Annotated in this window: 52 protein-coding genes, 1 pseudogene and 1 riboswitch (1 of these 54 running past the window's edge); of the genes and pseudogenes, 49 read left to right on the top strand and 4 right to left on the bottom strand. The window is 47.6% G+C overall.

Annotation, left to right across the window (positions count from 1 at the left end; all coding sequences use genetic code 11):
• The 26 genes from CAGA_RS08905 to rlmH form a co-directional block, all read left to right on the top strand.
• A protein-coding gene (locus CAGA_RS08905) for a stage III sporulation protein AF (RefSeq protein ID WP_167875195.1) crosses the window boundary here: on the top strand, positions 1-369 show its 3' portion. It extends 111 nt beyond the left edge of the window; the window shows 369 of its 480 coding nt (coding positions 112-480); the start codon falls outside the window, past its left edge; it ends in the stop codon at positions 367-369.
• Positions 356-946, top strand: coding sequence for a stage III sporulation protein AG (locus tag CAGA_RS08900; protein ID WP_135659989.1), 591 nt, complete (start codon positions 356-358; stop codon positions 944-946). The genes CAGA_RS08905 and CAGA_RS08900 overlap by 14 nt, the downstream gene beginning before the upstream one ends.
• A 24-nt stretch (positions 947-970) precedes the next feature.
• Positions 971-1,549, top strand: coding sequence for a SpoIIIAH-like family protein (locus tag CAGA_RS08895; RefSeq protein ID WP_135659988.1), 579 nt, complete (start codon positions 971-973; stop codon positions 1,547-1,549).
• A 190-nt stretch (positions 1,550-1,739) separates the two neighbouring features.
• A complete protein-coding gene (gene nusB / locus CAGA_RS08890) occupies positions 1,740-2,153 on the top strand; it encodes a transcription antitermination factor NusB (RefSeq protein WP_135659985.1) in 414 nt (137 codons plus the stop codon).
• Positions 2,146-3,069: a tRNA (adenosine(37)-N6)-threonylcarbamoyltransferase complex transferase subunit TsaD gene (locus tag CAGA_RS08885; RefSeq protein ID WP_167875194.1), complete on the top strand. Its 924-nt coding sequence runs from the start codon at positions 2,146-2,148 to the stop codon at positions 3,067-3,069. The genes nusB and CAGA_RS08885 overlap by 8 nt, the downstream gene beginning before the upstream one ends.
• 3 nt (positions 3,070-3,072) lie before the next feature.
• Complete coding sequence (gene xseA / locus CAGA_RS08880; protein WP_207669569.1) at positions 3,073-4,290, top strand: exodeoxyribonuclease VII large subunit; 1,218 nt, start codon at positions 3,073-3,075, stop codon at positions 4,288-4,290.
• The gene (gene xseB / locus CAGA_RS08875) at positions 4,287-4,502 is read left to right on the top strand and encodes an exodeoxyribonuclease VII small subunit (RefSeq protein WP_135659983.1); all 216 of its coding nucleotides are present in this window, start codon (positions 4,287-4,289) and stop codon (positions 4,500-4,502) included. The genes xseA and xseB overlap by 4 nt, the downstream gene beginning before the upstream one ends.
• Entirely contained in the window at positions 4,495-5,382 is an 888-nt protein-coding gene (locus CAGA_RS08870) for a polyprenyl synthetase family protein (protein ID WP_135659981.1), read from the top strand. Before xseB ends, CAGA_RS08870 begins: the two co-directional genes overlap by 8 nt.
• Positions 5,383-5,509: 127 nt before the next feature.
• On the top strand, positions 5,510-5,818 hold the full coding sequence (gene rplU / locus CAGA_RS08865) for a 50S ribosomal protein L21 (RefSeq protein ID WP_135659979.1): 309 nt from the start codon (positions 5,510-5,512) through the stop codon (positions 5,816-5,818).
• Between the two features lie 5 nt (positions 5,819-5,823).
• The gene (locus CAGA_RS08860; RefSeq protein ID WP_135659977.1) at positions 5,824-6,138 is read left to right on the top strand and encodes a ribosomal-processing cysteine protease Prp; all 315 of its coding nucleotides are present in this window, start codon (positions 5,824-5,826) and stop codon (positions 6,136-6,138) included.
• A gap of 3 nt (positions 6,139-6,141) precedes the next feature.
• Positions 6,142-6,426, top strand: coding sequence for a 50S ribosomal protein L27 (gene rpmA / locus CAGA_RS08855; RefSeq protein WP_135659975.1), 285 nt, complete (start codon positions 6,142-6,144; stop codon positions 6,424-6,426).
• Positions 6,427-6,540: 114 nt separating this feature from the next.
• Positions 6,541-7,812, top strand: a complete 1,272-nt coding sequence (obgE, locus tag CAGA_RS08850) for a GTPase ObgE (RefSeq protein ID WP_135659973.1) — start codon at positions 6,541-6,543, stop codon at positions 7,810-7,812.
• A gap of 52 nt (positions 7,813-7,864) precedes the next feature.
• Positions 7,865-8,257, top strand: coding sequence for a Mini-ribonuclease 3 (locus CAGA_RS08845; RefSeq protein WP_135659971.1), 393 nt, complete (start codon positions 7,865-7,867; stop codon positions 8,255-8,257).
• 16 nt (positions 8,258-8,273) lie between these two features.
• Positions 8,274-9,194: a YitT family protein gene (locus CAGA_RS08840; RefSeq protein WP_135659969.1), complete on the top strand. Its 921-nt coding sequence runs from the start codon at positions 8,274-8,276 to the stop codon at positions 9,192-9,194.
• A gap of 296 nt (positions 9,195-9,490) precedes the next feature.
• On the top strand, positions 9,491-10,831 hold the full coding sequence (locus CAGA_RS08835) for an RsmB/NOP family class I SAM-dependent RNA methyltransferase (RefSeq protein WP_135659967.1): 1,341 nt from the start codon (positions 9,491-9,493) through the stop codon (positions 10,829-10,831).
• Between the two features lie 93 nt (positions 10,832-10,924).
• Positions 10,925-11,995, top strand: coding sequence for a branched-chain amino acid aminotransferase (locus CAGA_RS08830; protein ID WP_135659965.1), 1,071 nt, complete (start codon positions 10,925-10,927; stop codon positions 11,993-11,995).
• Positions 11,996-12,101: 106 nt separating this feature from the next.
• Positions 12,102-12,932 carry an RluA family pseudouridine synthase gene (locus CAGA_RS08825; protein WP_167875193.1) on the top strand — a complete coding sequence of 277 codons (831 nt, stop codon included), beginning with the start codon at positions 12,102-12,104 and terminating at the stop codon, positions 12,930-12,932.
• A 150-nt stretch (positions 12,933-13,082) separates the two neighbouring features.
• Complete coding sequence (locus CAGA_RS08820) at positions 13,083-13,910, top strand: basic amino acid ABC transporter substrate-binding protein (RefSeq protein WP_135659961.1); 828 nt, start codon at positions 13,083-13,085, stop codon at positions 13,908-13,910.
• Positions 13,911-13,984: 74 nt separating this feature from the next.
• A complete protein-coding gene (locus tag CAGA_RS08815; RefSeq protein WP_135659959.1) occupies positions 13,985-14,713 on the top strand; it encodes an amino acid ABC transporter permease in 729 nt (242 codons plus the stop codon).
• Positions 14,700-15,434, top strand: coding sequence for an amino acid ABC transporter ATP-binding protein (locus tag CAGA_RS08810; protein ID WP_135659957.1), 735 nt, complete (start codon positions 14,700-14,702; stop codon positions 15,432-15,434). The genes CAGA_RS08815 and CAGA_RS08810 overlap by 14 nt, the downstream gene beginning before the upstream one ends.
• A 78-nt stretch (positions 15,435-15,512) precedes the next feature.
• Positions 15,513-16,406 carry a zinc dependent phospholipase C family protein gene (locus CAGA_RS08805; RefSeq protein ID WP_135659955.1) on the top strand — a complete coding sequence of 298 codons (894 nt, stop codon included), beginning with the start codon at positions 15,513-15,515 and terminating at the stop codon, positions 16,404-16,406.
• A gap of 13 nt (positions 16,407-16,419) precedes the next feature.
• The gene (locus CAGA_RS08800) at positions 16,420-16,878 is read left to right on the top strand and encodes an S-ribosylhomocysteine lyase (RefSeq protein ID WP_135659953.1); all 459 of its coding nucleotides are present in this window, start codon (positions 16,420-16,422) and stop codon (positions 16,876-16,878) included.
• A 311-nt stretch (positions 16,879-17,189) separates the two neighbouring features.
• On the top strand, positions 17,190-18,728 hold the full coding sequence (locus CAGA_RS08795; protein WP_243113005.1) for a peptidoglycan DD-metalloendopeptidase family protein: 1,539 nt from the start codon (positions 17,190-17,192) through the stop codon (positions 18,726-18,728).
• A 296-nt stretch (positions 18,729-19,024) separates the two neighbouring features.
• Positions 19,025-20,308: a UDP-N-acetylglucosamine 1-carboxyvinyltransferase gene (locus tag CAGA_RS08790; protein ID WP_135659949.1), complete on the top strand. Its 1,284-nt coding sequence runs from the start codon at positions 19,025-19,027 to the stop codon at positions 20,306-20,308.
• Between the two features lie 67 nt (positions 20,309-20,375).
• Positions 20,376-21,170: an MBL fold metallo-hydrolase gene (locus CAGA_RS08785; RefSeq protein WP_135659947.1), complete on the top strand. Its 795-nt coding sequence runs from the start codon at positions 20,376-20,378 to the stop codon at positions 21,168-21,170.
• An 8-nt stretch (positions 21,171-21,178) separates the two neighbouring features.
• On the top strand, positions 21,179-21,658 hold the full coding sequence (rlmH, locus tag CAGA_RS08780) for a 23S rRNA (pseudouridine(1915)-N(3))-methyltransferase RlmH (protein WP_135659945.1): 480 nt from the start codon (positions 21,179-21,181) through the stop codon (positions 21,656-21,658).
• Positions 21,659-21,861: 203 nt separating this feature from the next.
• On the opposite strand, the gene gdhA is transcribed toward rlmH, so the two are convergent.
• The gene (gene gdhA / locus CAGA_RS08775) at positions 21,862-23,193 is read right to left on the bottom strand and encodes an NADP-specific glutamate dehydrogenase (RefSeq protein ID WP_135659943.1); all 1,332 of its coding nucleotides are present in this window, start codon (positions 23,191-23,193) and stop codon (positions 21,862-21,864) included.
• A gap of 347 nt (positions 23,194-23,540) precedes the next feature.
• Between gdhA and CAGA_RS08770 the strand changes: the two genes are divergently transcribed.
• The 12 genes from CAGA_RS08770 to guaA all read left to right on the top strand — a co-directional run bounded on the left by CAGA_RS08770 (position 23,541) and on the right by guaA (position 40,503).
• Positions 23,541-24,872 carry a glutamine synthetase family protein gene (locus CAGA_RS08770; RefSeq protein ID WP_135659941.1) on the top strand — a complete coding sequence of 444 codons (1,332 nt, stop codon included), beginning with the start codon at positions 23,541-23,543 and terminating at the stop codon, positions 24,870-24,872.
• A 34-nt stretch (positions 24,873-24,906) separates the two neighbouring features.
• Positions 24,907-25,449 carry an ANTAR domain-containing response regulator gene (locus CAGA_RS08765; protein WP_135659940.1) on the top strand — a complete coding sequence of 181 codons (543 nt, stop codon included), beginning with the start codon at positions 24,907-24,909 and terminating at the stop codon, positions 25,447-25,449.
• A gap of 15 nt (positions 25,450-25,464) precedes the next feature.
• On the top strand, positions 25,465-26,295 hold the full coding sequence (gene dapF / locus CAGA_RS08760) for a diaminopimelate epimerase (protein WP_135659938.1): 831 nt from the start codon (positions 25,465-25,467) through the stop codon (positions 26,293-26,295).
• A gap of 33 nt (positions 26,296-26,328) precedes the next feature.
• Complete coding sequence (locus CAGA_RS08755; RefSeq protein ID WP_135659936.1) at positions 26,329-27,549, top strand: LL-diaminopimelate aminotransferase; 1,221 nt, start codon at positions 26,329-26,331, stop codon at positions 27,547-27,549.
• Between the two features lie 92 nt (positions 27,550-27,641).
• On the top strand, positions 27,642-28,718 hold the full coding sequence (locus CAGA_RS08750) for a carbamoyl phosphate synthase small subunit (protein WP_135659934.1): 1,077 nt from the start codon (positions 27,642-27,644) through the stop codon (positions 28,716-28,718).
• A complete protein-coding gene (gene carB, locus CAGA_RS08745) occupies positions 28,715-31,930 on the top strand; it encodes a carbamoyl-phosphate synthase large subunit (protein ID WP_135659932.1) in 3,216 nt (1,071 codons plus the stop codon). The genes CAGA_RS08750 and carB overlap by 4 nt, the downstream gene beginning before the upstream one ends.
• Before the next feature lie 31 nt (positions 31,931-31,961).
• Complete coding sequence (gene purC, locus CAGA_RS08740) at positions 31,962-32,666, top strand: phosphoribosylaminoimidazolesuccinocarboxamide synthase (RefSeq protein ID WP_135659930.1); 705 nt, start codon at positions 31,962-31,964, stop codon at positions 32,664-32,666.
• Between the two features lie 34 nt (positions 32,667-32,700).
• Positions 32,701-34,134, top strand: coding sequence for an amidophosphoribosyltransferase (gene purF / locus CAGA_RS08735; protein WP_135660108.1), 1,434 nt, complete (start codon positions 32,701-32,703; stop codon positions 34,132-34,134).
• 23 nt (positions 34,135-34,157) lie between these two features.
• Positions 34,158-35,588, top strand: coding sequence for an adenylosuccinate lyase (purB, locus tag CAGA_RS08730; RefSeq protein WP_135659928.1), 1,431 nt, complete (start codon positions 34,158-34,160; stop codon positions 35,586-35,588).
• Positions 35,589-35,748: 160 nt separating this feature from the next.
• Positions 35,749-37,026, top strand: coding sequence for an adenylosuccinate synthase (locus CAGA_RS08725; RefSeq protein WP_135659926.1), 1,278 nt, complete (start codon positions 35,749-35,751; stop codon positions 37,024-37,026).
• Between the two features lie 71 nt (positions 37,027-37,097).
• A complete protein-coding gene (gene glmS, locus CAGA_RS08720) occupies positions 37,098-38,924 on the top strand; it encodes a glutamine--fructose-6-phosphate transaminase (isomerizing) (protein WP_135659925.1) in 1,827 nt (608 codons plus the stop codon).
• A 43-nt stretch (positions 38,925-38,967) separates the two neighbouring features.
• Positions 38,968-40,503 carry a glutamine-hydrolyzing GMP synthase gene (gene guaA / locus CAGA_RS08715; protein ID WP_167875205.1) on the top strand — a complete coding sequence of 512 codons (1,536 nt, stop codon included), beginning with the start codon at positions 38,968-38,970 and terminating at the stop codon, positions 40,501-40,503.
• Between the two features lie 122 nt (positions 40,504-40,625).
• On the opposite strand, the gene CAGA_RS08710 is transcribed toward guaA, so the two are convergent.
• Positions 40,626-41,606 carry a hypothetical protein gene (locus CAGA_RS08710; protein ID WP_135659921.1) on the bottom strand — a complete coding sequence of 327 codons (981 nt, stop codon included), beginning with the start codon at positions 41,604-41,606 and terminating at the stop codon, positions 40,626-40,628.
• A 227-nt stretch (positions 41,607-41,833) separates the two neighbouring features.
• Positions 41,834-41,918: riboswitch (ZMP/ZTP riboswitch) on the top strand.
• An 89-nt stretch (positions 41,919-42,007) separates the two neighbouring features.
• Between CAGA_RS08710 and pflB the strand changes: the two genes are divergently transcribed.
• Together pflB and pflA are read left to right on the top strand one after the other, a co-directional pair.
• The gene (gene pflB / locus CAGA_RS08705) at positions 42,008-44,239 is read left to right on the top strand and encodes a formate C-acetyltransferase (RefSeq protein ID WP_135659919.1); all 2,232 of its coding nucleotides are present in this window, start codon (positions 42,008-42,010) and stop codon (positions 44,237-44,239) included.
• Entirely contained in the window at positions 44,239-44,988 is a 750-nt protein-coding gene (gene pflA, locus CAGA_RS08700) for a pyruvate formate-lyase-activating protein (RefSeq protein ID WP_135659917.1), read from the top strand. The genes pflB and pflA overlap by 1 nt, the downstream gene beginning before the upstream one ends.
• A 104-nt stretch (positions 44,989-45,092) precedes the next feature.
• On the opposite strand, the gene CAGA_RS08695 is transcribed toward pflA, so the two are convergent.
• Positions 45,093-47,183, bottom strand: a complete 2,091-nt coding sequence (locus CAGA_RS08695) for a sodium-translocating pyrophosphatase (RefSeq protein WP_135659914.1) — start codon at positions 47,181-47,183, stop codon at positions 45,093-45,095.
• Positions 47,184-47,418: 235 nt separating this feature from the next.
• Between CAGA_RS08695 and CAGA_RS08690 the strand changes: the two genes are divergently transcribed.
• From CAGA_RS08690 to CAGA_RS08650, 9 genes are all read left to right on the top strand, one after another.
• The gene (locus CAGA_RS08690) at positions 47,419-48,288 is read left to right on the top strand and encodes a DMT family transporter (protein WP_135659912.1); all 870 of its coding nucleotides are present in this window, start codon (positions 47,419-47,421) and stop codon (positions 48,286-48,288) included.
• Between the two features lie 89 nt (positions 48,289-48,377).
• A complete protein-coding gene (locus CAGA_RS08685; RefSeq protein WP_135659910.1) occupies positions 48,378-49,550 on the top strand; it encodes an alanyl-tRNA editing protein in 1,173 nt (390 codons plus the stop codon).
• A 17-nt stretch (positions 49,551-49,567) separates the two neighbouring features.
• The gene (locus CAGA_RS08680; protein ID WP_135659908.1) at positions 49,568-50,590 is read left to right on the top strand and encodes a threonine aldolase family protein; all 1,023 of its coding nucleotides are present in this window, start codon (positions 49,568-49,570) and stop codon (positions 50,588-50,590) included.
• A gap of 269 nt (positions 50,591-50,859) precedes the next feature.
• Positions 50,860-52,050 (top strand): acetyl-CoA C-acetyltransferase, encoded by a 1,191-nt coding sequence (locus tag CAGA_RS08675; protein WP_135659906.1) that lies wholly within the window; start codon positions 50,860-50,862, stop codon positions 52,048-52,050.
• 31 nt (positions 52,051-52,081) lie between these two features.
• Positions 52,082-52,858 carry an enoyl-CoA hydratase-related protein gene (locus CAGA_RS08670; protein ID WP_135659904.1) on the top strand — a complete coding sequence of 259 codons (777 nt, stop codon included), beginning with the start codon at positions 52,082-52,084 and terminating at the stop codon, positions 52,856-52,858.
• Positions 52,859-52,887: 29 nt separating this feature from the next.
• The gene (locus CAGA_RS08665) at positions 52,888-53,727 is read left to right on the top strand and encodes a 3-hydroxybutyryl-CoA dehydrogenase (protein WP_135659902.1); all 840 of its coding nucleotides are present in this window, start codon (positions 52,888-52,890) and stop codon (positions 53,725-53,727) included.
• A 36-nt stretch (positions 53,728-53,763) separates the two neighbouring features.
• Complete coding sequence (locus CAGA_RS08660; protein ID WP_135659900.1) at positions 53,764-54,903, top strand: acyl-CoA dehydrogenase; 1,140 nt, start codon at positions 53,764-53,766, stop codon at positions 54,901-54,903.
• Between the two features lie 30 nt (positions 54,904-54,933).
• A complete protein-coding gene (locus tag CAGA_RS08655) occupies positions 54,934-55,716 on the top strand; it encodes an electron transfer flavoprotein subunit beta/FixA family protein (RefSeq protein ID WP_135659897.1) in 783 nt (260 codons plus the stop codon).
• Between the two features lie 18 nt (positions 55,717-55,734).
• Positions 55,735-56,757, top strand: coding sequence for an electron transfer flavoprotein subunit alpha/FixB family protein (locus CAGA_RS08650; protein ID WP_135659895.1), 1,023 nt, complete (start codon positions 55,735-55,737; stop codon positions 56,755-56,757).
• A gap of 280 nt (positions 56,758-57,037) precedes the next feature.
• On the opposite strand, the pseudogene tnpA reads toward CAGA_RS08650, so the two are convergent.
• A pseudogene (gene tnpA, locus CAGA_RS08645) lies at positions 57,038-57,453 on the bottom strand (IS200/IS605 family transposase).
• Between the last annotated feature and the right edge of the window lie 218 nt (positions 57,454-57,671).

The following is a 57,671-nucleotide window of genomic DNA, read 5'->3' as shown; positions in this document are numbered from 1 at the left end:
CTCGGTGCGTTTATGATCTGTGCGATTATCGTGCCGCTCGCAAAGACGGCGCCTCAGATCGGAACATGGTTTCAAGTGGATACGCCGAGCCGGTCAAGCAGTCCGTTTGTGGGGACGGTCGACAGGCAGATCTCCGAAGCGGCGCAGGAAAGCATTCAAAATCTGGTCATTACGGAGTGCCGGAATATCGGCGTAAAATGTAAAAATGTTCGTGTGTTTATGGATACAAACGAAGATGGCAGCATATCAATTAACAAGGTTGTTGTGATCCTGGCAAAAGGGTACAGGTCGGATTGTGAAAAGGCTTCGGCTCATTTGCAAAAGGTTTTGGGACTTAAAACGGAGGTAATCGCTGATGAAAACGGATAACAGCGGTTTCAAGGAAGAAAAAGAATCTTTTTTTACGAAGCTGGCGGAAAATGAAATGTACCGCAAAATCGTGATTGTGGTTGGGTTGGTCGGAATTGCGTTAATTTTACTTTCCGGGCTTTTAAAAAATGATCATACGGAAGCCAAAACCGTTTCTTCGCCAACGGAGATATCCGCCGAACAGTATGCCGCGCAGCTTGAAACCAAGCTGACGGAAATTGTAACGCGGATTCAGGGCGCAGGTTCTGCAAAGGTCTTGGTCACCCTTGAGCGGGGAACGCAATATGTGTACGCGACAGAGGAAAAGAAAAGCAATAAGACAACGCAGGATAAATCCGACGGCACCACAACAAAAAACGAGGCGAACGACAATACGGAAACCACCTACATATTGGTTAAAGACGCTGACGGCGCACAGAGGGCGCTTGCGGTTACCGAGGTTCAGCCCATCATAAAGGGTGTGGTTGTAGTCTGTGACGGGGGTGACGATCCGACCGTTCAGCAAAACGTAATTTCGGCTGTTACGACAGCGCTGGATATTAGTTCTGTGCGAGTATGTGTAATAAAAGCAAAATAATTTTAAACAGGGGGAATACTTTCTATGACTATGGGAAAGCGACAGCTTGTTCTTGCGGCTTTAATTGTGGCACTTGGCGCGGCGGTTTATCTGAATTGGCAGTTTTCCGGCAACAGCCCGTTGATCGCAACCAACACGGTAGCTTCGACGGCGGGGCATGAGCTTGGCGAAGCGCAGCTTGCGGATGCGCCGATGTCCGGAAATTCGAAATCGACGTCGTCCGTCTCTCAGTCCAAAAAGACAAACGCATCTGCGGACACATATTTCAGCGAAGCGCGTTTATCCCGGCAGAAATCAAGGGATCAGGCGGTGGAGCTTCTGGAAAAGGTTTTGGCGGATTCCAAATCGAACGACGCCGCCAAGAAGGAAGCGGTGAATCAGGCTGCCATGATTGCGCAGAACACCCTTCGAGAAAACAATGCGGAAAACCTGATTAAAGCGAAGGGCTTTCAGGACTGCCTCGTGTTCATTCAGAATTCGGAATGCAGCGTTGCGGTAAAAACCAATGAATTAACACAGAATAACGCAATCGTTATTAAAGATATTGTTTCCGGTCAAAGCGGAATAAGCTATGACAAGATTAAAATTGTGGAAGTCAAATAATCCCTTGTTTTCGCCCGTATTACCGTACATAGAATCTTTCCTTCCTTTCTGTTCGGATAAAATATTGATTCTAGTAAAGATTGTGGTATAATGTTAGCGTGGATGTTTGAAAATATAATCAGCGAAAACCCTCCACATACCCGTGGAGGGTTTTTATTTTAAATGAGGTTAAAGGTACGGAGGAAGGTAAATGAAAAGACGTGAAGCGAGGGAACAGGCATTTGTTCTGATCTTTGAAAGAAGCTTCAGCCACGATACGACCGAACAGATTATTGACGCGGCAGGCTTATGCAGCGACATCATTATTGATGATTTTGCCAGGAGAATCGCCGTCGGCGCGGAACAGAATGAGGAAGCGATAGAAGCGCTAATTGAAAAAAATATCCGCGGATGGAAAATGAACCGGCTTTCAAAAGTTTCCCTTGCGCTTTTAAAGATGGCAATTTATGAGATAATGTTTGAAAAAGACATTCCGGTCAATGTGTCCATCAATGAAGCGATAAACATTGCAAAGAAATACGGTGGCGCCGATGATGCCCCCTATATAAACGGCGTGCTGGGTTCCGTCGTAAAAGATCTTGGTGATAAAGTTGCACGTGAATAATACGCTTGGTATCGATACCAGCAATTACACAACCTCTGCGGCGCTGTTTCAAAACGGGGAGATAAGGCAGGAGAAAATGCTGCTGCCCGTAAAACCGGGTGAGCTTGGCCTTCGCCAGAGCGACGCGGTATTTCACCATGTTCAGCAGCTTCCCGTTCTTCTGGAAGCCCTGCTGCCTAGCAGGCAGCCGATTGCTGCCGTGGGTGCTTCAAGCCGGCCGCGCGATCTGGAAGGCTCTTATATGCCATGCTTCACAGTCGGCTTTGGAACGGCGAAAGCAATTTCCCGGGCTCTTGGCGTTCCGATGGTTACGTTTTCCCATCAGGCGGGGCATATCGCCGCCGCTTTGTATTCCGCCGGGAAGTTGTCCCTGTTGCAGGAGAAATTTATTGCTTTCCATGTTTCCGGCGGCACAACCGAAGCGGTACTGGTTACGCCGGATGAGAAGTCTGTGTTTCGTACGGAACTGCTTGCCCAGTCACTCGACTTAAAAGGCGGACAGGCTGTTGACCGGGTGGGCGCCATGCTCGGCCTTTCCTTCCCCGCGGGAAAGGAACTGGAGCGGTTAGCGCAGCAAGCGGATATCCGTTATAAGATAAAGCCGTCGCTGAAAGGGGCGGATTGCTCGCTTTCCGGCATTGAAAATAAATGCAGGGATATGTTACAAATGGGAAAACCGAAAGAAGAAATTGCGTCTTATTGTTTGCAGTCGATTCTGGTCGCGCTCAATGCAATGGCAGAGGAGCTGCTAAAGCGATACGGCGAGCTTCCGCTGTTGTTCGCGGGGGGCGTCATGTCAAACGGAATGATTCGCAGGGTGCTGACCGAGAAATACGGGGCTTATTTTGCGGAGCCGGCTTTTTCTGCGGACAATGCGGCTGGAATTGCAGTTTTAACCTCGCTAAAGGGGGAATAGTACATGTTGGTTTCCCCAACTGTGCTCAGCGTTACACAGTTAAATACGTATATCAAGTCCTTATTTGAAGGCGACGAGCGTTTGAATCATGTGTTTCTAAGCGGTGAGATTTCGAATTTTACCAATCACTATAAATCCGGCCATTTGTATTTATCGCTTAAGGATGACCGATGTGTGATTCGCGCCGTTATGTTTGCGCAAAATGCGCGGCGGCTTCGCTTTATGCCGAAGGATGGAATGAAAGTGATCGTTCGTGGCAGGGTGAGCGTATATGAGCCTTCGGGCCAGTATCAGTTCTATATCGAGGATATGCAGCCGGATGGTCTGGGCGCTTTGAATATGGCGTTTGAACAGCTGAAGGCAAAGCTGGCTGCGGAAGGCCTGTTTTCCGCACAGCGTAAGAAACCACTTCCAAGGTTTCCGAGACGCATCGGCGTTATTACTTCACCGACCGGCGCGGCGGTACACGATATTACCACCATTCTGGCCCGGCGGTACCCGCTTGCCGAAATTGTTTTCTGCCCGGTACTGGTTCAGGGGGAAGGGGCGGCTCCTCAGCTTGTGGATGCCCTGGAGCGTTTTAACCGCCTTTCGTGCGCAGACGTGATCATTTTTGGGCGCGGCGGCGGTTCGCTGGAGGATTTGTGGCCCTTTAATGAAGAATGCGTTGCGCGGGCGGTAGCCGCATCCAAAATACCGGTTATTTCGGCAGTCGGGCATGAAACCGACTTCACAATCTGTGATTTTGTTGCGGACCTGCGCGCTCCTACGCCGTCGGCTGCCGCTGAACTGGCCGTTCCCGACGCGGCCGAACTGAAGACTTTTCTCAGTAGCTGTGCCGCGCGGCTGAAAGAATGCATGGAACATCAAATACCCGATTTAAGGCGTAAGCTTGCTGTGCTGACATCATCCTATACTTTTCAAAGGCCGCAGAACCGGATTGAGATGGAACGGATCCGGGTCGACCAGCTTCATGAGAGATTGCTGGCTAGCATTTACCAAAAAGCGGCGGAGGCAAAGCTGGAACTGCGAACAGCAAGCGGAAAGCTGAATGCCCTCAGCCCGTTGGCAACACTTTCAAGAGGGTATTCGATTACCTACAACCATCAGCAGCATATCGTTTCAAAAATTGCGAGTGTACAAGAAGGCGAACGGATTTCCGTGCTTTTAAAGGACGGAAAGCTGCATTGTCTGGTCGAAAGCGTGGAGGGAAAAACATGAATAAGAAAATGACCTTTGAGGAAGCCCTTACGAAACTGAGTGAGATAGTAAGCCGCATGGAAAGCGGGAATGAACCGCTGGAAACCTCTTTGAAATTATTTGAAGAGGGCTCCGCGCTTGCTGCTTTCTGCTATGATAAATTACAGAACGCGGAGCAGAAAATCAAACAGATAACGGAGTATAAAGAAACCGGCGGTGACGAAGATGCTTAATCAGCAAGTGAATGAGACAGTAGAACTGGTTGACCGGAAACTGGAAGAATACCTTCCGCAGCAAGATATTATGCAGGCGGATTTAATAAACGCCATGCGTTACAGCCTTTTGAGCGGCGGGAAAAGAATCCGGCCGCTGCTGTTGCTGGAATTTTGCAGAATCTGCGGCGGAGATGTACACGCTGCGCTTCCGTTTGCCTGTGCAATCGAAATGGCGCACACCTATTCATTGATCCATGATGACTTGCCTTGTATGGACGATGACGATATGCGCAGGGGTCGCCCTTCAAACCATAAGGTATTCGGCGAAGATACGGCCCTGCTTGCGGGTGATGCGCTGCTTACGTTGGCTTTCGAAACTATGCTTTCGGAAGAATCGGTCCGCCTGGTGGGAGCCGAACGGGCGGTTGCCGCTGCCGGAATCCTTGCCCATGCGGCAGGGGCTTATGGAATGGTCGGCGGACAGGTTGTCGACCTTATGAGCGAAGGACGGGTTATATCCCTGAAAACCCTGCAAGAGATGGACGAGAACAAGACCGGAGCGCTGATTTTAGCGGCGGCGAAAATGGGATGCGTTCTTGCGGGAGCCAATGAAAGCCAGCTAAAAGCGGCCGAAAATTATGCCAAAGCGATCGGGCTAGCTTTTCAGATCGTTGACGATATTTTGGATGTTACCGGTGATTCCGAAACCTTGGGCAAACCGGTCGGAAGCGACGATGAAAACAGTAAGTGTACCTATGTTACCCTCATGGGGCTGGATAATGCGAAAATAAAAGCGCTTGAGCTGACGGATGCCGCCGTCAGAGCCTTGGAAGGCTTTGAAAGCGGTACGGAAGTCCTGTCCCAGTTAGCAAGGGAGCTTGTGTCGCGCGATAAATAGAAATTTCCCATAAATGTTGACAAAATTGACGGCATATGATATCATGTTTAAGCCGCATATTACGGGCTAAAAGTGGGAAACCCGCCTGGTAGTAGCGAGATTATAGAAAAGGTAGGACCTTTTAATCATGTTTGCAGTGATTGAAACAGGTGGCAAGCAATATAAGGTACAGAATGACGATGTCATTTATATCGAAAAGCTTGCTGCGGAAGAAAACTCTACCGTCGACTTTAAAGTGATAGCGCTTGACGGCGACGACGGACTCAAAATCGGCACTCCGTATATCGATGGAGCCAAAGTTATCGGTAAAGTTCTGAAAAACGGTAAAGCGAAAAAAATTACGGTTTTCACTTACAAACCCAAAAAGGGCCAGAAACGCAAGATGGGCCACAGACAACCTTACACGAAAGTGCAGATTACCGCGATTAATGCGTGAATATCATGATTAGTGCAGAGTTTTTCATCCGGCCGGACGGCGAACTCATTGGTTTTTCGATTACCGGTCATAATGGAGTGGCAGGAAGGGATATTGTTTGCGCTTCGGTTTCTTCCGCTGCGTATATGACTGCCAATACCATAACGGAAATTATGAAAGCGGATGCCCAGGTCGCCGTGGAGGATGGGTATATGCTTGTAAGAATTTCGCCACAGGAAGTTAAAAACTGCCGCAATATCCTTGCGGGCTTTAAACTTCATTTGCAGGAACTTGAGGAACAGTATCCTCAGAATATTCGCGTAAGCTATACGGAGGTGTAAAGAATGCTAAAGATAAATATTCAGTTATTTGCTCATAAAAAAGGAATGGGTTCCACCAAGAACGGCCGTGATTCCGAATCCAAGCGCCTTGGCGTAAAGCGTGCCGACGGTCAGTTTGTACTTGCCGGTAACATCCTTGTTAAGCAGCGCGGCACACATATTCATCCGGGCGAGAACGTCGGTATTGGCTCTGACGATTCCCTCTTCGCACTGGTTGATGGCCGTGTAAAATTTGAACGCCTTGGCCGTGACCGCAAAAAGGTCAGCGTTTACGCAGTTGAGCAGTAAAGCCAATTCAAGTAAATGAAAATCCCGGGCTGGTTTGCCCGGGATTTTTTGACTTAATGGCAAAAATTATGATATACTAATTTTATAGTTTGAAAGAATGGCGGTAAGCTCAGGATGTTTATAGACAGTGCGAAAATTACGATTAAAGCCGGGGATGGCGGCGCCGGAAAGGTAGCCTTCCACCGCGAAAAGTTTATTGCGTCCGGCGGACCGGACGGCGGTGACGGCGGCAGAGGCGGCAACATTGTTTTTCAGGTGGACGATAATCTCTCTACTCTTGCCGATTTCCGCTATAAGCGCAAATATGTTGCCCAAAACGGGGAAGACGGCAAAGGCGGCCGGTGTTATGGAAAAAAAGGCGAAGACCTAGTTATAAAAGTCCCAAGAGGAACGCTTTTAAAAGACGCCAAAACGGGCAGATTGGTTGCCGATATGTCCGGCGACGAGCCGCAGGTTATTGCCAGAGGCGGCCGCGGCGGCTGGGGAAATATCCATTTCGCAACGGCGACACGCCAAACGCCACGCTTTGCAAAGCCCGGTATGCCTGGGGAAACGATGGAGCTCGTATTGGAATTGAAGCTTTTGGCGGACGTCGGGTTGGTTGGCTATCCAAATGTGGGGAAATCCACGCTGGTCTCCGTTGTCAGCGAAGCAAAGCCGACGATTGCCAATTACCATTTTACCACGATTACTCCCGTTTTAGGCGTTGTGCGCATGGGGGAAGGCCAATCGTTTGTCATTGCGGATATCCCCGGGCTGATAGAAGGGGCCGGGGAAGGAGCCGGACTGGGCCATCAGTTCCTTCGCCATGTGGAACGGTGCAGGATGCTTGTGCATATTGTTGACGTTTCGGGCAGCGAAGGTCGTGACCCGAAGCAGGATTTTCAGACAATCAACGCGGAATTAAAGAAATTCAACCCGGAGCTTGCAGAAAAACCAATGCTTGTTGCCGGAAACAAATGCGACTTGGCAACGGATGAACAAATAGAAAATTTCAAGAGCTTTGTGGAAAAACAAGGCTATGAATTTTTCCCGATCATGGCGGCAATCCGCTATCAGGTGGATCCTTTGCTCAAGCGAATTTTGGAATTGCTCAGCAAGCTTCCGCCCGTCAAGCGTTTCGATCCGGAGCCTGTGCCTTTGACGCCGGCGGAAACAACCAACCGGCACGAAGTGAAGGTGACAAATCGGGACGGTGTATTTGTTGTTGAAGGCGAATGGCTTGTACAGGTTATTAATTCCGTGAATTTTGACGATTACGAGTCCCTGCAGTATTTCCAGCGCGTTTTAATCAATACCGGTGTAATTGATGCGTTGCGTGAGGCCGGTATTCAAGAAGGGGATACTGTCAATATTTACGATATCGAATTTGACTTTATGGAATAGTCCTGTTTGCAATGTAGAGAACAGGCAGGATTCTTGGGGTTGAGGTGTTTATTTGGAACGATTATATAATGCGGATTGCGACCCGAAGCAGTTAAGCCCTTTGACGCTTGCCTTTATTGGCGACGGGGTTTTTGACCTTCTTGTGCGGGAACGGCTTGTCTGCCAGGGAAATTGCCCGGTCAATGCCCTGCATAAAAGCGCAGTTGCTCAGGTTTGCTGCAAAGCGCAGGCGGAAGCTTCAAAAAAGCTTCTTCCGCTTTTAACGGAGGAAGAAACAGAAGTGTTCCGCCGGGGCCGCAATGCCCATGTTAACCATGTACCTAAAAATTCGTCCATAGCCGATTACCATGCGGCAACCGCTTTTGAGGCGCTTTTTGGTTATATTTATTTAACCGGGAACATGGAAAGGCTTCGTGAGATATTTAGTATTATGTGCGGCGAATAGCACGGGAGGGGATGCCATGCTTTCTGATGCTCCAAAAACGAAAATAATTGAAATTTTAAAAGATAATTTGTTTTTTCTTGTCGGCAGTTTGATCTATGCCGTTTCAGTCGATGTTTTTACCGCTCCAAACCATATTGCGCCGGGCGGGATTACCGGTGTCTGCACAATGATAAACTATATATGGCATTGGCCGATTGGCATGACCGGCCTGCTTTTCAATATTCCAATCTTTATTTGGGCAATTATGGAGATCGGATATAAGCTTGTTGGGAAAACGATCATTGCTACTGTGTTTGTATCCGTTGCGATCGACGTAATTGCAAAAGTTTTGCCGCATTATACCGGTGAAAAGATGGTGGCCGCGCTTTTCGGCGGGTTGCTGGAAGGGGTCGGCCTTTCTTTGGTCTTTATGCGCGGAGGCACAACCGGCGGTACGGATATGATCGCCCGGCTGCTTGGCAGAAGACTTCGAAATTTTTCCATGGGAAAGCTGATGCTGGGGATCGATTCGGTAATTATTCTTACTTCGGCGATCGTCTATGGAAGTATTGAAAGCGCATTATATGCGGTAATAGCCATATTCGTTTCCACCAGATTAATCGATTCCATTCTTTATGGTACGGATACGGGAACCGGAAAGCTCTTATTTATCATATCGAAAGAAAACGATGAGATCACGAAGGATATTTTGGAAATGGATCGCGGCGTTACGATTTTAAAGTCGCGCGGTGCTTACAGCGGAAGAGAAGGGGAAGTTTTGCTTTGCGCGGTTCGCCGGTATGAGGTTGTGAAGGTAAAAGATATTGTGCGTTCCCATGATAAGAATGCGTTTATGATTGTTGGAGAAGCCGGTGAGATTTCCGGAGAGGGTTTCCGCCAAGTGAAAGCGGAAGATAAAACTTTAAAAGAATTGATTGCGAATGTAAAAAAGAAATAGGAAACAGGCGGCTTTGTAGGATCTACAAGCCCGCCTGTTTCTATAATACCCTGTTGTAATTCGTTTTAGTTGTCTCTGCAATTGTTGGCAGAATTTTTTGTTGATTGTGTGGCGTTGTTGTTCGTGCGGTTGGAACCATTGCTGTAATTTTCTTTTGTGTTGGAGCTATGGTTCATGTCGGGCCTGGAAGCGCGATTACTTTCGCTCGACTTCGAAGATTGTTTATCCAAGGTATTCACCCCCTTTAGTGTTTATTCTTTGTACTTGCGGATAAAATATACCATTTAAAACGGGAGATGTTGGATTTGGTTGAACTTCCACAGAAATTTAAGGAGAAAATGAAAGAACTGCTGGGAGAGGAATACGATGCCTTTTTCTCCTGTTATAAAGAACCACATTATCGTGGGATTCGGTTAAACCCGCTCAAATGCGATTTGAAAACATTAAAGGCCGCTCTTCCGTTTTCGATTCAGCCTGCCCCGTTTTCGCCGATGTCTTACTATGTGCCGGAAGATGCGCCAAAGATCGGGCAGCTGCCGATGCATCATGCCGGTGCTTTTTATTCCCAGGAGCCTTCCGCCGCCAGCGCGGTAACTGCTTTGGATCCGCAACCGGGGGACGTTGTTCTCGATTTATGCGCCGCGCCCGGAGGGAAATCTACACAGATTGCTTCCCTTTTAAATAGGCAGGGTTTGCTATGGTCCAATGAAATTGTAAAAAGCAGGGCAAACATATTGCTTTCCAATATGGAACGTATGGGCGTAAAAAACGCTGTGATTTCTTCCTGCCACCCGGGAATACTTTGTGAAGGCCTGGCCGGATTTTTTGATAAAGTGTTGGTGGACGCGCCATGCTCCGGGGAAGGAATGTTCCGCCGGGACGAGCAGGCGATTCAGGATTGGAGTCCGGAGCATATCGAAGCCTGCGCAGTCCGGCAGCTGGCAATCCTGCTGAGCGCTGCGCAGGCGTTGAAGGAAAACGGCATCCTTGTTTATTCCACCTGTACTTTTTCAAGGGAAGAAAATGAAGGTGTTATCGAAGCGTTCTTAAAGGAGCGGGACGATTTTACATTAATCGACCGGAATTTGCAGTTCGGACGTCCGGCATTGCTGCCGGAAGCACGCCGTATTTTCCCAATGGATAAAGGCGAAGGGCATTTTGTCGCGGTTTTGCAAAGGCTGTCAAAAAATGATGCGTATCCAAAACCGTATTCCCCGCAGAGCCTTGCAACAAGCAGGGAAATGCAGGAGTTCTATTCTCAGATTTATCTTTCCAAACAGGATGGCAGGATTGAACAGGTTGGAAAGCACCTTCTATTGCTGCCGGAGCATTTGCCGGATTTGAAGAACTTGGGGGTAATCCGAGCAGGGCTTCTTCTGGGGGAGCTAAAGACTAAACGTATTGAACCCGCGCACGCGGCGTTTATGGCGGCGAAGCCCAAAGAATTGTGTTCCGTAATCAATTTTCCGCATGATTCGGCGGAAATTTACGCGTTTCTTCGCGGGGAAGAAATTGCGGTTGACGCAAGCTATAAGGGCTACACGGGCGTGGCGGTTGATGGCGTGCTGACCGGGTTTGGCAAATGCTCGAACGGCCGGTTGAAAAACCATTATCCGAAAGGACTACGAAACAATTAAAAGTGATTTCTGTCGCTTTAAGGCACTAAAGCTTGAAATCGAAGGGAAATAATGCTATAATAATCGGTAATTAATTTGAAAGAGGGCATTACAATGCAGGAAATCAGAGTTGAACTGACAGACCATCCGAAACCGAAGCCAACGGCTGCAGATAAACTTGAATTCGGTACGTTTTTTACGGATCATATGTTTGTCATGAACTATGACGAGGGAGAGGGCTGGCACGATGCCAGAATTGTCCCGTTTGGACCGATTGAGCTGTCACCGGCGGCAATGTGTTTGCATTATGGTCAGTCTGTTTTTGAAGGAATGAAGGCTTATCGTGCGGTTGATGGAAGGGTTCTTCTATTTCGCCCGGATAAAAACATGGCGCGTCTGAATTCTTCCAACGACCGTCTCTGTATTCCGCTGATTGATGAAAAATTCTGTGAAAAAGCGATTGAAAAGCTGGTTTCGATTGAAAAGGATTGGATTCCGTCCGCGGAAGGAACTTCCCTTTACATTCGTCCTTTTATTATCGGAATTGATCCCCATATCGGCGTACATCCGGCGCGGCATCTGGTGTTTATCATTCTCTGCTGTCCTGTGGGCGCGTATTATCCGGAGGGGTTGAATCCGGTTAAGATCTATGTTGAGAAAAATTATGTCCGCGCGGTAAGGGGTGGTATGGGCTATACAAAGACGGCCGGGAACTATGCGGCTTCCCTGAAAGCGCAGGACGAAGCGGAAAAACAGAATTACACGCAGGTGCTTTGGCTTGACGGTGTGGAACGGAAGTACATTGAAGAAGTCGGTACCATGAATGTATTTTTCGTCATAGGGGATGAAATTGTTACCCCGGAGCTGCAGGGGTCCATTCTTCCCGGCATAACCCGTATGTCTTCGATTGAGCTGTTAAAATCCTGGGGTATGAATGTAGTGGAACGCAAGATTTCCATTGACGAGCTTGCAGAGGCTGCCCGGAACGGCCGGCTGAAGGAAGCTTTCGGAACCGGAACGGCTGCGGTTATTTCCCCGATCGGCCATTTGAAGTGGGGCGATGAGATTATGGATATCAATAACGGCGAAATCGGTCCGATTTCCCAACGTTTGTATGATACGCTCACAGGTATTCAATGGGGCAAAATAAAAGATACATTCGGCTGGACCGTAGAAGTGAAATAATCTAGGATAAGGAAGAAGAGGCGGCGGCTTAAGCTGCCCCTTTCTATTTTTCAATGTTATGCGTGAATTAAGCTTTACCGTACCAGTTGAATACGATGGGATAAGTGTGAAGAGTTTCCTGCGCGGATACTGCGGAATATCCGCAAGGCTGATGGTCAGGCTAAAGCGTGAGCCGATGGGCATTACGAAAAATGGCTTGCATGTGATTGTCACTCAGACATTAAGTGCCGGGGATGTGGTAAGAATACGAATGCCGGATGACAGAAAACAGCCTGAACCGGAGGATCGGCTGCTGTCCGTTGTCTATGAGGATGAGGATTTGCTGATTATTGATAAGCCCGCGAATATGCCAATGTATCCTGCGCCGGGGCATGACCGGGACAGCCTTGCCAACGCGGTTGCCGCTTATCATCTCCGTCGAAACGAAAGGCTGGCGTTTCGGCCGGTATATCGGTTGGATAAGGATACAACCGGCCTTGTCGTTCTGGCGAAGAACCCTTATTGCGCGGCTCGCCTTGCGGGAAATATTGAGAAAGAATACATGGCAATATGCGAAGGCGAATTTTCCGGGAGCGGTACGATTGATGTACCGATTGCCTTAAAGGAAGGACATACCATCCAGCGCACGGTTACACCCTGCGGGGAATCTGCCGTCACGCATTGGCGCGTCCTTTGCACAGGCAGGGGGTACACCTTTGTTTCCTTTCGCATAGAAACCGGGCGCACGCACCAAATCCGCGTGCATATGTCCCATTTTGGACACCCTCTGGCCGGGGACGATCTGTACGGAGGGCACCTGGAATTCCTTTCAAGGCAGGCACTGCATTGCACAAATATACACTTTGTCCATCCGGTTTCCGGTCAGGACCGGCGCTTTACTTGCGCATTGCCGAACGATATGAAAAAACTGCTGGAATGGAGCGGTATGGTAAAGTAAACAAAAAAGAAAACCAAAAGCGAATCATACCATATGAATTCATAAAAATGCATATTTTCTTTAAAATATGCTTGATCAATGTATAATTATGCGGTATAATACATTCGTACTGAAAAGCAAATAAATGAATTTGATATGGGGGATAAAATTATGAAAAAGTTTTCAAAGCTTGCGGCATTTCTTCTTGCAATGGCGCTAACGGTTTCCATGGTGGGCTGTACACAGTCCGGAACAACGAGCGGAACAGCCAGCACGGGTGCCGCCGCTACAAGTGTGGAAAAAATTAAGGCGGACGGCTTTGTAACCATGTCTACAAACGCGGAATTTGAACCGTTCGAATACAAGGATGCCGATAACATTGTTGGGATTGATATTGATATTTCCAACAAAATCGCGGAGAAACTTGGCGTTAAGCTGAAAATAAACGACGTTGCTTTTGATTCGCTGGTAGCGGAGCTCAGCACCGGAAAAACCAATTTTGTTGCGGCCGGCATGACGGCGGACGAAGACAGAAAGAAGAATGTGGATTTTTCCGATACGTATTTTGACGCCTCCCAGTCAATTATCGTTTTAAAGGGCAGCCCGATCAAAACCCGGATAGATTTGAACGGCAAAAAGGTTGGCGTACAGCAGGGGACAACCGGGGATTCCTATTGCACAAACGAAAAGGGAACAAGCGATATTAAGGTTGCTTCCACGGAGCGCTACAACAAAGGCGTAGACGCAATATCCGATTTGCTCAACGGCAAAATTGACGCGGTCGTCATTGATGATTTCCCCGCTAAGAAATTTGTTGAGAAAAACCCAGACAAACTGGTAAAGCTTGACGAGGCCTTAACCGTTGAAAAATACGCGATCGCAGTTCCGAAGGGCGACAAAGAAATGCTGAAAGTGGTAAACGAAGTACTTGCCGATTTAAAATCCAGCGGCGAGCTTGATAAAATAATTGATAAATATAAGGCGGCTCTTGGCGCTTAATCTACAGCATAATAAAACGCAGGGTCAGCGGCACCGCTGCCCTGCTTTTCCAGTTTATAAAACGGGGGTACAATATGAATTCTCTGCTCGCGGCCATTCCGCTTTCGTACTTTTCTGAGTTTCCTCAGAAGTTTTACGATGCTTTTATTGAAAAAAACAGGTACCAGTACATTGTAGACGGACTTGGAAATACATTAAAGATTACTTTTTTTGCAATTATCATCGGTATTGTTTTGGGAACGATCGTAGCCTTGATTAAAACGGCGCATACAGACAATCCGAAGAAACTGCGGATATCGAATGCCATATGCACGTTCTATCTGACGGTTATCCGCGGAACGCCGATTATTGTTCAGTTGATGATCATGTGGTACATTGTATTCCAGTGGTCAACCAATCGTATCGCCGCCGCAATACTGGCATTCGGGATTAACTCCGGCGCATATGTCGCCGAAATCATCCGCGGCGGAATCCAGTCCGTTGACAAAGGACAGGTGGAAGCCGGACGTTCGCTGGGGCTGAATCAGCGCGATACCATGGTAAAAATCGTTTTTCCCCAGGCATTGAAAAATGTATTGCCTGCAATCGGCAATGAGTTTATCGCATTGGTAAAGGAAACTTCGGTAGCCGGTTATATAGCGATTCAGGATTTGACAAAGGGCGGCGACACCATCCGCAGCATTACGTATGACGCCTTTACGCCCCTGTTGGCCGTTGCGGCAATTTATCTCTTAATTGTTGTCGGCTTGACAACCCTGCTTGGAAAACTGGAAAGGAGGCTGCATAGAAGTGATTACCGTTAAAAACTTGAGGAAAACCTTCCACACCCTGAACGGCGATCTGGATGTTTTAAATGGAATTAACCAGAATATTGAAAAGGGAGAGAAAGTGGTTATCGTCGGCCCGTCCGGTTCCGGAAAAAGCACCTTCCTGCGCTGCCTGAATCTTCTTGAGCAGCCGACAAATGGGGAAGTTTGGTTTGAAGGAACACAAATCAATGTTCCGGACTGTAATATCAATCAGTTGCGCCAGAAGATGGGAATGGTGTTCCAGCACTTTAATTTGTTTCCGCATTTAACGGTGCTTCAGAATATCACGCTTGCGCCGGTTACTTTAAAGTTAAAGACACAGCAGGAAGCCGAACAGGGAGCAATGCAGCTTTTGGAGCGCATCGGCCTTGCGGACAAAGCGAAGGCATACCCGGTTCAGCTTTCCGGCGGCCAGAAGCAGCGTATCGCAATTGTGCGCGCGCTTGCGATGAATCCGGACGTAATGCTGTTTGACGAACCGACCAGTGCGCTGGACCCGGAAATGGTTGGCGAAGTGTTGCAGGTTATGAAAGAGCTTGCCGCCGAGGGGATGACCATGGTGGTTGTTACCCATGAAATGGGCTTTGCCCGTGAGGTTGCCACCCGTGTCCTTTTTATGGATAACGGGCAAGTTTTAGAGGAAGCGGAACCGCAGGAGTTCTTTGAGCATCCTAAAAATGCGCGGCTTCAGGACTTTTTGTCCAAAGTCCTTTAAAAACCAATTTGAATATGCTAAAATAAAGAGCACGGTTTGCCGTGCTCTATTTTTTTTTAAAGGCAGGTAACTTTGTCTATGCCGGCTGCAATTACGCATTATTTCCATGCGCAAAGGGTTTTCGAAGAACTGAAAAAAAGTGATCCTAAATTTACGGTAATACAGGATGCTTTCTTTTGGGGAGCCCAGGGGCCTGATTTTCTTTACTGCTATCGCTTTTTCCCCTGCCGGAAAGACAACATCCTGAACGAATACGGTTTAAGGCTCCACGAGGACAATCCGTCCAAGCTGTTTACCGCAATGCGGGAATATTTTGAGGCATCCGGCCAAAAGGAAATCCTACGGTCTTATTTATCCGGCTTCCTTTGCCATTATTCGCTGGACCGAACCTGCCATCCGTTTATCCGGTTTGAAACTTCCATCCTTTTGAAAAGGCAATCGGAACAGAATGAGAGTATCCTGCATAACGAAATTGAGTCCGCTTTGGACACAATCCTGCTTCGTTACGAGACGGGTTTGCTTCCGATAGAATTTAATTTGAAAAAAACCGTGCCTAAGAACAAAACCGTACGGTCGCAAATTGCAGATTTGTATGCGTTTCTGTTGGAACGTTTATACGGTCTTACAAATGCGGGTGTTCCGCTTTTACAGGCCACTTCGGATTGCCGGAAAGCCTTTGGATTGCTTAATGACCGGACGACGATGAAGAAAGCGCTGGTGGAACGCTTGGAAAAAAAGAGCGGTAAGCGCACTTATTCCTGCCACTTTCGGAGTATCAGCGAAGGGGATGCATTTGATTATGCGAACATTCTGCATTCCCGATGGAGCTGGCCGATTGGGTGTGGGAACGAGAGGGAGGAAAGCTTTCTGGAGCTTTACGAGCAGTCTGTTCAAGAAAGCATTGCATTCATTCCTGCTTTTTTCAAGACAAATGATTATGGAAAACTGACAGGGGAAACCCCCATGTTTTAAAGGAGATCTATGTATGGAAAAGATAGCGAGCTTTTGTGTTGATCATAATAAACTTTTACCCGGAATCTACATTTCCCGTATTGACGGCGATATTGTAACCTATGATATCCGTATGAGAAAGCCAAATGTTCCCCCATTCCTGGAAAACGCGGCATTGCACACGATTGAGCATTTGTTTGCGACATTTTCCCGCAATGGAAAATTCAAGGAACAGGTTATTTATTTTGGGCCGATGGGCTGCCGTACCGGATTTTATTTTTTAGTGCGGAACATGGACAGCATGGATGTTGTTCAGCTCATAAAGGATGCTTTTGCATTCATTGCAGATTTTGAAGGGGAAATTCCGGGAGCTTCCGCTGTAGAATGCGGCAATTATCTGGAACATGATCTGGAGGGAGCAAAGAATGAGGCAAGGGAATTTCTTCCCATCATTGAGGGATGGTGCGAGGAAAATCTTAGGTATTTAAGCTAAATCCTCTTTGTTATATTGTTTCCGATCTGTTAAATTTTTACCAATGGGTTGCAAAATTGTTACTTTTGTTATATCATAAAATTAAAGGTGTTACAAACCTGTAACAATTTAACGGCCTGAAAGGATTTTGTTTCATGCAGCTCCCTCAGCTAAGTGGTTTGTATAGCAAATGTCAATTTACCTGCCGTGGGGCAACTGAAAATGCAATCAAGTTTCTATATATAACCGGTATACAGTCTGTTCGGATCTTAAAACGTGTACGCCGCAGACTTTCTCGCTTTTTTCGGCCTTTTACCAACCTTGTCAAATCCTTGTACGCTGCCTATATCGGAAAGCGCATTGCAAATTTAAAAGAAGAATGTTCATCAATACGGGAAGGCTTTACCATTGCCCGCAGAAGAATTGAAGAGGCAAAAAAGGTCGGTCTGTCCCATGTGTTCCATGAGTATATCATCGTAACGGCGAAGAGCTTTATTCGCCATAAGGGCTTTGTATGTTCCATCCTCAATTTAGCGGCACCTATTGGCGCTGCTTTTTTGCTTGGATTTACGATTCGTTACTGGACGGGTCTGAACTATGGTTTGGTACTCGCGTATGACGGGAAAGAAGTCGCCACGATTCAGAACGAAAAGGTTTTTGAACAGGCAAGCGAAATGGTGAGCCAGCGTATGGTTCATGATACGGCTGACAGTAATATAAAAATTAATGTTACGCCTACTTTTCGGCTTGCGGTTGTAGACGCGGGGACGGTTTCGCCTGTTAATACCGTTTGCGATAAGATTATCCAGCAGTCGAACGGAATCATAGAAGAAGCCAGCGGCCTTTACGTGAACGGCGAACTGATCGGCGCGGTGAAAAGCAGCGCGGATCTGCGTTATATGCTTCAGAATATTCTGAATAAGGCAAAGGGAAACGATATGAACGCAACGGCTGCTTTTATTCAGGACGTGGAAACCATAAACGGACTCTTTCCGACCACGTCCATCATGACCCCGGAAGCCCTAAACAAAATCATAACCGGAACGTCTAAGTCCGCGGTAACTTATACGGTAAAAGAAGGGGACACGGTTACATCGATCGCAAAAGCAAACCATACAACGATTGCTGCGCTCAACAAGATTAATAATAATCAGCTTGGCGATAATCTTATGCCGGGGGATTTAATCAATCTTGAGGTTGCGGTTCCCATGCTGAATGTTCAGATCGTGAAAACCGTCACCTATCAGGTCCCTCTCTCTTATAAAACCGTTACGATTCCTGACGATTCCCAGTACACGGATTACTCCAAGCTGAAAAACGAAGGAATAAACGGTGTACAGCAATGCGTCGATAAAATTTATTATATAAATGGTATGGAGTCCAAACGTGAAATCGTCAGCAGGACGGTCGTAAAGCCTTCTGTTGATAAAGTTGTAATTACCGGCACCAAAAAGCGACCTTCCATCAGCAGCCTTGGCGTCAGCACCGGCAGCCTGATGTGGCCGGTACCGTCCCTGCATACGATCACGACCTATTTCACATGGCGCTGGGGCGTATTCCATAGCGGAATCGATATTTCCGGCGGTAGCGCTTACGGGAAAACGATTGTCGCTGCGGACGGCGGTGTTGTTATTTCGGCCGGCTGGGACAGCGGCGGCTATGGCAACTGCGTAAGAATTAACCATGGGAATGGATTGACTACTTTATACGGGCATGCAAGCAAAGTTTTGGTATCGCCGGGGCAGCGGGTATCAAAGGGGCAGGCAATCGCGCTTGTTGGCAGCACTGGAAATTCTACCGGCCCGCATTGCCATTTTGAAGTAATTAAACGCGGCACCAAGGTGAATCCGTTAGGCTATGTTTCGCGGTGATTTTTAACCGTTCTGTTTTATTTTATTAGTCGGATCGGTTTCAATACTTGGGAAATGAAGGTGGATTGCCCGGAATCCCTTTCGTTTCCCAAGCGAGTTCTTGACTTTTGAAAGTTTGTGTATTATTATCATTAAGTATGTAATGATAATTTATCCATATTTTCCGCGGCAATTTTTTCTATTGTTAGTAGAATTAATTAAAAAATATTTACAATAATTTATTCATGAAAAACGCCTATAATCCGCGTAAAAATGTAATAATATTATTGTTTAACTTTAGATTGGAGCGTGTCACATTGGACAAGTTCGTTATTAAAGGTGGCAATCGTCTTACCGGAGAAGTCAGCATCAGCGGGGCAAAAAATGCCGCGATTGCGATTATACCGGCAGCAATTTTGGCAGATGGTGTATGTATTATTGAAAATGTTCCGAATATAACCGATGTTTCTTCGATAACCAGGATTCTATATGATATGGGAGCAAAGATACGACATATAAACAAGTCTACTTTGGAGATTGATCCCAGACCGATCCATACTCACATTGCTTCTTACGAACTTGCGCGTCATATACGCGGATCCTATTATTTGTTAGGCGCCTTATTGGGAAGGTTTAACCACGCTGTGGTGACCATGCCCGGCGGTTGTGATTTTGGTGTACGCCCAATTGATCAACATTTAAAAGGTTTTGCCGCTTTAGGCGCAGAATATAAGTTGGAAGGCGGAATGATTGACGTCCGTGCAAATTCTCTGAAAGGCGCCAATATTTATTTGGACGTTGTTTCCGTTGGTGCAACGGTCAATATTATGCTGGCCGCTGTAAAGGCAAATGGCCTGACTGTTATTGAAAATGCGGCAAAAGAACCGCATATTGTCGACCTTGCAAACTTTTTGAACTCGATGGGCGCCGATATCCGCGGAGCCGGTACCGATGTCATAAAAATTTACGGAGTGGAACGCTTAGTCGGCACTACGTATTCGATTATACCAGATCAGATTGAAGCCGGCACCTATATGGTCGCTGCTGCTGCAACCTGTGGGGATGTTCTTGTGAAAAACATAATACCAAAGCATTTGGAATCGATTTCCGCCAAGCTGGAGGAAATGGGCGTGCAGATTGAGGAATTCGACGATGCGCTTCGCGTAAGCCGTTCAGGTTCTCTTACCAAATGCAATATTAAAACAATGCCGCATCCGGGTTTTCCGACCGATATGCAGCCGCAGATCGCGGTGCTGCTTTCTATTGCGAACGGTACTAGCATTATCAATGAAAGCGTTTGGGATAACCGTTTTCAATATGTGGAAGAATTGAAAAGAATGGGGGCACAGATATCGGTTGATGGCAGATTGGCTGTAATCGAGGGTGTTGACCATTTAAATGCGGCTCCGGTAAAAGCAACGGATCTTCGCGCGGGGGCGGCAATGCTGATTGCGGCTCTTGCTGCGTCCGGCACAACACAGATCGAAGGAATCAATCAAATTGAACGCGGTTATGAAAATGTAGAAGACAAACTCCGTGCTTTGGGGTCGGATATCCGGAGAATTCATGTTCCGGAGCCGACGGTTGCACAGGCAATTTAAATAAGATGACGTTCTAAAAGGGATTGACGGCCGTCTTTCCCTTTTCTTAATACTTAGGGGGCCTTTTATGGCAAGATTATGTCCGCTGTTTAGTGGAAGCAGCGGGAACAGTTATTACATAGGTTCGGCGCGTGCGGGAATTTTGATTGACGCCGGCAGAACCGCCAAGCAGTTAAATACGATGTTACAATGCTGCGGTATTGCGTTTGAAGCCGTAAAAGCTGTTTTTGTTACGCATGAACATTCTGATCATGTAAAAGGCTTGCGGGTGTTTGCGTCGCACCAGCATCTTCCGGTTTACGCTTCCTCCGGCACATTGTGTGCGCTTGAAAATATGGGATGCGTGAACGGGAAATTTCCAACCGACGTAATCGATGAAAACGGAATGGAATGTGCCGATATGTTCATTAAGCCTTTCCGCACTTCGCATGACAGCGCGGAGAGTGTGGGGTATCGTATTGAAACGCACGACGGCAGGGTCGTTGGCTTTTCTACCGATCTGGGCGTATTTTCCGACTCCGTGCGGAAGGAATTAACGGGGGCGGATTTTGTTGTACTGGAATCAAACCATGATGTCGGCATGCTGAAAAACGGACCTTATCCTTACCCGCTGAAACGAAGAATTCTGTCCGATACGGGGCACCTGTCCAATCAGGCGTGTGCGGATGAACTTTGCGGTCTTGCACAGGCTGGGACAACCCGCTTTTTGCTTGCACATCTTAGCTCTGAAAATAATACACCGGAGCTTGCGTACCAAACTTCTCTCTGTTCGCTTTCTTTAGCAGGGCTGAAAGAGGGAGTGGACTATCAGCTTTTTGTTGCCCCAAGGGAAAACACGGCAGGAAATGTTTTGCTATTTTAGAGGAAGCTATGCTGAATATAAGAATTATTTGCGTTGGAAAGTTAAAGGAGCCCTATTGGCGGCAGGCCTGTGCGGAATATGAGAAAAGGCTTCATGCGTTTTGTTCCTTTTCAATTTGTGAAATTTCGGAATCCCGTCTGCAGGACAATCCGTCGAACGCGCAGATTGCCGCGGCGCTGCAAACGGAAGGGGAGAAGATCCTTTCCGCGGCCGGCAACTCGTTTCTGTTCGCGCTTTGCATTGAAGGCCGTGTGCTTTCCTCGGAACAGCTCGCCGAAAAAATAGATCATCTTGCGGTCAACGGTAATAGCACCATTTCCTTTCTTATCGGAAGTTCCTTCGGGCTTTCCGAGGAATTAAAGAAAAAAGCGGATTTTAAGCTTTCTATGTCCCCTATGACATTTCCGCATCAATTGGCGCGCGTGATGGTCTGTGAACAGATATACCGTGCATTTCAGATTAACAGTCATGGAAAATATCATAAATAAGGTGAAAAGGATGAAGCACAAAGGAAGAATAGAAAACTCACCTCTTTTAAAAGGTGAGTTTTTTGTTTGAAGCTTTAGTTTTCACACGTATAGCGGTTGGCGTTCGCGCTGAACGGTAAAGCGGTTTGACGCCTGTTTGAGCAGATTATAAAAAACGGCTGGAATCCTGAAATCCCAGCCGTTTCGTAACCATTATATGGAAATCAAACAGCACCCTGTGCAAGCATAGCGTCGGCAACTTTTTTGAAGCCTGCGATGTTGGCGCCGACAACATAGTTTTTCGGGTATCCGTATTGTTCGGCAGCATCCGATGCATTATGGAAGATATTTTCCATGATGTCTTTCAGCTTTGCATCAACCTCTTCGAATGTCCAGGAGAGGCGCATGCTGTTCTGGCTCATTTCAAGAGCGGATGTTGCCACGCCGCCCGCGTTGGCCGCTTTACCGGGTGCAAACAGCACGCCATTTGCCTGCAGGTATTCGGTTGCCTCAATGCTGGTCGGCATATTAGCGCCTTCTGCAACGGCGAACACGCCGTTCTTTACGAGCATTTTTGCATCATCAAGCAGCAGTTCGTTCTGCGTTGCGCATGGGAGGGCAATATCGCAAGGAGTGCTCCAGACGCCCTTGCCTTCATGGTAAACGGAATTCGGGCGATAGGCTTTGTATTCGGAGAGACGGCCGCGCTTGACTTCTTTGATTTCTTGAATCGCTTTCAGGTCAATTCCTTCAGCGTCATAAATCCAGCCGGTGGAATCGCTCATGGTAACAACCTTGCCGCCCAGTTCCTGCGCTTTCTGGCATGCGTAAATCGCAACATTGCCGGCGCCGGAAATGGCAATTGTTTTGCCTTCAATGGATTTTCCGTTTTTGCGGAGCATTGCGTCTGTGAAGTAGAGCAGACCGTAGCCTGTCGCTTCCGTGCGGGCAAGAGAACCGCCGTATGTTAACCCCTTGCCGGTTAGAATGCCGCTATATTCATTGCGTAGGCGCTTATACTGTCCGAACAAGTATCCGATCTCACGTGCGCCAACACCAATATCACCGGCAGGAACGTCGGTATCGGGGCCGATGTGCCTATAGAGCTCTGTCATAAAGCTTTGGCAGAATGCCATGATTTCGCGGTCGGACTTGCCCTTCGGGTCAAAGTCGGAACCGCCCTTGCCGCCGCCGATCGGCAAGCCGGTGAGGGAGTTTTTAAAGATTTGCTCAAATGCTAAAAATTTCAAAATGCCAATGTTTACAGATGGATGCAAGCGAAGCCCGCCCTTGTAGGGACCAATGGCATTGTTAAACTGGATACGGTAGCCACGGTTTACCCGGACATTGCCGTTATCATCCACCCACGAAACGCGGAACTTTACCTGCCTGTCCGGTTCCGTCAGCCTTTCAAGGATACCGGCCTTTTCATATTGCGGGTTTTGCTCAATTACCGGGGCCAGGGATTTTAGAACCTCTGTTACCGCCTGGATAAATTCAGGCTCGTTCGGGTTCAGTCGAATTACATTTGCGAGTTGTTCATCAACATAAGACATGCGAAATATCCTCCTATACTTAAAATTAGGAAATGATATTATTCAACCGATAATATCTATAATTGAATAGTTTAGCACATTAAATTGTATATTACAATATTATTTTGCTGATTTTTTCTATAAAATAGTGTAATTTTGCAGGAAATAAACAAAAATACTGCAAAAAGACAGAAAACTACCTTTAGTAATCAAAAATTTGTGCATAAGAATGAAATGAATCTTTCACTTCGAAAATGATTGACACGTAATGGCAAATAGAATAAAATAAAACTAATATCAATTATGGTGACAAGGAGGTTTTTTCAAAAGACCAGCCTTGTTATTTTTATATATGGGGAGGTATTGATTTGAGTAAATATACAAAAAGTGATATTATCAGTATGATTGAAGAAAATAACGTGAAATTTATTCGTCTTCAGTTTACGGATATATTCGGCACATTGAAAAATGTTGCGATTACTACCAGCCAGATTGAAAAGGCGCTAGATAATAAGTGTATGTTCGACGGCTCGTCCATCGAAGGCTTTGTGCGGATTGAAGAGTCGGATATGTATCTTAGGCCGGATCTGGATTCGTTTGTAATTTTGCCTTGGCATACCCAGCACGGCAGGATTGCTCGCCTGATCTGCGATATTTATACCCCCGACGGGAACCCGTTTGAGGGGGATCCACGCTATATTCTGAAAAGGACGCTCAAAGAAGCGGCGGACATGGGGTATGCGTTCAATGTTGGGCCGGAGTGCGAATTCTTTCTGTTTAACACCGATGAATTTGGTCACCCTACAACGGTCACCTATGATACTGCGGGATATTTTGACTTGGGCCCCTCTGACTTGGGGGAAAGCGCGCGTCGGGACATCTGCCTGAATCTTGAAGAAATGGGGTTTGAAATAGAAGCTTCCCATCATGAAGTGGCGATTGCGCAGCATGAGATTGATTTTAAATACAGCGAGGCGCTTTCCGCTGCAGATAATATCCTCACCTTTAAGATGGTTGTAAAATCCTGTGCGGATTCCCATGGGCTTTGTGCCACCTTTATGCCCAAGCCGGTTTACGGCCGCTGCGGTTCTGGTATGCACACCAATATGTCGCTGTTCCGAAACGGGAAAAATGCTTTCTATGATCCGGAAAGCGAAACCGGGTTGAGCCATGTCGTCTTTAATTTTATCGCCGGGATTATGAAGCATATTAAGGGCACGTGCGCGCTAACCAATCCGCTTGTGAATTCCTATAAGCGGCTGGTTCCGGGCTTCGAAGCGCCGTGCAATGTTGCATGGACGTTAAGCAACCGTAGCGCTTTAATCCGCGTTCCCGCCACGAGAGGGCTTGGAACCCGAGTGGAGCTTCGCAATCCGGATCCTGCCTGCAATCCGTACCTGGTGCTTGCCGTCCTTCTGGCGGCAGGACTGGACGGTATTAAGAATGATCTGATGCCACCGGAGGCGGTTGCCGCCAACATTTATGATATTGACCTTCAGGGGAGAAAGGCTGCCGGAATCGAAGCGCTGCCGGAGGATTTGAAAAAGGCGGTTGATGAGATGAAGGCGGATCCGTTTATCCGTGAAGTGCTGGGGGATCATATCTTCAGCAAATATGTTGAAGCAAAGGAAAAGGAATGGTACGAATATTCCACTACGGTTTCGCAATGGGAGCTCGACCGGTACTTGAACAAGTTCTAACGGAAATGTACAGCATTCCGCGGAGTTGTATAATATGAGCAGTATCCTTGTGGCGAATTCCAATCCGGATTACGCTCGAAAAATTGCCGCAGTACTCCGTGCCGCCGGCTCGAATGTCAGTTGCGTCTGTACAACCGGTGCGCAGACGATTGATTTTGCAAACCGCCATTATCATGGTGGGGTGATTGTTTGTAGTTCGAAATTAAGGGATATGTCCGCGCTAAACCTGCCGGAGATTATCGGGCTGAATTATGATTTTTTATTTCTGCTGAAATCAGAGCAGTCGAATATTTCCGGAACGCTTTCCTGTGCCAGCCTGATCCTGCCGATCAATCGCATGGATTTGATTTCCTCGGTTAATATGCTTTTGAATCTCTCCGATTATACCAGCCTTACTGTGAAAAAGAAGCTGGCGCAAGGGGATTTTGATGAAAAACAGGTGATTGAACAGGCAAAAAACCGGATTATGGAGCGCAACCATTTTACAGAGCCGCAGGCACACCGGTTTATGCAGAAGAAAAGTATGAATTCCGGCAAAAGAATGATTGAAATAGCAATGATTATTCTAAATATGTAAAAAGGAGGGGTTGAGATGAAATTCAGCAAAATGCAGGGAATAGGGAACGATTATCTCTATTTTAACTGCTTTGAGGAGAAAATAGAAAATCCATCCGAACTTGCCATAAAACTTAGCGACCGCCATTTTGGCGTCGGTTCCGACGGGATTATTCTGATTGAACCGTCCGACCATGCGGATTGCAGGATGGATATTTATAATTCCGACGGTTCCCGTGCAATGATGTGCGGCAACGGCATACGCTGTGTGGGAAAATATCTTTATGAACGCGGCCTTGTTCGGAAGGACGTGCTGAAAGTTGATACGCTGAGCGGCGTGAAAACGCTGTTTTTGGATGTGAAGAACGGCATTGTGCATTCCGTAAAGGTGGATATGGGAAAGCCCGTATTCCGTCCTGCCGAAATTCCGGTTATCTTTTCCAAGGAAACGGTGATTGATGAACCGATTACCGTTGACGGAAACGAATACAGAATTACCTGTGTTTCCATGGGAAACCCGCATTGTATTTTGTTTGTGGACGACGTTGATGCGGTTCCGATTGAAAAAATCGGGCCCGAATTGGAACACGCTTCCATTTTTCCGGACAGGGCGAATATTGAATTTGTACAGGTGCTGAATTCCGGTGAAGCGAAGATGCGCGTTTGGGAACGCGGCGCGGGAGAAACCTGGGCCTGCGGAACCGGTGCCTGCGCATCTGCGATAAGCTGTGCGGTCAATCATAAAACAGGCCGAAAAGTAAAAATGCACCTTAAAGGCGGCGACCTGAGCATAGAATGGGACGATCGGACAGACACCGTCTTTATGCAAGGCCCCGCCGAATTTGTGTTTGACGGGACGATCGATTGAACGGAATAGATTCGATGAAAGGAATGAGTGGTTTTGCTGAAAGTAAATGCGAATTTTATTAAGCTGCCCCCCAGTTATTTGTTTGTAGACATTGCCAATAAGGTCGATGCGTTTTCAAAACAGCATCCGGAAGTGGAGATTATACGCATGGGGATCGGCGATGTTACCCGCCCTTTGCCTAAAGCGGTTGTCGCCGCAATGCAGAAAGCGGCCGAAGAAATGGGGAAGGCGGAAACTTTCCGGGGCTATGGGCCGGAAGCGGGGTATGAATTCCTGCGCTCGGCAATTGCGGAAAACGATTTCCAGAAGCGCGGAGTGGCAATTGATAAGGACGAGATTTTTGTCAGCGACGGCGCGAAAAGCGACACCGGCAGCATCGGTGACATTTTTGATGTTGATAATGTCGTTGCGGTCTGTGATCCGGTCTATCCTGTCTACGTAGACACGAATGTTATGGCGGGGCGGGCAGGCGATTACCACGAGGGCACCGGATGGAGCAAAATCGTCTATATGCCCTGTTTGGAAAAAAACGGATTTTTACCCCGAATCCCCAATGAGCGGGTCGATATCATTTACTTATGCTTCCCGAACAACCCGTCCGGCGTTGGAATCGGGCACACGGAACTGAAAAAATGGGTTGACTATGCTTTGCGCAACCAATCCATCATTCTGTATGACGCGGCTTACGAAGCGTTTATTACGGAAGAGGACATGCCGCACAGTATTTTCGAAATAGAAGGCGCGAAAAAATGCGCAATCGAATTCCGGAGCTTCTCGAAAACCGCGGGCTTTACCGGTACGCGATGCGCGTTTACGGTTATCCCGAAGGAATTGGTTTTCAACGAAGTTTCTCTGAACAAGCTCTGGGGCCGGCGCCAGTCCACAAAGATGAACGGCGTTTCCTATGTGATTCAGCGCGGCGCCGAAGCCGTTTATTCCGAGGAAGGAAGACGCGAGGTAAAAGAAAATATCGTATATTACCTTAACAATGCAAAGATCATTAAAGAGGGCTTGGCTAAGGCCGGCTTTAAAGCGTTCGGAGGCGTAAATTCCCCCTATGTCTGGATGAAAACGCCGAACGGATTAACCTCCTGGGAATTCTTTGACCTACTGCTGGAAAAGACCGGCGTTGTCGGCACACCCGGTTCCGGTTTTGGCATCAGCGGGGAGGGCTATTTCCGTCTGACCGCATTTAACACGAAGGAAAACACCGAAAAGGCAATTGAGAGAATAACCAGTTCTTTTAAAGCTTAATGGGATAGGGATTCGTTTTTGAATGCGCAAATTTGTTGTTTATATGTTTTTCATAGATAAGCTGTTGAATAATAAGAATGGTTGGTGATTGAATGAGAGCATTGCTGATGCTTGAAAATGGAATGACCTTTGAGGGGACAGGTTTTGGTGACGAACATGACGTGCTGTGCGAAGTGGTCTTTAACAGCGCAATGTGCGGGTATACCGAGCTGTTAACCGATCCTTCCTATGCGGGACAGGGCGTTGTCATGACCTATCCCCTGATTGGGAATTACGGTGTTTGCTATGATGACGCGGAGTCCACGAAGCCATGGCTCCGTGCATTCATCGTTCATTCCATTTCCGGTGCGGCGAGCAATTTCCGCTGCGATGTGGATTTGAATACGTTTTTGAAGCAGAACGGGATTCCCGGCATTCAGGGGCTTGACACAAGGGCAATTACAAAAATCCTTCGCGAAAGCGGTACCATGCGCGGCATGATCGCTTTCGGGGATTCCTTTGATATTCCCGCAATGAAAAAGAAGTTGGATGCATTTACCTTGAAATCCTGCGTTCCCGTTGTTAGCAGCAGGGAATCCAAGGTTTACGGCGACGGCCCGGTTAAAATCGCACTAGTGGACTATGGGGTGAAAAGCAATATTATCCGTTCGCTCGTCAAACGGGGATGCACGGTAAAATGCTTCCCATACGACGCCTCTTTTGAGGATTTGATGTCTTTTTCTCCCGACGGTGTTATGCTTTCCAACGGACCGGGGGATCCCAAAGAATGCGTGAAAGCAATTTCTGAATTGAAAAAACTGTACTCATATGGCATTCCAACCTTTGCAATTTGCTTAGGTCATCAGTTAATGGCTCTTTCTCAGGGCTTTGACACCTATAAATTAAAATATGGCCATAGAGGTATTAACCACCCGGTTAAAGATTTAACAACGAACCGCGTGTATATTACTTCTCAGAATCACGGCTTTGTGGTCAATGGCGAAACAATTAATCCTTCAGTAGCCGACATCCGTTTTATCAGCATGAACGACGGTAGCATTGAGGGATTAACTTATAAAAACGGGAAAGTTTTCTCTGTGCAGTTCCATCCGGAGGCTTCCCCTGGCCCGCTTGACTCAGGCTTTCTTTTCGATGAGTTTATGAAGTTAATAGGAGGAAGCCGCATATGAAGAGAAAAGATATTAAAAAAGTAATCATCATCGGTTCCGGCCCGATTATTATCGGGCAGGCAGCCGAATTCGACTATGCAGGAACGCAGGCGTGCCGCGCAATCCGGGAAGAGGGCGTGGAGGTTATCCTGATTAACTCCAATCCCGCCACAATTATGACCGACAAACAGATTGCCGATAAAATTTATATTGAACCGTTAACGGTGGAAACGATCAAAAAGGTTATCCTTAAGGAAAATCCGGACAGCATCCTGCCAACCCTCGGTGGCCAAAACGCCCTGAACCTTGCCGTAGAGCTGGAAGAATCCGGTTTTTTGAAAGAAAATAATGTGAAAATGATCGGCACAAACGCCGACACCATACGTATGGCAGAGGACCGTGAGCTTTTTAAAGAGGCCATGGAGCGAATCAACCAGCCATGCGCTGAAAGCGCAATTGCAGAAAATATAGAGGACTGTGTGAGAGTTGCCCGGAAAATCGGATATCCGGTTGTTGTGCGCCCGGCGTACACCCTTGGCGGCAGCGGCGGCGGCATTGCCGACAATGAGGAGCAGCTGATCGCGATCGCTTCTCTCGGCCTACACCGCAGCCGCGTAAATCAGGTGCTGATCGAACGCTGCATTGCCGGTTGGAAAGAGATCGAATACGAAGTCATGCGCGACCATAACGGCAACTGCATCACCGTCTGCAATATGGAAAACTTCGACCCGGTCGGCGTTCATACCGGCGATTCCATCGTGGTTGCGCCGTGCCAGACGCTTGGGGATAAGGAAACGCAGATGCTCCGTTCCGCGGCGCTTTCCATTATCTCCGAATTAAAGGTGGAAGGTGGATGCAACGTACAGTTTGCCTTGAATCCGAAAAGCTTTGAATACTGCGTTATTGAGGTAAACCCGCGTGTCAGCCGCTCTTCTGCGCTTGCGTCCAAAGCAACGGGGTATCCGATTGCGAAGGTTGCCTCCAAAATCGCGCTTGGCTATACGCTGGATGAAATCCGCAATGCCATTACGAAAAAAACATATGCCTGCTTTGAACCCACGCTCGATTACTGTGTTGTGAAAATCCCGCGCTGGCCTTTCGATAAATTTGTATATGCAAAGCGCAGCCTAGGCACACAGATGAAAGCGACCGGCGAGGTTATGGGGATTGCGCCGTCGTTTGAGGCTGCTTTAATGAAATCCATCCGTTCGCTGGAACAGAATGTTTTCAGTCTGATGGATGAAAACTTGCAATCACTTTCGAACAGCGAACTGGAGGAACGCCTTCATGTGGTGGACGACCGCAGGCTTTGGGTCGTTTCGGAAGCGTTAAGGCGCGGAATTTCGCCGGATAAAATCCATGAAATTACGAAAATTGATCTTTGGTTCCTTGACAAGCTTCTATCCATTATCCAAGTGGAAAAAGCATGTGCGACCCAGCCGATCGATCGGGATTTGCTGTTAAAAGCAAAAACATTCGGATTCCTTGATAAAACGATTGCAGAGTTGAGCGGGAAAACTGTGGAAGAAATCCGGGCGCTGCAAGAAAAATGGGATATCCGTCCCGTTTACAAAATGGTGGACACCTGCGCGGCGGAATTTGAAGCGGAAACCCCTTACTACTATTCGACTTACGGAATCGAGAATGAATCCTGCGCCAAGAGCGACCGGAAGAAAATTTTGGTCATTGGTTCCGGGCCGATCCGTATCGGACAGGGCATTGAGTTTGACTACTGCTCCGTACACAGCGTCTGGGCTTTGCGGAACATGGGCTGCGAAACCATTATTGTGAATAACAATCCGGAAACTGTCAGTACGGATTTCGACATCGCGGACAAGCTGTATTTTGAACCGCTGACGGAGGAGGATATCCTCCACATTGTACAGTTGGAGAAACCGGACGGCGCGGTTGTGCAGTTCGGCGGGCAAACGGCGATTAAGCTTGCCGGGGCGATTGAGAAAATGGGCGTCCCGATTCTCGGAACCTCCTTCGACAGCATTGACGAAGCGGAGGATCGCGAACGCTTCGACGCGATTTTAAATGAATGCAATATTCCCCGCGCGGAAGGACGAATGGTTTATACTTGCGATGAAGCGATCAAGGCGGCGAATGAATTGGGGTACCCGGTGCTTGTGCGTCCGTCCTACGTCCTTGGTGGCCAGGGCATGCATATTGCCTATTCCGACGAAGATATCATTGAGCAGATCGGCATCATCAACCGTATTGAACAGGAGCACCCCATCCTGATCGATAAGTACATCATGGGAACTGAAGTGGAGGTTGACGCCGTCTGCGACGGTACAGATTCGGTCATTCCGGGTATCATGCAGCACATCGAACGCGCCGGAATCCACTCCGGGGACAGCATTTCCGTGTACCCGGCGATTGGTGTGGCGAAGGATATGCAGGAGCTGGTTGTGGAGTATACCCGTCGGCTTGCAAAAGCATTGAAAGTGAAGGGACTTTTAAATATCCAGTTTATCGTAAAGGATAATGAAGTCTATGTAATTGAAGCAAACCCACGTTCTTCCAGAACGGTGCCGTATATCAGCAAGGTAACCGGAATCCCGATCGTGCCTCTGGCGGTGGGAACCTTCTTCGGGAAAACACTTCCAGAAATGGGATACAATTACGGTTTGCAGAAAGAACGGGATTTAATCGCCATTAAAATGCCGGTTTTCTCCTTTGAAAAGCTATACGGCGCGGATGTAAATCTTGGGCCGGAAATGAAGTCGACCGGCGAAGTGCTCGGCGTTGCCAGAACCTTTGACGAAGCGCTCATTAAATCCTTTTACGGCGCGGGCGTTCATCTGATTAAAAAGGGCAGGGTTATTTTTACGGTAAAGGATACTGACAAGAAAGAAGCTCTTCCCATTGCAAAGGGCCTGTATAACCTTGGCTGGACGATCTACGCTACTCCGGGAACCTCTGATTTCTTTAATGACAATGATATTCCGACCATCCGAACCAATAAAATCGGAACGGGAGCCCCGGATATTCTTGACCATATTACTTCTGGCAAAATCGACCTTGTCATCAATACTCCGTCCAAAGGCGTGGCGCACAACCGCGACGGTTATAAAATCCGCAGAAATGCGGTGGAATGCGGCATTCCGTGCCTGACTTCACTAGATACCGCCAACGCGTTTTTAACCTGTGCCAGACACGTGGACACTACCCATTTGTCGGTTGTCGATATAACAAAGGTTTCTACGTTTTTGAACTTTATCTGATATAGAAAAGAGAAACAGGAGGAATTTTATTATGAAAAAGTGTGAGCTTCTTTACGAAGGCAAGGCAAAAAAGGTTTATGCCACCGATGACGAGAATTATTGCATTGTCGATTATAAGGATGATGCAACCGCCTTTAACGGACAGAAGAAGGGGACGATCTGCGGCAAGGGCGTTGTAAACAATAAGATGTCGAACTACCTCTTTAAAATGCTGGAGGAGAAGGGCATTAAGACGCATTTCGTGGAAGAACTGAGCGACCGCGAAACAGTGGTTAAGAAAGTGGAAATCGTTCCCCTTGAGGTTATTGTCCGCAATAAGGCCGCCGGCAGCCTTGCAACAAGGCTGGGCATGGAGGAAGGCACGCCGATGAAATCCACCGTTCTGGAATTCTGCTATAAGAACGACGATTTGGGCGATCCAATGGTAAACGAGTACCATATTCTTGCGGCTGGGTTTGCAACCAAAGAGGAAATTGATCAGATCAGCGCAATGTCTTTGAAGATCAACGAAATTTTGAAGGAATTCTTCCTGTCTGTAAACATTGAACTGATTGATTTCAAACTGGAATTCGGCCGCTGTGCGGACGGAATCATCCTTGCGGATGAAATTTCGCCGGATACCTGCCGCTTCTGGGATGTGAACACCCACCAAAAACTGGACAAGGATCGTTTCCGCAGAGATCTGGGCGGAGTGGAAGAGGCTTATGCCGAGGTAATGAAGCGCATTGGTTTATAAATTACAGGATGGTGAGTTTTTGAACAGCTCGATAATGGATTATGATGTTTTAAAACCGCACGAAGAGTGCGGCGTATTCGGCATTTATTCCGATGGCGACGTTTCTCCTGCTTATGCAACGTACAACGGGCTTCTTGCTTTACAGCACAGGGGGCAGGAAAGCTGCGGGATCGCGGTTTGCGACCGGGGAGTGGTTTCCTACTCCAAGGATATGGGCCTAGTGACGGAAGCATTCAACGATAAGATATTGGATAGTCTTAAAGGGCAGATGGCGGTCGGGCATGTCCGCTATTCCACTTCGGGCGGCAGTGTGCGTGAAAACGCACAACCGCTCGTTATGCGTTATATAAAAGGAACGCTGGCAATTGCCCATAACGGGAATTTAACCAACGCTTACGAGCTCCACCGTGTTTTGGAACGCAGGGGCTGTATTTTCCAGACAACGATTGATACGGAAGTCATCGCCTATATGATTGCGCGGGAACGTGTGGACGCTCCTTCTATCGAAGAAGCGGTGCGCCGCGCAATTCCAAAGCTTCAAGGCTCCTTTTCGTTGGTCATTATGAGCCCTCAAAAACTGATTGCCGCGCGCGATCCGCATGGTTTCCGCCCGCTTTGCATCGGAAAAATCGGTAATTCCACCGTTTTTGCTTCCGAAACCTGTGCGCTGGACGCTTGCGGGGCGGAGTTTGTACGCGATGTGGAACCGGGCGAAGTGGTTGTCGTTGACCAGGATGGAATGCGTTCCTTCCGGGATCCCGTTGATGTTGAAAAGTCCCTTTGTATTTTCGAGTATATTTACTTTGCCAGAACGGATAGCATTATCGACGGCATCAGCGTTTATGAAGCCCGCAAACAGGCCGGCCGGCTTCTTGCAAAGCAGCTTCCGGTTGAGGCGGATATGGTCATCGGCGTGCCGGAATCCGGTATAGACGCCGCGATTGGGTACAGCGAGGAATCCGGTATTCCGTACGAGAAAGGAATCGTAAAGAATACGTACATCGGCAGGACCTTCATTAAACCGAGCCAGTCGGAACGGGAACGCAGCGTGCGGATTAAGCTGAATGCGCTCTCGAACTGCGTGAAGGGCAAGCGGATTGTCATGCTGGACGATTCCATTGTCCGCGGAACAACCAGCGCGCGCATTGTTAGTATGCTGAAAGACGCGGGTGCCAAGGAAGTTCACCTCCGTATCAGCTCGCCGCCGTTTTTGTGGCCCTGCTATTATGGGACGGATATTCCCTCAAAGGACGACCTTATCGCGTGCCAGTACAGCATTGAAGAGATCGGAAAAATGAGCTTTGCGGATTCCATTGCCTTTTTAAGCGTTGAAAATCTGGCGAAGATCATGGGTAGCAGGAAAGGTTACTGCGACGCCTGTTTTTCCGGGAAATATCCCGCTCCTATTCCGGACTATTTAATAGCCAATAAGGACTATGATTATAGCACACCGATTAAACGTCTGTAATTTCCATTTTGGAGGAATTATAATTGAAAAATAGCTATGAATCGCCGTTATCATCCCGCTATGCGGACGAGGAAATGAAATATCTGTTTTCACCGGACAAGAAATTCAGAACATGGCGCAGGCTTTGGATTGCATTGGCAGAGGCCGAAAAAGAGCTGGGGCTGAATATTACGCAGGAACAGATTGATGAAATGTGCAAATACGCCGATGATATCAATTACGAGGTTGCCGAAGCCCGCGAAAAAGTAGTGCGCCACGACGTAATGTCCCATGTTTACGCGTATGGCCAGCAATGCCCGAAAGCGAAGCCGATTATCCATTTAGGCGCGACATCCTGTTATGTAGGCGATAACACAGATATTATTATTATGACGGAAGCGCTGAAGCTTATTCGCAATAAGCTGGTCGGCGTCATTCGCGTATTGTCGAAATTTGCCTTACAGTATAAGGATTTGCCAACGCTGGCGTTTACCCATTTCCAGCCGGCCCAGCCGACCACGGTGGGCAAACGCGCAACCCTTTGGATTCAGGATTTACTGATGGATTTGGAAGACGTGGAATACCAGTTATCCAAAGCAAAACTGTTGGGTTCCAAGGGAACAACCGGCACACAGGCGAGCTTTTTGGAATTATTCGACGGCGACCATAGTAAAGTAAAAAAGCTTGACGAAATAATTGCTAAGAAAATGGGGTATTCTTCCTGCTTTGCGGTTTCCGGCCAGACCTATTCCCGGAAGCTCGACAGCCAGATGCTCGCCGTTTTAAGCGGGATTGCGCAGAGCGCCGCCAAATTTTCGAATGACATCCGCCTGCTTCAGCACTTGAAAGAAGTGGAGGAACCGTTCGAAAAGAATCAGATTGGTTCCTCGGCGATGGCCTATAAGCGCAACCCGATGCGCAGCGAACGGATTGCTTCGCTTTCCCGCTATGTGATTATCGACAGCTTGAATCCCTGCATTACGGAGGCGACCCAGTGGTTTGAACGCACGCTGGACGATTCCGCAAATAAGCGGATCAGTGTGCCGGAAGCCTTCCTTGCCGTCGACGGAATTTTGAATCTGTACGCCAATGTGGCGGACGGCCTGGTGGTATATCCGAAGGTTATCAACCAGCATCTTCTGCGTGAACTGCCGTTTATGGCAACGGAAAACATTATGATGGATGCCGTTAAACGCGGTGCGGATCGCCAGCAGCTCCATGAACGGATTCGTGTCCACTCGATGGCGGCCTCCCGCGTGATCAAAGAGGAGGGCGGGGAAAACGACCTGCTTAGCCGCATTGCAGCTGACCCGGCGTTTGGCGTTACTTTGGAGGAACTGCAGAAAATTGTAAGTCCAGAAAAGTATGTAGGCAGGGCGCCGCAACAGACGGAGGAATTCATTGCCGAGGTTGTCAACCTGCTTCTGCAAAAGTATGATTTCGTTTCCGAGGAGAAGCCGGAAATAAATTTATAAAGGGTAAATGAATTCGGAAAGAATTTTTATTTTAATTCCGCTTTGCTTTTAATGGCAATTGTGTTATTATTATAAAGTTGTTTTAAACATTACTGCCTAAATATGGCCGCAGGGCAGTTATTTTGCAAAATCCGTTGCGGCACGGCGGAGTGAAGGTTTTATGATTAAAGCAATTGTTGGTGCGAACTGGGGCGACGAAGGCAAGGGCAAAATTACCGATGTGGAAGCTGCCCAGTCCGATATTGTCGTCCGGTTTCAGGGAGGCAGCAATGCCGGTCACACTATTATCAACAATTATGGAAAATTTGCGCTGCATCAATTGCCGTCAGGTGTTTTTTACAGCCACATAACCAATATTATCGGCAACGGCGTAGCACTAAGCGTGGAGAATTTTATCAAAGAGATGAAATCGCTTGAGGAACGCGGGGTTCCGAAGCCGAATGTTGTGATTTCGGATCGCGTGCAGCTTGTCATGCCTTACCATATCCAGTTGGATACGTTTGAAGAAGCGCGGCTTTCTTCCCGCTCCTTTGGTTCCACAAAGTCCGGTATTGCTCCTTTTTATTCGGATAAGTTTGCCAAGATTGGTTTTCAGGTCAGCGAACTGTATGATGAAGAGGAAGCGTTGAGAGAGAAAATTAACCAGGTCATCACATTGAAAAATGTGCTGTATGAACATTTGTACCGTCAGCCGAAGCTTACCGTGGACGAGGTCTACAATAAGCTGATGGAGTACAAGAAATTGTTGGAACCGTATGTGGCGGATACTTTTACCTTGCTTCACAAAGCGGTGAAGGAAGGAAAGAATATCCTTCTGGAAGGCCAGCTCGGCGCGTTGAAGGATCCCGATTTCGGTATTTATCCGATGGTAACCTCGTCTTCCACGCTGGCCGGTTACGGCGCGGTCGGCGCGGGGCTGCCGCCTTATGAGATCAAGGAAATCATAGCAGTCGTGAAGGCGTATTCCAGCGCGGTCGGTGCGGGCGAATTCGTCAGCGAAATTTTCGGCGACGAAGCCGACGAGTTGCGCCGCAGGGGCGGCGACGGCGGTGAATTCGGAGCCACAACCGGCCGTCCGCGTAGAATGGGATGGCTGGATCTGGTTGCTTCACGCTACGGATGTCAGGCGCAGGGTGCAACATGCGTTGCCTTTACGGTGCTGGATGTGCTTGGCTATTTGGACGAAATTCCGGTCTGCGTCGCATACGAGCTGAACGGCAAGCGGATTGATTCTTTCCCGCCGACCAATCAGTTAAAGCACTGCAAACCGATTATCGCAAAGCTGCCAGGCTGGAAGTGCGATATCCGCGGAATCAAGAATTACGCAGATTTACCCGAAAATACACGCAGATACATTGAATTTGCGGAGAAAGCAATTGGGGTCCCGATCAAGATCGTTTCCAACGGTCCATCGCGCGAGAATATTATTTACAGATAACTCCATATAATAGAGCGCCAGCATTCCCTGCTGGCGTTCGTTAATTAACTTATCGAAGAAGGTGTATAATAATGTGCGGAATTGTTGGATACATCGGAGAAGATCAGGCTGCTCCCTTTTTACTGAACGGCTTGGAAAAGCTGGAATACCGAGGCTATGATTCGGCCGGAGTCGCTGTTTATAATGGCACCTCCCTTCAGGTTGCTAAAGCAAAGGGCAGGCTCAAGGTTTTGAGTGAGATGATTAACGGGGGAAGGGACGTTCCCGGTACCGTGGGGATTGGCCACACCAGATGGGCTACTCACGGAAAACCGTCGGACATAAACTCCCATCCGCAGGTGAGCGACTCGGGAAAATTTGCTGTCGTCCATAATGGAATTATCGAAAATTATCTTGCCTTAAAAGACTTGATGGTGAAAAAAGGCAAGGTGTTTGTATCGGAAACCGATACGGAAGTAGTGGCACAGCTTTTGGAGTATTATTATAAAGGGGATATTCTTGAGGCTGTCATCAAAGTCATTCATAAAGTGGAAGGCTCATATGCCCTTGGTATCATCTGCGCGGATGATCCGGATCAGGTTGTCGCGGTGCGGAAAGACAGCCCGCTGATTGTCGGCTTAGGAAAGGGCGAAAATTTTATCGCTTCGGATATTCCTGCGATTCTGAATAAAACTAGGGATATTTACCGTCTGAACGACAATGAAATTGCGGTTCTGAAACGCGATTCCGTTCTGGTTTATAACACCGATAAGGAAATTGTGACGAAAGAACCTGTCCATATTGATTGGGATGTATCGGCTGCCGAAAAGGGCGGTTATCAGCATTTTATGGCCAAGGAGATCATGGAGCAGCCAAAGGCTGTGCGGGATACGATTTCCCCCAGAATCCAGGACGGAAAAATCGTCTTGGACAAAATTACTTTAACGGCAGAGCAGATCAAGAGGTTTAAAAAAATTTATATCGTTGCGTGCGGTTCTGCATACCATGTAGGCATGATCGCCAAGTATGTTTTTGAGAAATTCGCAAGAATTCCGGTGGAGGTCGATGTTGCCTCCGAGTTCCGGTACCGTCAGCCGATTATGGATGATAAGGTTCTGGTGCTTGTAATTAGTCAGTCCGGAGAGACCGCCGACACGCTGGCAGCGCTTCGGGAGGCGAAAAATCTTGGCGTAAGAACGCTTTCTATTGTAAATGTTGTGGGAAGCTCGATTGCGAACGATTCGGACGATGTTATCTACACTTGGGCCGGGCCCGAAATTGCAGTTGCGACAACGAAGGCTTACAGCACACAGTTGGCGGTCGTTTATCTGCTTGCCATTTATTTTGCGGACAAACTTGGCACCATTACAGCAGAGGAATATTCCTCCTATATTTCGCAGCTGCAATCCCTGCCGGATAAAATTTCGGAGATATTGGCGAATAAGGAACAGATTCAGTACCTTGCATCCCAGTTCTTTAATGCAAAAGATGTGTTCTTCATCGGCAGAAATCTGGATTACGCAATGTCTTTGGAAGGCTCTTTAAAGCTTAAGGAAATTTCCTATATTCATTCCGAGGCTTATGCGGCGGGAGAATTGAAGCACGGTACCATATCGCTTGTCGAAGACGGCACTCTCGTGATTGCTTTAGCTACACAGGATGCGCTTTTTGACAAGATGATCAGCAATATGAAGGAAGTAAAGGCACGCGGAGCGGTTGTGCTCGGCCTTACAACCAAACAGAATAAAAAAATCGAACAGGTGGCCGATTATGCTCTTTACGTCCCCGAATTATGCGAAATGATGCTGCCTTCACTGGCGGTCGTCCCCTTACAGCTTTTCGCTTATTATGTAGCGTCCATGAAGGGCTGCGACATTGATAAACCGCGCAATCTGGCAAAATCGGTAACCGTGGAATAAAGAAAAGGGAAAACAGTTCAAAGAATGGAAGTGCGGCGATATGATGAAAAATGAAGCAATATTAATTCTCGATTTTGGAGGGCAATACAGTCAGCTGATTGCGCGCCGGGTTCGTGACTTGAATGTATATTGTGAAATTAAATCCTATAAAACGAATGTAGAACAAATTCGTTCATCCGGGTATAAAGGAATTATCTTTTCCGGCGGACCGAACAGCGTTTATACCGAAATTGCTCCCGTTTGTGACAAACAGGTCTTTGAACTGGGTATTCCTGTTTTAGGTATCTGTTACGGCGCGCAGTTGATGTCTTATTTGCTTGGCGGCAAGGTAAGCAGCAGCAAGGTTCGCGAATACGGAAAGACACCGGTGAATTTTCTGGAATCCGGTGCGCTGTTCCAAAATATTGAAAAGGATTCTGTCTGCTGGATGAGCCATACGGACTATATTTCCGTAGCGCCCGAAGGCTTTCAGATTACCGCGGTGAGCGATGCGTGCCCGGTTGCTGCGATGGAGAACGGCGCAAGGAAACTATATGCTTTGCAGTTCCATCCGGAAGTGGAGCACACCGTCCGCGGAAATGAAATATTAAAGAACTTTTTATACAATATCTGCGGGTGCAAGGGCGACTGGCAAATGGCATCGTTTGCTGCCGAGACCATACAGCACATTAAGGATACCGTTGGCGACAAAAAGGTGATTTGTGCGCTTTCCGGAGGGGTGGATTCTTCGGTGGCGGCCCTTTTGGTTCATAAGGCCATAGGCAAAAACCTGACCTGCATTTTTGTGGATCATGGCATGCTCCGCAAAAACGAAGGCGACGACGTTGAGAATGTATTCCGTAAGCAGTTTGACATGAATCTGATTCGCGTAAATGCGCAGGAGCGCTTTTTAGCCAAACTGAAGGGCGTTACCGAGCCGGAGCAAAAGCGCAAGATTATCGGCGAGGAGTTCATCCGTGTGTTTGAAGAGGAGGCAAAGAAGATCGGCCATGTCGATTACCTTTGCCAGGGAACAATTTACCCGGATGTAGTCGAGAGCGGAACCGGCGACGCCGCGGTGATTAAAAGCCACCACAATGTCGGTGGGCTGCCGGATGACGTCGATTTCACCGGGTTGGTGGAGCCGCTGCGGAGCTTATTCAAGGACGAAGTGCGCAGGGTTGGTTTGGAACTGGGCATTCCGGAACATCTTGTCTGGCGCCAGCCTTTCCCGGGTCCGGGACTTGGTATTCGCATCATGGGCGAAGTTACCGCTGAAAAGCTTGCTATCCTGCAGGATGCCGATGCGATCTTCCGCGAAGAAATCGCTTTGGCGGGCTTGGACAAGAAAATCAATCAGTATTTTGCGGTTCTGACCGGCATAAAGAGCGTGGGAGTGATGGGGGACGGAAGAACCTACAGCAACACCATTGCTTTGCGCGGTGTAACAACCTCTGATTTTATGACGGCGGATTGGGCGCGGATTCCTTACGATTTGCTGGAGAAGGTTTCCAGCCGCATTATTAACGAAGTAAAACAGGTAAACCGCGTCGTTTATGATATTACGAGTAAGCCCCCCGCAACGATCGAGTGGGAATAAACAACACAAAGCCACAAATCCAGCAATCATACGGATTTGTGGCTTTTCTTGTCAATTGAAAACCCCACGCATAGCACGGGTTTTCAATTAACGAAATGCTCATTTTGTCTATGCAGTACAGCTTACTGCCTGCCGGATTGTTCCTGTCCGGATTGCTCTCCGACGGATTGCCCTTTGGACCCGCTTTCGGCTGCCTTTTCCAAAGCTTCTGTGTTTGACAACATGACTTTTCCTTTTATATCGACTAATTTCAGATTTTTCCCTTTTACAACCTTTTCCAGTTCTATGATTGATAGATCAAGTTTATTTGCCATATCCTGCTGCTCTTTGCCCAAGCTGTTTTTATACAGCTCCCAGACGGATTTCAGGTTGCTGATATCTGAGTCCGCCTGTTTCCAGTTAGAAGCTAACGAGTTCAGAATGGCACTTCTCGAATAATAGCGCACCCGTTTAATTTCCGGCGAAGGTTTTGGTTGAAAGAGAGAATATAAATCCGGTATATTGGCATAAACCTTGTTTGCGGCCAGCATGATATTCATCTTATTTTTGCTGCTTACGGTGTTGGACAAATTATTCAGTGCCGTGCTGAAATTATTAATCAACTCTTGTTTGGCGCCTTTTTTTACAGCCGCAGCCATTAAATTGTTCCATTGATAGTGCATCATATCTACGGTTTGGGAAACCGTGGTCATTGGGTCTGGCTGGCTGGAGGTCTGCGGCTGGCTTTGCTGCCCACCTTGGCTTTGCTGTGAGCTTTGGTTTGCCTGCGTGTACTGTCCCTCTTGTTGACCTTGGCTTTCCTGGCTGCTCTGGTTTTCCTGCGAGCTTGCATTATTCTGTCCTGACTGCGTGCTTTGGTCATTTTGCTGCATTCCCTGTTTGACCAGAACAGCCGGACCGTTCAGCGTTTTTATAATCATTTCAATATTATTTTCCAGGCCGATTAAATCAGGGAGGGCTTTTTCCGAGCCTTGATCTGCTTGGGAAGACGATTCTGTCTGTGTGGCTCCTGATTCAGAAGACTGCTGTGAACCACATGCAGTAAGCAGGGTAAAGACGAGAGATATGGATACTATTTTTGTGCATGCTGTTTTCACTTTCATATGAAATCCATTATCCTCCATGATTAAAATATATGATTATTATATCTTGTTGCGTCCAATTCATACTTTCTGTTCTCTTTTCAGATCCATGTTGTAGTTTTTGCGAGGCTTTTCTAGGCAAATCTGTACAATAACCGGGAAGAAATAGGGGGAAGGATGTAAAAAAATGAAAGCTGCTGCCGGTTGACAAATCCTGTGCGGATACCTTATAATAAAAACACAATCGAACGGGCTTTTATTACTGACGGATTATGTGGATAAAACCACAGGGGAAAAAAGCCTTGAATTAAGCCGACCGTCTGGGCAGCATTTTGGTTTTGACCAAGTGCCGCCCTTTTTTTATTTCTTTTTTCAGAGCGGACGGGGAAAAACCAGATGCCTTGAAAGCAGAAGGAGAGTTTATGAACGAACAGGCATGGAAAAATTTTAACGGAGAACGCTGGAAAACGGAAATTAATGTCCGGAATTTTATCCAGGCAAATTACACGCCGTACGAGGGTGGTGACGAATTCCTTACTCCGGCGACGGAACGGACAAAATCGCTGATGGAAAAGCTGAACCATCTGTTGGAGCTTGAGCGGAAATCCGGCGGGGTGCTGGATGTTGACACCCGAACCGTCAGTTCGCTGAAGAGTTACCGCCCCGGCTATCTGGATCGGGAACAGGAGATTATCGTAGGGCTCCAGACAGACAAACCGTTAAGGCGGGGAGTCAATCCCTTCGGCGGGCTGAGAATGACGCGCGAGGCGTGCAAGGCATACGGGTACGAGCTTTCAAAGGAAGTGGAGAAGGAATTTCAGTACCGCACCACTCATAACGACGGTGTTTTCCGCGCCTACACGGATGAAATCCGCGCGGCGCGCCACTGTGGCATTATTACCGGCCTGCCGGACGCCTACGGAAGGGGGCGCATTATCGGCGACTACCGGAGAGTTGCGCTTTACGGAATTGACCGGCTGATTGAGGAAAAGAAAAAAGACAAAGCAGAAATTGGTGCGCAGATTCTCGATGCTGACCACATCCGGCAGCTGGAAGAATTGTACCAACAGATCACGTTTTTAGGTTATCTTAAAGAGATGGCTGCCATGTACGGCTTCGACATCGCCAGGCCCGCGGAAAACGGAAAAGAGGCGGTGCAATGGCTGTACTTCGGGTATCTGGGGGCAATCAAGGAGCAGAACGGCGCTGCCATGAGCTTAGGGCGGGTCAGCACGTTCCTGGATATTTATTTTGAGCGCGATCTGAAAAACGGTGTTCTTACGGAGCAGCAGGTACAGGAAATTTTCGACGATTTTGTTATGAAGCTGCGTATGGCGCGGCACCTGCGCACGCCGGAGTACAACGAACTGTTTGCGGGCGACCCGATGTGGATTACCGAGTCGGTCGGAGGCATGGGCGAGGACGGCAGAACCCTGGTGACGAAAAGCTCTTTCCGCATGCTCCATACGCTATACAATTTAGGCCCCTCAGCCGAACCGAACCTTACCATCCTGTGGTCCAACAAGCTGCCGGAAAACTTCAAGCGCTATGCTGCGAAGGTATCCTGCGACACAAATGCCATCCAGTTTGAAAACGACGACGTCATGCGTCCGAAATTCGGCGACGATTATGGGATTGCCTGCTGCGTTTCGGCCATGCGCTTGGGGAAGGATATGCAGTTCTTCGGGGCAAGGGCAAACCTTGCGAAGCTTCTGCTGATGAGCTTAAATGGCGGCCGCGATGAAAAAAGCGGGCAGCAGATTGCCCCAAAGCGAACGCCTTATGAGGACGATATCCTCAATTATGACAAAGTCATGGAGAGCATGGCCTTTTACCGCGACTGGCTGGCGAAAACCTATGTGAGCGCCATGAACATCATCCATTACATGCATGACAAATACGCCTACGAAAAAACGCAGATGGCGCTGCACGACACCAATGTGCACCGTTTCATGGCGTTCGGCATTGCCGGGCTTTCGGTTTTGACCGATTCGCTTTCTGCGATTAAATATGCGAAAGTAAAATGTATCCGCGATGAAAGCGGGCTAATTAAGGACTTTGAAACCATTGGCGAATACCCGGCCTACGGCAACGATGACGACCGCGTGGATTTGATCGCGCAGGAACAGGTGAAACTGTTCTTTGAAGCCTTGAAAAAAAATCCGACCTACCGCAACGCGGAGCATACGCTTTCCATCCTGACGATAACGTCCAATGTTGTTTACGGCAAAAAGACCGGGGCAACCCCGGACGGAAGAAAATCCGGCGAGCCCTTTGCCCCCGGCGCAAATCCCATGCACAACCGCGAGAAGAACGGCGCGCTCGCGTCGCTGAACTCGGTTGCCAAGCTGTCCTATGATACCTGCAAGGATGGCATATCCAACACCTTTTCCATTGTGCCGCAGGCATTAGGGTACACCGAGGAGGATCGCCATAGGAATCTGGTGTCTATTCTGAACGGCTATTTTCTGCAAAATGCGCACCACATCAATGTGAACGTGCTGAACCGCGAAACGCTGATGGAAGCCTATGAGCACCCGGAACGCTACCCAAACCTGACGATCCGCGTATCCGGGTATGCTGTGAATTTTCACAAGCTGTCCAAGGAACAGCAGAGGGAAGTGATTTCCCGCACCTTCCACGAGGCGATGTGATGAAGGGCAGGATCCATTCCTTTCAAAGCCTGGGGGCGGTGGACGGCCCCGGCGTGCGTTATGTCGTGTTTCTGCAGGGGTGCACGCTTCGCTGCGCGTATTGCCACAACCCGGACACCTGGAATTTCGACGGGACGGAATACACAGTAGACGAAGTCCTGGAGAAAATTCTGCGCTACAAACCCTATTTTTGGGAAAACGGCGGGGTTACCGTTTCGGGCGGAGAACCGCTGCTGCAGTGGGAGTTCGTTTCTGAGTTGTTTCGCCGGCTCCATAACGAAGGAATCCATACGGCGCTGGACACCACCGGCATCGGTGACCCGGAGGGTGCTCGCTCGGTACTGCTTCAAACCGATTTGGTTCTTTGTGACCTGAAGTTTTCCGTTGCAGAGGATTACCTGCGTTATTGCCGGGGAAACATGGATACGGTCCTGCGGTTTCTAAAGCAAACGGAAAAACTGCGGGTGCCGCTGTGGATTCGGCATGTTGTTGTTCCGAATTTGACGGATGGCAGGGACCACATTCTGAAAATCGCGGAACTGGCTTCCGGATTTTCCAATTTGGAGCGGCTGGAGCTTCTGCCGTTTCGCAAGCTGTGCAGGAGCAAATATGAGGCGATGGGCCTTCCGTTCCCGTTCAGCGATTACGACGAATGTACCGACGCAAGGATTCGGGAACTTTATCAAATGATCGAAAACCGATTTCCGAAAATGGCTGGGTACTTTCATTTCGAAAAGAAAGCATTGTAAACTGAATTTTGTTAAAACTGGACACCATTAATTGATATTTATAAAAGCAAAGAGGCTTCCGTTGTTGCGGAAGCCCCTTTGCTTTATGATAGATGTAAATCATGTTATCGGATGAAGGATAAAGTCAGGAACAGGGTGGACATCAGCGAAGATACAAGGGAAACCACCGTAATCTGCGTGTTAATCGACGGTCCGGCGGTGTCTTTAAACGGATCCCCGACGGTATCGCCGACAACCGCAGACTTATGTGCGTCGGAACCTTTGCCGCCGTTGTTTCCGGACTCAATGTATTTTTTGGAATTATCCCAAAGGCCGCCGGCGTTGCTCATAAACAGGGCAAGGAGCAGGCCGCTGATAATATTGCCGCACAGGAAACCGCCAATGGCCTGTACGCCACCGATAAAGCCGACGATGATCGTCAGGATAATCGTAACAAGTCCTGCGGGAATCAATTCTTTTAATGCGCCGAAGGTGGCAATCTCAATGCATTTATCGTATTCGGGAGCAACGCCCTCTTTTCCTTCCTTTAAACCGGTAATTTCACGGAACTGGCGGTGGATTTCGGAAACCATTCTCTGCGCGTTGCGGTCAACGCCAAGCATCAGCATGGCGGAAAATACCGCCGGGACGGAAGCCCCGATCAGAAGCCCGAAAAAGACAATCGGATTCATAACGTCAAACCCGGTCAATCCTTTTACTCCAAGCGCTGCGGCAGCGTCATTTACTTCGCTGATGAAAGCGCCGAGAAGTGCGATTACGGTCAGGCCCGCTGCTCCGATCGCAAAGCCCTTGGTCACCGCTTTTACGGTATTGCCGGCGCTGTCCAGCGCGTCCGTAATTTCCAGCACGTCGTCGCCCAAATTCCCCATTTCGGCAAGCCCGCGTGCGTTGTCCACGATGGGGCCGTAAGCATCGTTGGAAATAATCATGCCCACAATCGAGAGCATTCCGACCGCAGACATCGATATCCCGAACATCGCATATCCGGGACCGATCGGTTCGCAAAGCTTATATGCGGCCAACGCGGAAATGGCAATTCCCATCATGGCGGGCAGCGTACTGATAAATCCATAGGATATGCCGGATAAAATCGTAAATGCCGGACCGGATTCGGAGGCCTTTGCAACTTGATGGACCGGTTTTTTTGTATCGTCCGTAAAGTAATCGCTGGCAATGCCGATGATAACGCCGACCAAAAGCCCGACGATGCTTGCGCCCCAAATGCGCCACTCAAACTGGAAAAGCCAAGTGGCGGCGGCTGTTAACAGGGCGAAAATTGCGGTTGTTACATAAGTGCTGCTGTTTAATGCTTTTGTAGGGTTGCCGTGTTTGCCCATTCTGGCGGTTGCAACTCCGATAATTGAGGCAAATAAGCCGACGGCCGCGTAACAGAAAACCAAGCTGGTGTTTGTGATTCCCCCGGCAACATTGTCCAAGGATGCCGCGATTACAAGCGCCGCGGCCATGGAAGCAACGTTTGAATCGAACAGATCGGCGCCCATGCCGGCTACGTCTCCAACGTTATCCCCGACATTATCCGCAATAACCGCGGGGTTTCTCGGGTCGTCTTCGGGAATGCCAAGTTCCACCTTACCGACCAAATCCGCACTAATATCCGCAGTTTTTGTAAAGATGCCGCCACCCGCTTTTGCAAATAAAGCGAGGGAACTGGCGCCGAAGCTGAAACCCAGCAGCGCGGTGGTATTGTTTGTAAACAGCATGACGAGGGAAACGCCAAGGAGAGTTCCCCCAACAACTGCCATGCCCATCACTGCTCCTCCGCGGAAGCCGGACATAAAAGACGGCTTGATGCCGCTTTGCGCGGCTTCTGCTGTTTTCACATTGGCTATGGTTGCGATTTGTATACCGACCACGCCGGCGATTGCAGAGAAAATCGTTCCGCATATGTAGGACAAAGCCATAACAAGGTTATCAAGATAATGGCCGTTCCATACAGGGGTTGGGAGGAAAAGGAAAATGAGGAGCGCCGCCACACCGGCAAATTTCGCTAAGACGATGTATTCCTTTGTTAAAAAAGTATTCGCGCCGTTTCGGATTAATTGCCCTACCTCAGCAATCCGAGGGTTCGACGATGGTTGCTTTTTAACCCACTGGTAGAGCCATGCCGCGAATAAAAAAGAAAGAACAGAAACAGCAATTGAAGCAACTACAAAGAATGTAATTGTAAACTTCATCTGTAACACTCCTCGTTAATAATTTCTTCATATTTATTATAACAGCATCTTAGTTGTAAAAATAGATTAAATTAGACGATTTTATTTCAATATAATTGTAGGAAATAATAAAAATTTAACTAGGTAACTTCCTCTATGCAAAGATTTTAAGAATTGCAATTTTTAAAATAAACGCTTATTATATAAAAGATATTCAAAGAAAGTCGAAATCGGAATAGAATAAGGGGAATAAAATATGATGATGCCTTTGAACCCGCAAAAACATGCCGTTTTGTTAATGGCTGCCTGTGCAACCTTATGGAGTATTGCCGGTATCTTTATCAAAATGGTACCGTGGAATCCTTTTGTAATTGCAGGATTTCGCAGCGGAATCGCGGCAGTAGTTGTTGTTCTTTTTTTAAGGGCTACCGGAAGGCATATAAAAGTGAACCTGTATTCTATCGTGAGTGGTCTCTTTATTGCGGGGACATTTTTTGCGTTTGTAACAGCGAACAAAATGACTACGGCGGCAAACGCGATTGTTCTGCAATTTACATCTCCAGTATTTATCATGATTTTATCCGCGTTTTTCTTTCGTCAGCGCTTCTATAAGGCGGACATAATCGCGGTGGCATTCACATTGACCGGCATATCTTTGTTTTTCTTCGATAAGCTTGGTACGGGGAATTTGATTGGAAACTGTATTGCGATTTTAGCCGGTTTGTTTATGGCGGGAATGTATGTCTTTACCGGGCATATGGATGACGATGCGCGTATGAGCGCGATATTGTTTGGACATTTGTTCACCGCTGTTATTGGAATACCGGTTGCTTTTTTTGTGCCGGCGCCGGTTACGACGGCTTCCGTTTTAAGCATTTTAGCCCTTGGGGTGTTTCAGTTGGGCATTCCTTACATCCTATATGGATTGGCCGTTAAACATTGCCCGCCGCTTGCCTGTTCGCTGATTGGTGCAATTGAACCGCTGCTGAATCCGGTTTGGGTATTCCTGTTTAACGGCGAAAAGCCCGGTTGGTTTGCCTTTGTGGGAGGGATCATCGTAATCGCCGCGGTTACGGGATGGTGTGTCTGGCGTGACCGGTACGTATCCCTGAACAAAGCGGCGTAGGCGTAATTAATGAAACAGAATGATCTGGCTATACAGATTCATAATAAAATACAATCTCGAATGCAATTATTAGGAAAGCAGGGAAGAAAGTGGAGCAGGAAACAGAAAAACTCTATTATCAAAATACATACTTAAGGACATTTACGGCAAAAGTTCTTAAATGTGAAAGGCAGGAAAATGTTTATCATGTTGTTCTGAACCGAACAGCTTTTTATCCGGAAGGCGGCGGGCAGCCCGCGGATACAGGTGTTATCAACACCGTTAATGTATTGGATGTTCAAGAAAAAAAGGGCATTATCATCCACAAAACTGACAGGCCGCTTGCGGTGGGGTCATCGGTAAGGTGCGGGATCAACTGGCCGCGCCGCTTTTCGCTGATGCAGCAGCATTCCGGCGAGCATATCGTATCCGGGCTTGTTCACCGCTTTTATCACCTTGACAATGTCGGTTTCCATATGGGTGCAAAAGCAATCACCGTTGACTTTAATGGCGAACTGGGCGAAAACGATCTTGCTTTGGTCGAACGGCTGGCCAACGAAGCGGTTTTCCGCAACATCGAAATAAAAACCGATTGTCCTTCGGAAGAAGAGCTGGCTGTTTTGGATTACCGCAGTAAAAAAGAGCTTACAGGGAAGGTGCGCATTGTAACGGTCCCCGGTTATGATGCCTGCGCCTGCTGCGGTACGCATGTGGTCAGAACAGGTGAAATCGGCGTAATTAAGATTATGTCCGCACAGAGGTATAAAGGCGGCACGCGCGTCAGCATGTTGTGCGGGGACAGAGCAGTCGCCGACTACAACGAAAAGGAAAAGAGCGTCGGCGCGGTTTCCGTGCTGCTGTCCGCCAAGCCGGAAGAAATCGGCCAAGCGGTGGAGCGCGTGCTGGAAGAGAACGCCTCGCTGAAAAAGCAGCTTGCCGAAATACGGCACCGGATGCTTGCAGAACAAGCGGAAAGTGTTCCGGAAGGTACAAAAAATCTCTGTTTGTTTGAAGAAAACTTAACCCCGAATGACCTGCGGACATTCTGCCTGCTGCTCTGCGAGCGATGCAGCGGGATAGCCGCGGTATTTTCCGGCGATGAAACACAGGGCTACAAATATGCGATTGGCAGCACGAGCGAAGACGTCCGGCCTTTCATCAAAGAATTCAATAAAGCCTTGAACGGACGCGGAGGCGGTTCCAAGGGACTTGTTCAGGGTACGGTAAAGGGGAGCCAGAAGGAAATTCACCGATTCATTCGCAGATCCTTTGAAAATATGTAACGTCGGAGGAAGACAGTATGTATAGTTTTAAAAACGATTACAGCGAGGGAGCGCACGCGAAAATTCTGGAGGCTCTTTCCAAAGTCAGCGGGGAACAGAACGCCGCCTATGGGATGGACAGCCATAGCTTGAACGCTGCAAATCTGATTCGGAAAAAAATGGGTCGCGGCGATGCCGACATTCATTTTCTGGAGGGCGGCACGCAAACAAACCTGATCGCCATTTCCGCTTTTTTACGTCCCTGGGAGGCGGCGGTTTCTGCGGAAATCGGTCATATTAACGGGCATGAAACCGGCGCGGTTGAAGCAACTGGGCACAAAATTCTAACGGTAAAGGCTGACGAAGGGCTTCTGACGCCGCTGCTTATAAAACCGATTCTGGATTCCTATACAAGTGAACATACCGTAAAACCAAAGCTTGTGTATATCTCTGACTCTACCGAAGTCGGTACGGTTTATACGAAGGCTCTGCTGTCCCAACTGAGCGCTTTTTGCAGGGAGAACGGCTTGTATCTTTATTTAGACGGCGCGCGCCTGGGTTCGGCGCTTACGGCGCAGGGAAACGACCTTACGCTGCGGGATTTGGCGCAGCTCTGCGATGCTTTTTCCATCGGAGGCACCAAAAACGGCGCGCTTTTGGGCGAAGCTCTGGTCATCTGTAATCATGCATTAAAAGATGATTTTCGCTACATACTGAAGCAAAGGGGTGCGATGCTTGCAAAGGGTATGCTTTTGGGCGTGCAATTTGAGACGCTGTTCGAGAAAAATTTATATTATGAGTTGGCGGAACATGCAAACAATATGGCGGAATTGATGCGAATTGCGATCCGAAATTCAGGATTCGAATTTCTTTCCAATTCTCCCACCAATCAGATTTTTCCGATTTTACCCGATGATTTCGTCGATAAGCTTCGGCAGAATTTTGATTTTGAAATTTGGGAAAAGACCGATCCTCTTCATACGGCAATCCGCCTCGTTACATCTTGGGCTACACCTGAACAAGAAGTTGAGCGTTTTATCCATTATTTTTATGAGTTATGATAAAATTTGATTTTTGTAGCAATGTAAACATTCAACAAATTTGATTAGAAAACAACGAAATATTTTATAGCTTAAAACAAATAACCTATAATTTTTTAAATTATATTAGACATTATGTGAAAAGTGACTAGCAAATTTATCGCAATTTTCGTTTTCTTGTATTGCAAAACAAAGCATATTGTGATATATTTAACATATCACTTACGGTTAGTATGTAATGTAATTATTATCAAGGTATGTAGTGTAAAAGATGAATGGAGGAAATTTTTATGTCAAGAAAAGTCGTATTGGCAGGTGCCTGCCGAACAGCAATTGGTAAAATGGGTGGTGCGTTATCGAATGTTCCCACACCGACTCTTGGTACAATTGTTATTAAAGAAGCAATGAAACGCGCAAACATTAAGCCTGAGCAGGTTGATGAAGTTATCATGGGCTGCGTTTACCAGGCTGGACTTGGACAGAACGTTGCGCGCCAGTCGGCTGTTTTTGCTGGTATTCCGGTAAGTGTTCCTGCTTTCACCTTAAATAACCTTTGCGGTTCCGCATTGAAGAGCGTTAACGTTGCTGCGGCTTTAGTTGAAGCCGGTGAAGCGGATATCATTATTGCCGGCGGTATGGAAAACATGTCCGGCGCTCCGTATCTTCTTAAAAAAGCCCGTTTCGGTTATCGCATGAATAACGGCGAGCTGCTTGACTCCATGATTCATGACGGCTTGGAGGATACATTCAATCATTACCATATGGGTATTACTGCTGAAAATGTTGCAGAGAAATATGGCCTTACCCGCCAGATGCAGGATGAATTTGCAGCCCTCAGCCAGCAGAAATGCGAAAAGGCGCGTGCGGAAGGCAAATTCGACGAAGAAATCGTTCCGGTTCCTGTCAAAGTCAAAAAGGAAACCATTATGTTTGACAAAGACGAAGGCCCCCGTTCCGGCGTTACTGTTGAGAGCCTTTCCGGCTTGAAGCCTGCTTTCAAAGAGGGTGGTACTGTAACCGCGGGCAATGCTTCCGGAATTAACGACGGCGCGGCTGCGATCGTTGTTATGAGCGAAGAAAAAGCAAAAGAGCTCGGCGTAAAACCGATGGCTACTTGGGTTGCAGGCGCTTCCGCCGGCGTTGATCCTTCCGTTATGGGACTTGGCCCGATTTTCAGCACACGCAAGGTTATGGAGAAAACCGGCCTTACCGTTGACGATATGGATCTTATTGAAGCAAACGAAGCGTTTGCCGCTCAGTCTTTGGCGGTTGTCCACGATCTGAAACTCGATATGAACAAGGTAAACGTTAACGGTGGCGCAATTGCGTTAGGCCATCCGGTCGGATGCTCCGGCTGCAGAATCCTTGTAACTCTGCTTCATGAAATGAAGCGCAGAAATTCCAAGTACGGTCTTGCTACACTTTGCGTAGGCGGCGGCATGGGTGTTTCCGCTATTGTTAAAATGGGCGAGGATGCTTAATTAAAGCGGAAGAAAGAAGGGTAATTGGATTATGAGTTACGTTAAATACGAGCAAAAGGGATTTATCGGGACCATTACCATTGACCGTGAAAAAGCACTGAATGCGTTAAATAGTGAAGTGCTGAACGATTTGGAAGCTGTCATTGACAGCATTTCCATTGACGATACAAGATGCGTTATCATCACCGGTGCGGGACAAAAGTCTTTCGTCGCCGGTGCCGATATCGGCGAAATGTGCAATAAAACAAGAGCAGAAGCGGAAGCCTTCAGCGCAAGGGGAAATGCAGTTTTTAGAAAAATTGAAAAACTGCCGATACCGGTCATTGCGGCTGTAAACGGTTTTGCACTTGGCGGCGGATGCGAGCTCGCCCTTAGCTGCGATATCCGCATTGCGTCGGAAAACGCTGTGTTTGGCCAGCCTGAAGCCGGCTTGGCGATTGTTGCCGGTTTTGGCGGTACGCAGAGACTCGCGCGCACAATCGGCGTTGGCAAGGCAAAAGAAATGCTTTATACCTGCTGCAAAGTGAAAGCGGACGAAGCGTTGAAAATCGGCCTCGTAAATGCAGTTTATTCTTCCGACCAACTCATGGCGGAATGTGAGAAGCTGGCAGGCAAAATCGCTGCAAATGCTCCGATTGCTGTTCGCGCAACAAAGAAAGCAATCAACCTTGGCTTGCAGACAGATATCGATACAGGCGTTCAAATTGAAGCCGCGATGCATGCCTCCTGCTTTGAAACACAAGATCAGAAAAATGCGATGACGGCTTTCCTGGAGAAACGTAAACCAGAACCGTTTGTTAACAAATAATTAAAATATATTTATCAGGAGGAATAAAAATGATAGTTGGTATTATTGGCGCGGGTACCATGGGTTCCGGTATTGCCCAGGCATTTGCTCAGACCGACGGGTTTACAGTAAAGCTTTGCGATATTAACGAAGAATTCGCCGCCAGCGGGAAAAAGAAAATTGCCAAGAACTTTGAAAGACTTGTTTCCAAGGGCAAAATGGATCAGGCGAAAGCGGATGCGATCCTTGCTAAGATTACAACCGGTACACGAGAAATTGTTTCCGACTGTGACTTGATTGTAGAAGCAGCTCTTGAAAAAATGGAACTGAAGAAGGAACTGTTTAAGGCATTACAGGGCATCTGCAAGCCGGATGCAATTTTTGCTACAAATACTTCTTCTCTTTCCATCACGGAAATTTCCAGCGGCCTTGACAGAGCGGTTGTCGGTATGCACTTCTTCAATCCTGCTCCTGTAATGAAGCTGGTCGAAGTTATTGCCGGCATTACAACCCCGGACGAGACAGTAGAGAAGATTAAGCAGATTTCTGTCCAGATCGGCAAAACACCGGTTCAGGTTAAAGAAGCTGCCGGCTTCGTTGTAAACAGAATCCTTGTCCCGATGATTAACGAAGCGGTTGGAATCTACGCTGACGGAACTGCCTCTGCGGAAGATATTGATACGGCGATGCAGCTTGGCGCAAACCATCCGATGGGACCTCTGGCTTTAGGCGACTTGATCGGTTTGGATGTTGTTCTTGCTGTAATGGAAGTACTCCAGTCTGAAACAGGCGACAGCAAATATCGTCCTCATCCTTTACTCCGGAAAATGGTTCGCGGCGGATTGCTGGGAAGAAAAACCGGTAAGGGTTTCTACGATTATTCAAAATAAGCAGTTGTTGCAAAAATAGATTTTGGAGGAACGAGTATGGATTTCGTACTTAGCAAAGAACACGAGATGGCTCGCAATCTCTACAGAGAGTTTGCGGAAAACGAAATAAAGCCGTTGGCTCAGGAATTGGATGAACAAGAGCGTTTTCCAACTGAAACAGTAGAAAAGCTTCGTAAATACGGTTTTCTGGGAATTCCTTTTCCGAAGGAATACGGCGGACAAGGCTGCGACACTCTTGCCTATGTCATGTGTATTGAGGAAGTAGCGAAAGTCTGCGGAACAACAAGCGTTGTTATTTCCGGACATACTTCTTTGGGTGCTGCTCCGATTTTAAAATTTGGTACTCCTGAACAAATCCAGAAATATTTTGTTCCGCTTGCAAAAGGTGAAAAATTGGGCGCTTTTGCGTTGACGGAGCCGAATGCCGGTACGGATGCTTCCATGCAGCAGACAAAAGCCGTACTGGAAGGCGATCATTATGTATTGAACGGTAGCAAAATCTTTATTACCAACGCCGGCTATGCAGATACATATATTGTTATTGCAATGACGGATAAGAGCAAGGGCACAAAAGGCATTTCCGCTTTTATTGTTGAGAAAGACTTCCCTGGCTTCAGCGTTGGCAAGAAAGAGAAGAAGATGGGTATTCGCGGTTCTTCTACCTGCGAGCTGATCTTTGAAAACTGCATTGTTCCGAAAGAGAATCTTTTGGGTAAAGAGGGCAAAGGTTTCAACCTTGCTATGAATACTTTGGATGGTGGCCGTATTGGTATTGCGGCACAGGCTTTGGGCTTGGCTGAGGGTGCTTACGAAGAAACCGTCAAGTATGTAAAGGAAAGAAAGCAATTCGGCAAACCGCTTGCTAAATTCCAGAACACACAGTTCCAGCTTGCCGATATGGCAACAAAAATTAAGGCTGCCCAGATGCTCGTATACCGCGCTGCGATGGCGAAAGACACGCAGAAGGTTTACTCCGAGGAAGCGGCAATGGCAAAATTGTTTGCAGCCGAAGTTGCGATGGAAGTTACTACAAAGGCAGTTCAGCTTCACGGCGGTTATGGCTACACCAGAGAATATCCGGTTGAGCGCATGATGCGTGACGCGAAGATTACAGAGATCTACGAAGGCACCAGTGAGGTTCAGCGCATGGTTATTTCCTCACATGAACTCAAGTGATTCAATAAAGCCCAAAAGGAGTGACAATTTTTGAATATTGTAGTTTGCATTAAACAAGTTCCTAATACAAATGAAGTCAAACTTGATCCGGTAACCGGAACGCTTATCAGAGAAGGCGTTCCCAGTATTATTAATCCCGATGATAAAGCTGGCCTTGAAGCCGCCCTCCGCCTGAAAGACGAACTCGGCGCTCATGTTACAGTACTTACCATGGGGCCGCCGCAGGCTGACGCAGCCCTGCGCGAAGCGCTCGCGATGGGTGCGGATGAAGCAATTCTGGTAACAGATAGAGCATTCGGCGGCGCCGATACTTTGGCTACCTCCACAACAATTGCAGCTGCTCTTAAAACCCTTCCCTATGACCTGATTATCACAGGCCGTCAGGCAATCGATGGCGATACGGCTCAGGTTGGCCCGCAGATTGCGGAACATCTTGGCATTCCGAATATCAGCTATGCAGAAGAAATCAAAGTTGACGGTGATTATGTTACTGTAAAACGCCAGTATGAGGACAGATATCACATTGTTAAGGCGAAAATGCCCTGCCTGATTACTGCGTTAAGTGAATTGAATCAGCCGCGTTATATGACTCCGGGCGGAATTTTTGACGCTTACAGAAACGCAGAAGTTAAGATCATTACCCGTAAGGATATCGATGTTGAGGATTCTGCCATTGGCTTGAAAGGCTCACCTACCAGAGTTGCGCAGACATTCACAAAGAGTTTGAAGGCAGCAGGTCAGCTTGTTAACCTTGACCCGCAGGAATCCGCAGAATTTATGCTGGAAAAGCTCAAAGAAAAATTCATTATATAGTTGAAAGTGGTGAGCAAAATGGATATTCAAGAATATAAGGGCATATTTGTTTTCGTACAACAGGTAGACAATAAAATCGCTAGTGTTTCCTTTGAACTTCTTGGTAAAGCCAAAGAGCTTGCAAAAGATATGGAAACAGAAGTAACGGCAGTTCTGCTTGGCTATAATGTTTCCGGCCTTTGTAATGATTTAGCGCGCTATGGTGCGGATAAGATCATTATGGTCGACAATAAGGCTCTTGAAGTATATGCTACGGAGCCTTATACACACAGCATGTGCAAGATTATTGAAAAATATAAGCCTGCAGTCGTTCTTTACGGCGCAACTGCAATCGGCCGCGATCTTGCTCCCCGCATCTCTGCTAGAGTCAAGACTGGCTTGACTGCGGACTGCACGAAGCTGGAAATTGCAGACGATGGCACGAAGAATCTGAGAATGACCCGTCCTGCTTTTGGCGGCAATATTATGGCGACCATTCTTTGTCCGGAACATCGTCCGCAGATGGCAACTGTCCGTCCGGGCGTTATGCAAAAAATTAAGCCGATCGAAGGTGCAACAGCCCCTGTTGATAAATTCGATATTGAAATCGGCCCGGATCATCAGAATGTAGAAGTTCTCGAGGTCATCAAGAAAGTATCCAATAAAATGGACATTCAGGATGCGAAGATTCTGGTTTCCGGTGGTCGCGGTATGGGTTGCCCCGAAAACTTTAAGCTTCTTCAGGATTTGGCCGATGCTCTCGGCGGTACGGTAAGCTCTTCAAGAGCTTGTGTTGACGCCGGCTGGGTTGAAAAGGATATTCAGGTTGGCCAGACAGGTAAGACGGTACGCCCGAATCTCTACATAGCTTGCGGTATTTCCGGTGCGATTCAGCACCTTGCAGGTATGGAAGAGTCCGATGTGATCATTGCGATCAATAAGGATGAGTCGGCTCCGATCTTCGAAGTTGCGGATTACGGTATTGTTGGTGATGTTACGAAGATCCTTCCTATATTCACAGAAGAAGTTAAAAAGGCAATGGCTGCCCGCAACAACGCTTAATTTCAAATTAAGGCTCCGCATGCTTAAAGCGTGCGGAGCTTTTTGCTGCGCGAAACCCCCGGCAAGGGCGAGGATTATTGTAGTTATATTATTGTAGCTATTATAAATTTTCTATTGAGCTAGTCAATTTCCGGGTGAGCAAAGTGAGTCAAAACCTCCGGCTAAGCCGGAGGCATGATTAAGCCCTAGAAGGGCATATTACGAACAATACCCCTAAAGGGGCCGAAAAGGTCTGCCAACTGTATTGCTTTTTCGGGGCTACCCCTTAAGGGGTATTTATTTATGCCTTGGTTTCTTTGCTACCCGTAAACGGGTCAATATATTCTTTAACACTCATCTGATCTGCTATCTGATCTTCTTCCAATTGCTTTTTTATGTATTTCTGTATCTGCTTTTTATTTCGTCTTACTGTATCAACATAATACCCTCTTGCCCAGAAAGGTCGATTCCCATATTTGTACTTTAAATTCGCATGCCTATCGAATATGATAAGACTACTTTTTCCTTTAAGTATCCCATACTGTGCTACGCTATATTTGGGTGGAATACTTATCAACATATGTATATGGTCGGGACAAACATTCGCCTTTATTATTTCTACTCCTTTTTGCTCGCACAGCTTTCTGAGTATTTGCCTATGTCTGTTCTTATATCTCTGTAGATTACTTGTCTACGATATTTCGGCGCAAATACTATATAATATTGATATCTTCATTTGGTATGTTCTAAACTATTTATGTCTTTCATCTTGAAGACCTCTTCGATATTTTTGTTAGGTTGACAGACCGATAGAGTACAATAAAGTTCGCAATTTCGAGAAGGTATAGAAAAGCCATTGGGACTCCTTTAAAATGAATGGTGTCAAGACATTCAAAAAGGAGTTGGTCCCAATGACTCAAGGAAAGAATAACACA

It is taken from the genome of Caproiciproducens galactitolivorans (assembly GCF_004768785.1).
Lineage (GTDB): Bacteria > Bacillota > Clostridia > Oscillospirales > Acutalibacteraceae > Caproiciproducens > Caproiciproducens galactitolivorans.
Note: the sequence above shows the minus strand (reverse complement) of the source record. Positions and strands in the feature narration are given on the sequence as shown.

Excerpts from the sequence above, each read along its gene's own strand:
- rplU (WP_135659979.1), top strand. The coding sequence starts at position 5,510 with ATGTTTGCAGTGATTGAAACAGGTGGCAAGCAATATAAGGTACAGAAT.
- purC (WP_135659930.1), top strand. The coding sequence starts at position 31,962 with ATGAAAAAGTGTGAGCTTCTTTACGAAGGCAAGGCAAAAAAGGTTTAT.
- CAGA_RS08660 (WP_135659900.1), top strand. The coding sequence starts at position 53,764 with ATGGATTTCGTACTTAGCAAAGAACACGAGATGGCTCGCAATCTCTAC.
- CAGA_RS08860 (WP_135659977.1), top strand. The coding sequence starts at position 5,824 with ATGATTAGTGCAGAGTTTTTCATCCGGCCGGACGGCGAACTCATTGGT.
- glmS (WP_135659925.1), top strand. The coding sequence starts at position 37,098 with ATGTGCGGAATTGTTGGATACATCGGAGAAGATCAGGCTGCTCCCTTT.
- CAGA_RS08830 (WP_135659965.1), top strand. The coding sequence starts at position 10,925 with ATGCAGGAAATCAGAGTTGAACTGACAGACCATCCGAAACCGAAGCCA.
- CAGA_RS08710 (WP_135659921.1), bottom strand. The coding sequence starts at position 41,606 with ATGAAAGTGAAAACAGCATGCACAAAAATAGTATCCATATCTCTCGTC.
- CAGA_RS08840 (WP_135659969.1), top strand. The coding sequence starts at position 8,274 with ATGCTTTCTGATGCTCCAAAAACGAAAATAATTGAAATTTTAAAAGAT.
- gdhA (WP_135659943.1), bottom strand. The coding sequence starts at position 23,193 with ATGTCTTATGTTGATGAACAACTCGCAAATGTAATTCGACTGAACCCG.
- purF (WP_135660108.1), top strand. The coding sequence starts at position 32,701 with ATGGATTATGATGTTTTAAAACCGCACGAAGAGTGCGGCGTATTCGGC.
- CAGA_RS08815 (WP_135659959.1), top strand. The coding sequence starts at position 13,985 with ATGAATTCTCTGCTCGCGGCCATTCCGCTTTCGTACTTTTCTGAGTTT.
- carB (WP_135659932.1), top strand. The coding sequence starts at position 28,715 with ATGAAGAGAAAAGATATTAAAAAAGTAATCATCATCGGTTCCGGCCCG.
- xseA (WP_207669569.1), top strand. The coding sequence starts at position 3,073 with ATGTTGGTTTCCCCAACTGTGCTCAGCGTTACACAGTTAAATACGTAT.
- pflB (WP_135659919.1), top strand. The coding sequence starts at position 42,008 with ATGAACGAACAGGCATGGAAAAATTTTAACGGAGAACGCTGGAAAACG.
- CAGA_RS08870 (WP_135659981.1), top strand. The coding sequence starts at position 4,495 with ATGCTTAATCAGCAAGTGAATGAGACAGTAGAACTGGTTGACCGGAAA.
- CAGA_RS08680 (WP_135659908.1), top strand. The coding sequence starts at position 49,568 with ATGTATAGTTTTAAAAACGATTACAGCGAGGGAGCGCACGCGAAAATT.
- CAGA_RS08805 (WP_135659955.1), top strand. The coding sequence starts at position 15,513 with ATGCCGGCTGCAATTACGCATTATTTCCATGCGCAAAGGGTTTTCGAA.
- CAGA_RS08765 (WP_135659940.1), top strand. The coding sequence starts at position 24,907 with ATGAGCAGTATCCTTGTGGCGAATTCCAATCCGGATTACGCTCGAAAA.
- CAGA_RS08800 (WP_135659953.1), top strand. The coding sequence starts at position 16,420 with ATGGAAAAGATAGCGAGCTTTTGTGTTGATCATAATAAACTTTTACCC.
- rpmA (WP_135659975.1), top strand. The coding sequence starts at position 6,142 with ATGCTAAAGATAAATATTCAGTTATTTGCTCATAAAAAAGGAATGGGT.
- rlmH (WP_135659945.1), top strand. The coding sequence starts at position 21,179 with ATGCTGAATATAAGAATTATTTGCGTTGGAAAGTTAAAGGAGCCCTAT.
- obgE (WP_135659973.1), top strand. The coding sequence starts at position 6,541 with ATGTTTATAGACAGTGCGAAAATTACGATTAAAGCCGGGGATGGCGGC.
- CAGA_RS08750 (WP_135659934.1), top strand. The coding sequence starts at position 27,642 with ATGAGAGCATTGCTGATGCTTGAAAATGGAATGACCTTTGAGGGGACA.
- CAGA_RS08785 (WP_135659947.1), top strand. The coding sequence starts at position 20,376 with ATGGCAAGATTATGTCCGCTGTTTAGTGGAAGCAGCGGGAACAGTTAT.
- CAGA_RS08725 (WP_135659926.1), top strand. The coding sequence starts at position 35,749 with ATGATTAAAGCAATTGTTGGTGCGAACTGGGGCGACGAAGGCAAGGGC.
- CAGA_RS08895 (WP_135659988.1), top strand. The coding sequence starts at position 971 with ATGACTATGGGAAAGCGACAGCTTGTTCTTGCGGCTTTAATTGTGGCA.
- CAGA_RS08900 (WP_135659989.1), top strand. The coding sequence starts at position 356 with ATGAAAACGGATAACAGCGGTTTCAAGGAAGAAAAAGAATCTTTTTTT.
- CAGA_RS08675 (WP_135659906.1), top strand. The coding sequence starts at position 50,860 with ATGTCAAGAAAAGTCGTATTGGCAGGTGCCTGCCGAACAGCAATTGGT.
- nusB (WP_135659985.1), top strand. The coding sequence starts at position 1,740 with ATGAAAAGACGTGAAGCGAGGGAACAGGCATTTGTTCTGATCTTTGAA.
- guaA (WP_167875205.1), top strand. The coding sequence starts at position 38,968 with ATGAAAAATGAAGCAATATTAATTCTCGATTTTGGAGGGCAATACAGT.
- CAGA_RS08650 (WP_135659895.1), top strand. The coding sequence starts at position 55,735 with ATGGATATTCAAGAATATAAGGGCATATTTGTTTTCGTACAACAGGTA.
- CAGA_RS08670 (WP_135659904.1), top strand. The coding sequence starts at position 52,082 with ATGAGTTACGTTAAATACGAGCAAAAGGGATTTATCGGGACCATTACC.
- dapF (WP_135659938.1), top strand. The coding sequence starts at position 25,465 with ATGAAATTCAGCAAAATGCAGGGAATAGGGAACGATTATCTCTATTTT.
- pflA (WP_135659917.1), top strand. The coding sequence starts at position 44,239 with ATGAAGGGCAGGATCCATTCCTTTCAAAGCCTGGGGGCGGTGGACGGC.
- CAGA_RS08690 (WP_135659912.1), top strand. The coding sequence starts at position 47,419 with ATGATGATGCCTTTGAACCCGCAAAAACATGCCGTTTTGTTAATGGCT.
- CAGA_RS08820 (WP_135659961.1), top strand. The coding sequence starts at position 13,083 with ATGAAAAAGTTTTCAAAGCTTGCGGCATTTCTTCTTGCAATGGCGCTA.
- CAGA_RS08695 (WP_135659914.1), bottom strand. The coding sequence starts at position 47,183 with ATGAAGTTTACAATTACATTCTTTGTAGTTGCTTCAATTGCTGTTTCT.
- CAGA_RS08835 (WP_135659967.1), top strand. The coding sequence starts at position 9,491 with ATGTTGGATTTGGTTGAACTTCCACAGAAATTTAAGGAGAAAATGAAA.
- CAGA_RS08665 (WP_135659902.1), top strand. The coding sequence starts at position 52,888 with ATGATAGTTGGTATTATTGGCGCGGGTACCATGGGTTCCGGTATTGCC.
- xseB (WP_135659983.1), top strand. The coding sequence starts at position 4,287 with ATGAATAAGAAAATGACCTTTGAGGAAGCCCTTACGAAACTGAGTGAG.